We start from the raw sequence: 54,966 nt of genomic DNA on the forward strand, positions 1-54,966 counted from the left end.
AACCTAAACATTTCTGCACCCATAGCAGTCCATCTTCCAGATTCTTTCCACAATTCTGATGGAAGTAAAGCCGCACATAGTATTTCTTGACAATCTTTTTTATTTAATTCTTCTCTAATTATTTGCTCAATTTTTTTAAATACCCTTAACCCCATTGGCAATTGATTATAAACCCCTGAAGTCATTTTTTTTATCATTCCTGACCTTACCATTAATTGATGGCTTGTAATTTCAGCATCTGCTGGAATCTCCTTCAATGTTGGCATAAACATTTTAGACATTTTCATTAATAAATTCCTCCTGAATATTGTTTTCCTGAAAATATAAAAAACCTCTCATCTCTATACAAGTATAGAGACGAAAGGTTTGATTTCCGCGGTACCACTCTAGTTAGCTATATAAATAGCTCTCTTTAGGGAATGTAACGGTTCCTACCGTAAAGATTTTTATACCTTTAAGCTAAAAGACAGGTTCAAAGACTTCCTCTTGAAAACTCTCACCTCTGTTTTCTCTCTGTGAAGATTTCATCATTTTACTATTTCTTTATCATAGCTAATTTTATATTTATATTAATTTTACTTAAATTCACATATTATAGATATTCTATATAGGCCTATTATTTGATATCCATTAAACTTATTACTAATAATATATTAATTATTCTGACTTGTCAATAATAATAAACAAATACTTTGTGAAGCTATTCCTTGTTTTGCACCTGTAAAACCAAGACCTTCTTCTGTAGTTGCTTTTATATTTATGTTTTCAATATCTGTATTTAAAACTTTTGCTATATTTTTTCTCATATTCTCAATGTGGGGAGCCATCTTAGGACTTTGAGCAATTATAGTACTATCTATATTTCCAATTTTATACCCTTTGCTTGTTATTAGATTATATACATGTTCTAGTAATTTCATACTATCTATTCCCTTATATTTTTTATCTGTATCTGGGAAATGCTTACCTATATCGCCTAAAGCTAGTGCCCCCAAAATAGAATCCATTATTGCATGTATCAATACATCAGCATCAGAATGACCTAGTAAGCCCTTATCATGTGGTATCTCTACTCCACCAATTATAAGTTTTCTTTCTTCTGCCAATTTGTGTACATCATATCCCAATCCTATTCTCATATAATTCTCCTTCTACTATTCACTTCATCTCTTTTTTCCATGTTTAATATTTGTTCTGCTATATTTAAATCTTCTGGACTCGTTATTTTTATATTTTCATAAGAACCCATTACCATCGTAACACTTTGCCCTATATTTTCTACTAGCATTGAGTCATCTGTTCCATAATAGTTAGTCTTATACGCTTGTTCGTAAGCATTTATTATAAGATTATATTCAAAAGTTTGAGGGGTTTGTGCCGCCCACAATAGTCTTCTTTCTGGAGTTTCTTGTACTGTACCATCAGATACTATTTTTATAGTATCACTTACTGGTACACCTACAACTACGGCCTTTTTTTCTTTAGCCATTTTTATAGATTCATTTATTATTCTGTGGTCTACAAAAGGTCTCGCTCCATCATGAATAAGTACTATATCACAATTTTTATCTAGTTTTTTTAATCCATTATATATTGAGTCTTGTCTTTCTTTTCCGCCATATGCTATTTTTATATTTTTAAAGTTATATTTATTTATTATATTTTCCTTAAAAAAATCTTCCTCTTCTTTTTTTATACATACCACAATTTCATCTATATTTATATTTTCGTAAAAAACTTGAATTGTATGCGCTATGATTTCTTTTTCTCTTAATTTTATGAACTGCTTATTTACGTCTAAGTTCATTCTCCTTCCACTTCCTGCCGCAACAATTATAACACTATACATGGTATCACCTCGTATTTTATTTTTACCTATCATTTATTAAAACTTTTAATGTTTTTATATTTTAACCATCTGATTAATTATATATTAAATTTTCAGTTGTATAAATAGGTAATATCCATTTTCTAACCTAAAATATGTGCATCTGTTGCAAATTATATTGATTTTTCAATGACTTCATCTTTTTATTTTACAACTTTGTAACAGTTTGTATATCTATAAAAAATGTTTAAACCTCTAGATTGATATAAAACAAGTTTATCAATCTAGAGGTTTTGTATTAGAATATTAAATTAATTAAATCTATGTAATTCGGATAATTTTCTAAAATATTGTTTTTTATTTCTTGTTTATCAAAATCTACTTCTATTAATTTATCCATATTGACTATACCATCTATACAAGAAATAAAACATTTTGATATTTTCCATTTATTAACATGTAAATTGATTTTCCTTCTATTGTCAATTGGTAAAACTATTTGAAACTTAGGCGTTTTATTATATATCCATTCTGTTTTTTTATATTTATCTTCTACCAGATTGTATACACTTTTGATATCATCATCGTCTAATTCAATTTCTTTTATATTTTTTATATTATTTTTTATATAATCAACACAATAATCTAAAAAATAGTTTATATCTTTTTTGAGTAGAAAATTAATATTTGTAACTTTACTTGAAACAGACTTAGTTGCCTTTGATTCTGTTGATTTATCTGAATTTAAATACTTAGTTAATTTATTTAAATCTGAATCATAAAGAAGAGTTCCATGATAAAGAGAATTTTGCCTTTTTATAGATTGTGCAGAGCCAGAAATTTTTTTACCATTTAAAAATAAATCTTTTCTTTCTGTTATAGATACATTTAATCCCAATGATAAAAGCATACTTTGCATAAATTTAGTATGTTCTAAAAAATCGATTTCATGAAGATTCCTATTTTTTTGTATAAATGACATATTGATATTTCCTAAGTCATGATACACAGTACCTCCACCAGATATTCTTCTTAAAATGGGAATTTCACCATTTTCAATAACATCATAATGTATCTCCTGATATGGATTTTGATTTTTTCCTATAAAAATAGATTCTTCATTTCTCCATATGATTATGATATCATCATTATATTTCTCATTTAAAAATAGATACTCTTCTAGAGCTAAATTAAAGTAAGGATTGGTGTTTTTGTTTAATAAGTAATACATAAAAATTCAGACTCCTTTTATATTTTATCTTACTATTTATTTTAAATTAAAATAAGTTTATATAGTATTTAACTTTAAATTATTCTTTCTAAATAATTAAACCTATTATAACATAATACAACTCCTTACTATTACTGAACATCTGTGTTTTTTATTATTCTGAGAGTTTTATTAAATTTACTTATCCTGACCATACACATTAAGAAATACATTTCTAGCCCTTTGAACTTCTTCATCTGGTAATAATACTGGTGTCCCAATTGATTTTGCTAAATAATATACTTTTGCTGCATCTTCTAACATTACAGCTGCGGTAAGTGCATGCTTTACAGATGGACCAACTGCAATTACTCCATGATTTGCCAAAAGACATGCTCTCCTATTACCTATTACATCAATAACACATTTTCCCATCTGATTAGATGTTGGTGGTGAAAATTTTGCAACTGGAACTGAACCTCCTACCTCATTTGCAAGAGTTGTACTTGCACACTCTATAGACTCATTTAAAATTGCAAAGCAACTTGAATATGTAGAGTGTGTATGTATTATACTATTTATATCATCTCTATGTTTATATATATATAAGTGGTCTGGTGAATCTACTGATGCCTTCCATTTACCATCTACAGTATTTCCATCTATGTCTATTAAAACAATATCACTTGGTGTAAGATTTCTATAATCCATTCCACTTGGTGTGATTGCTATATATCCAGTTTCTTCATCTCTTCCACTTACATTTCCTCCTGTCAATGTAACCAAATTATAGTTTAGAAGGTCTAAAGACGCTTGTAATACCTCTTTTCTCAAATTTTCTAATAACATTAGCTAAATCCTCCCATTTATTAGAAACATAGTTCTATATGTTCCTGTTATATATCTTACACAATAAGATTTTATTTCCGCTATTTTAATTGAAAATTCTAAAAAATCTTTATAAAATTTAAACTTATCTACTTATACTAAATATAAGCCAATTTTAATTTGAAATTTTCATTTTTATAGTTCATTACTCTTTAATCTTTTATTTCTAAATTTTAATGATTCTGGATGCAAACATTCTTCTAATTCAATAAAATAATTATATAGTTCTGTATTGTCATTAAACATGTTTGTTTTTATCCAATATCTCCCCTTAATAAAACTACCATCATTAATTTTTAGATACATTTTTTTGTCATGAAATTCTCTTATTCTTATTTTTTTTATATCTTTAATTTCATACTCATGTGTAGAATTAAATGAACTAAAATATATATATTTATTGTTCATAGTAATCATGTTAGGATTACTTGAGGATACAAAAGTATTAAATATTCCATAAGTACAAATAACTATCATCAAGCTATATATATTAATACTAGGATTTATATAATTATTAAATAGTGCATAAATCAATATTAAAATCATAAAAATCCCTGGTATTGTTACACTAACTATATATCTTTTAGAATCATATATATATTTTTTCATAATTTATACACTCCTTAATAAAATTACATTTAAGCTTCATCTTGTGTAGATAATACTTTATTTTCCTTTATTATTCTACTTCTATTATAGATAGCCATCCCTAAAGCTATAACTGCCAAAATTATTCCTCCAATTACTTTGTAATTCATAATTTTTACAAATACCCAGCTTAGTGGATTTGCTCCATCACAAATACTTGAAATCATAGTTGCTCCTTCAGGCATTTTAAAGCTTGCATTTAAAGCCATTTGAGTAAATAGTGGTGCTAAATTAGTTGCTATTAATAGCCCAGAAGTAATAATAACTATTCCTATTATTAAAGTTCTAAATACATTTCCTTTTGTAATTGGAACGATTAAAACAAGTGCAAATGGTATTACAGCTAAATCTGCAAATGGTAAAACTTTATTACCTGGTAATATAGCTGCTATAACTATAGTTAGAGGCACTAGTACTAATGCAACTGACAATGTAACAGGGTGTCCTATTCCTACTGCAGAATCTAAACCGATGTATATTTTACCTCTATTTTTAAATCTCTTTTCAATAAATTCTTGTGCTGCCTCTGATACTGGCAACAAACCTTCCATTAATAAAGCCGCCATTTTGGGAATTAGTATTAAAACAGCTCCCATAGTTATCCCTAACTGCAATATACCTTTTATGTCATACTTGGCTGCAATACCAATTATTATCCCTATTAAAGACCCCATTATTAAAGGTTCTCCAAATAGGCCAAATTTTTTTTGTAATGTATCAGCATTTATTTCAATTTTATTTATCCCTGGAATCAAATCTAATACTTTATTTACAACTATAGCAATTGGAACAAATGCTTGTGTAAATCCATGAGGAAGAGATATACCTGGCATCCCTAAGTATTCTTCTATCCCTGGGGCTGTTAAGTCTGCCATTACTAAAACAATTACCATATTTGCTACTGCTGCAAATACTCCCCACATAACACTTTGCGTAGCCCCTGCCACCAAAGCTCCTGTAAATGCAAAATGCCAGTAATCCCATATATCTACATCGACAGTTTGAGTTGTATTAGTAATTAACATAACTATATTTACTACAAGCCCTATTGGAATAATTAAAGCACCCACTGTTGATGCAAAAGCTATAGCTGATGCTGCTGGCCATCCAACATCTATTATGGATAGGCTTAATCCTAAGTTCTTAACCATTTGTTGTGTAGCTGGACCTAAGTTATCTGTTAACAAAGCTATAATAGTATTAAGACCTATAAATCCAACTCCTACTGTTAAACCAGCTCTTAAAGATTTTCCAAGCTTTGTACCTAATATCAAGCCAAAAATACATATTATTATTGGCATCATTACTTGTGCACCCAAACCAACAATGAAATTTAATATCGCCATCTAAATTTCCTCCTTCATTTAATTTTCAGTCTCTAAAACCGCAAGATTTTAGAGACTATTTCATTTAAAAATTCAAATTATAATTCTAATTTTTCAAGAACTTCTTTGATTAATTTATCCATTCCTACTCCAGTTAAAAAAGGCAGTCCATTTATTACAGGTGTTTTTATACTACTAGATATTTGTGTAGTACAGATTATTAAATCATAATCTGGTGCTTTTGAAGCTACCTCTACTACTTTACATTGTGTAATACTAACCCTATCTAATTTACCAGCTTCTTCTAATGCCTTCTTTAACTTGTTTATAGCAATTGTTGAAGTACATACTCCTGTTCCACATGCAACTAATATTTTTTTAGCCACATTATTCACCCCCATTAAAATTATTTTATTTTTAAAGATATCTGTAATTAGAAATCTTTGATAACTTTTTATATTTTTAATACTATTTTTGTATGTTTAATTATTCAACTTAGAATTTAATAAATTACTTAAACTTTCTTCTCTTAAATCAATAATATTATTTAACATATTTTCATCTTGGAATATGGTCATAAGTCTTTCTAATAGTTGTAATTGCTCTTGTGGCTCTTTAACTGCCAGCATAAATATAACCTTTACATCAATTTCAGTGTCATCTGTACCCATCATTATGAATTTTACAGGTTTATTTAATATGCCAATAGCTATCCCTGGTTCATTTACATGGACTATATCTGTATGCGGTATTGCTACTCCATAGATTCCTGTTGGCAGTCCTGTAGCATATTTTTTCTCTCTTGCTATAACTGCTTCTATATAACTTTCTTTTACATATTGTTCGTCAAACAAACGTTGTCCTAAAAACTTCAAAGCATCTTCATTACTTGATACCTCAATATCTTTAAAAATTAAATTACTACTGATTATTTGCATTGACTCCATCTAATATCATCTCCCTAATAAAATCTCTATCTTTAATGTTTTTAATTTTTTTAAATTCATCTGTTTCTATAAATGTAAGTAGAGTATTCAATGGATTAAAACATTTCTGGTCTACAGCTAGTAGAAGTATTATTTTTACTTTGTTTTTACTCCATACAATAGGATTTTTTAAGATAGCTATGCTTATTGCTGGTCTGATTACATCAATCCCATCTGTATGAGGTATTGCTATTCCGTCTGACAACTCAGTTGGAAATAAATTATCTCTTTCCACTACTTTTTTATAGAAATTTTTTGTTACATAGCCTTTTTCTCTAAGTTTTTTGCTCATGTATTTAAGTACTTCTTCTTTTGATTTAATTTCTAAATCTACAAATATGTCTTCTTTTTGGATTAAATCAGATAATTCATATTTTTTATTTGTTTTAGCAATTTGATTTGTATCAATTAAGTTATTTATTTGATTTAATTTTGTTTTATCATTAATGTCTACTAGGCTAAAAAATGGGATGTTTGGTATCTGAGGGTCAATTGTTCCAACTATTGCGATTACATTTTTTTCATTACTTATTTGTTTTATCTCTAAATCAAGACTTGGATATTCAATCATACCAATAGTCTCTATATCAACCTTTTCATTTATCCCTTTAATGCTTTCCTCTAAACTTTGCTTTATCTTGCAAGCTCCTCCTAATCCAGTAATACATAATGTTACAATTATAGGCTTTCTATTGTCTACTTTTGAGTTGTTCTCTTTGCTAACTTTATCTTTTACTAATGGCTCTATATTTTTAACTTCATCAACTATCTCATCTATTGTTAAATCTGGTAGAACTGCTCTTCGTATGACTTCTATACAGAGTAATGTATCAAATCTAGATATTGTTCTTATATCAATCCCTGTTTTTCCAGAGATAATATCTCCAAAGTACGAAAGGGAACCCATATCAACTAATATAATTACTCCTCTTCCTTCATCAATATCTTTTATTACAGTAGTAGCTTCTTCAATCATTTCTTCTGGCTTTTTCTCAAATGGCATATCCAAATACCTTGCATGATTAATACCTAATAACTTATTGGTAACCTCACATACAGATGACGCGACTCTTCCATGAGCCATTAGAAGTACACCTATCTTTTTTTGTTCAGAAATTTCTCCTCTACTACTCATTTTAAAATATATTGCTATTATACCTATTTCTTCTTTTGGCAAATTTATATTGTATCTTTCCTTTAAATGTTGTGCTACCTTTTCTGCTACAGAATACTCTAATGGATAGTTTCCTATTATCTCTTTTAAATGAGCATTTGATATTACTTTTCCTTCTTTTAATCTTTCAAAAGCTGCTTTTAAATGAATTGCTAGACATAAGTGTAGATTTGGTTCTAATGAATTAAGATACTGTGATGCTATTTTGATTACTTCACAAGTTAACTCTACAATGTATTTTCCAACAATCGGACTTATATCAGGTAAATTCTCAGTGATAGAAACTTTCTTAACTTGTTTTATGTACTTCTGAATACAGCTTTCTAATTCTCCTCCAACAATCCTGTTAATAACATCAAAGTCTAAACCTTGTTCTAATAAATCAATGTGTCTCCTTTCAGTAAGCTTGTATATTTCATCTGGGAAAGTATATATATCTTCATTTTTCTTTTCTATCTCAACTTGAAGGTCTGAATCTATAATTAAATCTCCATCTACATAATTTTCTATCTTTCCTCTACAATTTCTTATCCTTATTAGACCTTGTTTCACATACCCAGGTACATCTGATATATTTATAGTTACTTCTTTTTGTTTATTTGTAAGTTGATTTAATAGTCCTCTAGCACAAGCTACTTGAATATCACTTCTAAGCTGACCTACATTTCCTATACAATCGTAAAGCATAAGAGCTTTTAAGACATCTGATTTTATGTGTATGTTTGCTCCCATTCGTTGGGCTTCTATCAAGAAAAAATTGTTTATAATGTCAAATCTTTCGTTTAATGGTCTTGCAACTAATTCTGGGATTTCAATTGTCACAGGTATACGTCTTTTAAAGGTATTAAGTAAATGAGAATCTATTGGCTCAGAAGTTGCAGAAATAATCATTACATTTATTTTATTTGTAAGCTTTGTTTCTCCTAATTTTCTAACCATTCCTTTATCAATCAATTGAAAGAGTATTTCTTGACCTTCATAAGGCAATCTATGTATTTCATCTATAAACAATATACCCCCATCTGCTTTTGATACTAATCCTTCTTTAGTTTCATCAGCTCCTGTAAAAGCACCCTTAACATGACCAAATAATTGAGATAACAAAAGTTGTGGATTTTCTGAGTAGTCTGCTGCATTGAAAACTATAAACGGTGCATTTTTAGGAAATCTAGATGATTCTACTGCAAAGTTATACATGCACTCTGCTAACTCGCTTTTTCCAACACCAGTTGGACCCATAATAATAGTATGCAACCCATGGGGAGGATAAAGTATAGCTGCCTTAGCTAATTTGACGATTGTACTTAAACTTCCAGTACTTCCTATTAATTTATCAAAGGCCACATCTATTTTTTCTTCTTTAGCATTTAGTTCCTCTTTTTTATCATCATTTTCTTTATCATGTTTTAAATCACCAGAATCTTGGATTTCTTTTAAATACTGTATAACTGTAAATCTTGATACAGTAAATCCAATACTATTTAATCTTCTTGTTATATCATTTTTATTTATATTTTTTTCTTCTTTTACAATATCTTTTATAGCTTTAATCAAAACAACTTTTCTTCTTTGTCTAGAATCTTCTATTTTTAATTCATTTCTTAAAAAGGTAACGTCTTCTCTTCGAATATTTAACATACTTGAAATTGCTTCATCTGTTAAAGGATTTTTCTTATCTTCATTTTCAATTAAGCTTTTTATTCTTTGCCTCATTTCTAATTGTCCCTCCTTACTATTTATATAAGCAACTTACATGCCACATAGTGTTTTTTTTGTGCCATTTTTTACTTCATAAACTTATAACGTTTAAATTAAGCTATTCTTTTATTTAAATATTAAGAAAATTTTTTTTATTTTTCACAAATAATACTTTCGTAAAAAACAAAAAAATCTTTTCTCTTAAATTTTTCTGTAATAAATCTAAAATGACACCCTTATTCTATATTACTATCTTTTTTGTACAACAAAAACTACAAATAACCTTATGATATATTTTTCCAAAAAGAAACCCCTTTTGTATAAATAAATACATTTATACAAAAGGGGTATGGCTAAGTGAGTTTTTAAAGATTTTATATATTATATAAACTTAGGTTAATAGCTTATTTTTTTGGTAAATGTAAGCATTCACCACTTACATCTGCTAAAGCTTCCATCAGAGCTTCTGAAGTACATGGGTGACCAAAAATCAAGTCACTAGCTTCATCAGCAGGTATTTCTAATGCTTTAAATGATGCTGCATGATTTATAAGTTCTGCTACACCATATCCAAACATATGCACACCTAAAATTTCCCCATACTTAGCATCTGATATTACTTTTACATATCCTTGCTCTTGTCCAGAAGCTAAAGCTCTTCCATTTCCAGCAAAGTTAAATTTACCAATTTTTATATTATATTTTTGTTTAGCATCTTCTTCTGTAAGTCCAACTGATGCAACCTCTGGAACTGTATAAACACAACTAGGTAATGCACTTAAATCTGCTTCTTCATTCATACCTAAAGCATTTGAAGCTGCTACTTCTCCCATTTTAAAAGCTGCATGAGCTAGCATTATACCTCCAGTAACATCACCTACTGCATATATACTTGGTACACTTGTTTCCATTTTGCTATTTACAACTATTGAACCTCTATCTATTTTAATATCTAAGTCTTCTACACCAGATAGATTAGCTTGTCTTCCTATAGCATATAGACCTAAATCTGCCTTTATTGGTTCTTCTCCTTCAATACATACTATTATTTTATTTCCTTCTTCTTTAAATTCAGAAACTTTCTTTTCAGTTAATATAGTTATTCCCTTTTTCTTAAGTGAATCTCTTAAAGACTGGCTCAATTCTTTATCCATTCTTGGAATTATTCTGTCTTCCATTTCTATTATAGTTACTTTAGAACCTCTTGAGTTGAATATCTCTGCAAATTCACAACCTATTACTCCACCACCAATTATTACTAACTCTTCTGGTACTATGTCTAAATCTAAAGCTTCTGTACTAGTTATTATTAATTTTGATTCTATTCCTTTTATTGGTAAGATTCTCACCTTAGAACCAGTGGCAATTATTGTATTTTCTGTATCTAAAACTTTTCCATCTGATAATATTACTTTATGGGCTTCTTTAACAGTAGCTTTAAGATTAAAGACATCTACACCTCTGCTTTTTAACAATCCACCAACACCAGCTGTAAGTTTTTTTACTACTCTATTTTTATACTTTATAGCCTTTTTTATATCTTGTTCCTTATCAACAGATACTTTTACACCTCTTTTTGATAATTGTTCAATTTCTTCTAATATTTCTACTGTTTTTACATAAGTTTTTGTAGGAATGCAACCTCTATTTAGGCAAGTTCCTCCTAATGTGTCCTCTTCTACTAATGCAACTTTGCCTCCTAATATAGCTGATTTTAGTGCTGATAAATACCCTCCAGGTCCTCCACCTACTACTACCACATCATAATCATGATTACTCTCTTTTTTAATTGTCTTTTCTTCTTTTATTTCTATTTTTTCTGTTTCAACAATTAAATCTTCTTTTGATACGTTTCCAGATAAGTATTTAGCCTTTATTTCTTCTTGCTTTTCTCCCTTTTCTGCTATTACACCTATTACTGTAAATACTGGTAATACTTCTCCTTCTTCTTTATGTATAATTGCAGCAAGTATACCTTCTCCTTCTGATTCTATTTCCATGTTGACTTTATCTGTTGTTATCTCTAGTATAGGTTCTCCAATTTTTACTTCTTCGCCTTCTTGTTTTAGCCAAGATACTATAGTACCTTCTTCCATAGCTACTCCAGCTTTTGGCATTATGACTTCTACTGACATAGGCTATCCTCCTATTTATTTTTTATATATTTTAGTTAATCATCTTATATTCATACAGATATCTTTTACATACAATAATTTTAAATCTAGTAAAATTAAATACATCTTTTTATGTGGTCTATTCAATCTATTTACATAAAGAGTAAAATATCAAAACCTATACGAGCATTGCTAATGGATTTTCTAATAATTCTTTTAAATCTTTTAAGAATTTTGCTGCTACTGTACCATCTATTATTCTATGGTCTGATGTTAATGATAAATTCATTATAGGTTTTATTTTAGCCTCTCCATTTACTGGCACAAACTTATCTTGAGTTGCTCCTACCCCAAGTATCGCACTTGAAGGCATATTTATTATAGGTGTAAATGTCGTTATACCATACATTCCAACATTGCTTATAGTAAATGTATTACCTTCTTGGTCTGCTGGTAGAAGCTTTCCTGTTTTTACTTTTTCAGCAAGTTCTTTGCTTTCTTTGGCTATTTCTTTTAGCGATTTTTCATTTACATTTTTTACTACTGGGACATATAAACCTTCATCTAGTCCAACAGCAATAGCTATATTTATATCTTTATATCTAAATATTCCATTATCTGTCCATGCTGAATTTAATGCTTGATGCTTTGGAAGTACTCTAGATACAGCCATTACTATTAAATCTGTCATTGTTAATTTTACTCCAGTTGATTCTTTTACTGTATCTATTAATTTTGCTCTAAGTTCTTTAAGTTCTGTAGCATCTACCTCTATATTGAATGTAAATACAGGAGCACTGAAGTAGCTTTCTGACATTCGTTTTGCTACAGTTGCTCTCATTGGATTTGGCTTTTCGAACTCTCCTTCTACTGTATTAAACGTACTTAAATTCTCATGTTTTGATTTTATTTCTTTTGTTTCGTTAGATTTAGATACATCAGTTGATACGATAGTCTCTTGTGTATGTGCCTTTTCTATATCTGATTTTTTTATTTTTCTATTGTATCCAGTACCTACAACATTTTCTAAATCTATATTTAAATCCTCTGCTATCCTTTTTGCTAAAGGAGTTGCTTTTACTTTATTATTTTCTAGATAGTTTAACACATCCACTAGATGTATTCTTCCATTTTCTCCACTTCCAACCAGCCAATCTAACTCTATATTGTCTTTTCTTGCTTGGTTTTTGGCTGCTGGTGTGGCTTTTACTTTATTTGCCACCATTTCTATCCCCCCTTATCTAACAATTAAAGATTTTATTGCATCTTCTATTTCATCAATTCTTGGGACTACTGCTTTTTCTAGCTCTGGATTATATGGTATTGGCACATCTTTTCCACATATTCTTTTTACTGGTGCATCTAAATAATCAAATGATTCACTTTCTGTTATTAATGCTGATATTTCTCCACCTAGACCACCAGTCTTAGATGCTTCATGGCAAATTAAAACTCTACCAGTTTTACATACACTCTTTATGATTGTCTCTTTATCTAATGGATATAAAGTTCTTAAATCTATAATTTCTACATCTATATTTTCTTTTGATAGGTTTTCTGCAGCTTCTTCAACACTTTGTAACATCCTTCCATAAGTGATTACTGTAACATCAGAACCTTCTTTTTTAATATCTGCATTTCCAATATCAATTACATAATCTCCCTCTGGGACAATTCCTTTTTTTCTATATAACAATTTGTTTTCAACAAATATTACTGGATTATTGTCTCTTATAGCTGCTTTTAATAATCCCTTAGCATCTGCTGGTGTTGAAGGTGCAACCACTTTTACTCCTGGTACATGACAAAACCATGCTTCCAAACTTTGTGAATGTTGTTCTGCTGAACCAGTTCCAGAACCTCCAGGACATCTAACAACCATTGGAACCTGAGCCTTCCCACCAAACATATATCTCATTTTTGCTGCTTGATTTACAATCGCGTCCATAGATATTGTAACAAAATCCATAAACATTACTTCCATAATCGGTCTTAACCCAGTTGCCGCTGCACCTGCTGCTGCACCTGCTATAGCTGCCTCTGATATAGGAGTATCTCTTACTCTTTCTGGTCCAAATTCATCTATCATTCCCACTGATACGCCAAATGCTCCTCCATATATCCCTATATCTTCTCCCATAAATATTACATTTTCATCTCTTCTCATTTCTTCTGACATTGCTTCTTTTATTGCTTGTGCATATGTTAATTCTCTTGTACTCATTTTTATTTTCCTCCTTTACTATTTTTAGTCTGCATATACATCATCTAATAAAGATTCTATTTTTGGATTTGGGCTATTTTGAGCAAATTCTACTGCATCTTCTATTGATTTTTTAGCAAAATCTTCAATTATATCTAATTCATTTTCATTTGCCATATTATTTTCTATAAGATAATTTCTTAAAAATTTTATAGGGTCTTTTGCCTTCCACGATTCTATCTCTTCTTTCGTTCTATATACATTTGCATCTGATTTTGAATGACCTAGCCATCTATAGGTCCTACTTTCAATTAATACAGGCCCTTCCCCTCTTCTACATTTTTCAGCAGCTTTTTGTACTGTTTCATATACTTCTATTGGATTATATCCATCTATTGATATTCCTTCTATACCATAAGATGCTGCTCTTGTTGCAACACTATCTATATTCATGTGACGTTTTATACTTGTTGACATGCCATATAGGTTGTTTTCACAATAAAATATTATTGGTAATTTCCATATTGATGACAAGTTTATTCCCTCATGAAATGTACCTTCATTTGATGCACCATCACCAAAACTACATAAAACTATTTTTCCTGTCTTTTTATATTGTTGTGTAAGTGCAGCGCCAGGAGCTATAGTAAGACCTCCACCTACGACTCCATTTGCTCCTAAGTTACCTGACTCAATATCTGCTATATGCATTGAGCCTCCTTTTCCTTTACAAAATCCAGTTTCTTTTCCCATAAGCTCAGCCATCATTTTATTTAAATCTATTCCCATTCCTATAAATTGGCTATGACCTCTATGAGTTAATGAAACCAAATCTCCTTTTTCTAGTGCCATTACTGCGGCTACACTTGAAGCTTCTTGACCTACTGATAAATGAGTTGTTCCATGTACCATACCTCTTGCAAAAAACCAACTAACTTTCTCTTCAAACTTTCTAGCTTGATTCATTCTCTTATACATTTCAAGTAATGTTTCTTTTGATAATGTCATATCAATTCCCTCCTATTAATTTTTATCTATATTTCTATTAGTCACAATCTTCTAATAATTCAAGTGCTAAACTGTGATTAATTGCTAAGCTATTTATAAATTTGGCTTTTAATGATGCTTTTATTGCTTCTATCTTTTCATCTCCTGAAGCAACACCTATTGTTCTTTTTATCTTTTTTAAATCATTTAGTTTTACCCCTAGTACCCTTTGATTAAATTCAAGTATAGAAGTTTTTCCTTCCTTATCAAAAGCTTGCAAACAAATTGCGCCTATTGAGTTATACTTTTTTAAATCATCTATATCTTCTTCATGCATATATCCAGAAGCCATTATTGTTGAGTTTAAACTCATAGGATTTCCTATACCTACAATTGCAATAGTTGTTTTATCTATTAAGTCTAGTACTTCTTTAATTTTTTCATCCTTACAAAGCTTTTCTTTTGTAGATAAATCAGACATCACAGCAGGAGCATGTAATAACTTAAAATCTCCTCCAAAAGCTCTTGCTAAACTTACAGCTATTTGATTTGCGTGTATATCTATTTCATTATCTCCAATTCCTCCTAGTAAAGGTATGAACGTAACATTTTTACAGTTGCTTTTTTCTACATATCTAGGAATTTCTTTTAGAGTTGTTCCTATGGAAACCCCAATTATATCATTTTCTTTTACTACTCTGGTAAGATATTCAGACACAGCTCTTGCTAATTCTTGTTTTTGTGTTAATGAGTCTTGTTTATCATCTACCACTATTACTTCTTTCAATTTATATTTTCTTTCTAAACTTCTTTCTATTTTTTGATAGTCATTTTTTAAAACATCAACTATTTGTATTTTTACTATTCCTTGCTCAAAAGCTTCTTTTAATATTCTTGATATTGTTGGTCTTGATATTCCCAATTGATTCGCTATTTCTTGTTGATTCAAATTATCTTCATAATAAAGTGAACAACACTTCATCATTAACCTTAAGTCTCCAATTTTTTTCATTTCCCTTCCTCCAAAATCAAGATTTTTCAATTATTTTTACATTTGTTCAATGATTTTACTTAATTTCAATAACATTATAGAAGGGGTTCGTATAAAAAGTCAACTGTTTTTTTTGTGTAATTAAAAATAAGTTATTACATTAAATTAAGGAATACTTTTTTTTATTTCTTGTTTGACCACTTTACCTGATAATTTGCTCAATAAGTATTTTGTCTAAAGGAAATTATACAATCGCCAAAAAAGATTTTACTAAAGATGGTAAACTAAAATTGTACTATTTTATGTATAAAGAAATTATTATAAATATAAAGGCATTAAGCAATAAACTTTAAGAAACTGAGATTGAACGAGAATAACTTGAAGTTTCAAAAACTCATTGACTTGCTGATATATCATATGATTTGAAAACACTATTATCATATATCACAGGATATTCATATCTAATGCTTAATAAAAACTACCGCTTTAGTGAAGAAGAAAGCATGATATTTTTAGATAATATATATAAAAAGTGAGTATATAATGAAAAGTTAATAGACAATTTAAGTCTGACATTTTTTATAGATTTTTCTGGAAAAATACAGCTTAAACATACACAATTTGAAATGATTGCCTTTCTTCAAAACCTTATTGCCAATGTTGCCAATAATCCAAAATCTGAAAAGCAGATATTTGGATTTCATACAGATTTAGAACATTTACATTAATACTACTGACAATGGTGTTGGAATAAACACGGAGAAAAGGTACATCATTTCAAATTACATTAAAACAAGATAAAGTTTAAATTATTATATAAAAATCCCAAGTTAAAATAAACTTGGGATTTTTGTGTAATAATTAATTTTTGTAAAATTTTTTCTTTAAAGTTATTTTGTCAAAATAAATTCAAATTAACATATCATCAATATTTATATAGAGACTATATGTAACTTATTCTTTTAATACTATCAGATTTATACTTAATATAATCATAGCTACAATTACATAAATAAAAGCTGTAGCTGATGATACAATTCCAGAATCATTTACTAAAAGAGTTACAAAGCATCCTGCTATTGACGCTATAAATCCTTTAAATATAATTGGATATTCATCAATTAATTGTTTAAAGTATCTAATCTGATTAATCATAAGAACTAAGATAACCCCTATCCCAGTTAATAGTATATTTACCCATGCACTGGTTTGAGCTAGTTTCAAGTTCATTTCTATCTTTCTGCTAAATGTTTGTATTATTTCTCCTGGTCCATTAAAGTAAACTTCTTTTACAAACATACCTAAATGTGAGTTGCTTCCTGAAATCATATCTATAGCTACAAAGGCGCCTAAAACAAGCAATACTGCTACACCTAATAATACAACTTTTTTAAAGTCTATTTTTACATTATATATCAATAGTATAAATAGTAAAAATGCAACACATTCAGAAATAGCAGTTCCAACATTTGCACCCATAGCTGGAGATGCACTCGTAATTAAGATAACTAAAGAAAATACTATTACAGACCACTTTGGTATCTTTTTATATGTAAGCAAAATCGCAAATGTAAATATTGCACTACCTATTGCCACTCCTTGATATTCATTTCCTACTCCGTAGTATCTAGCCCCAATTATACAATCATAACTCATTACATTACTTTTCATTAAATATGAACCAAATGCAGAATCAATAACCATAATCAATATAGTTAAACCTGTAAAGAATAACATATTTTTTAAATCATTCTTTATCAGAACTTTGCTTATTAAGTATATAGTAAGTGTTATTATAATTATTCCTAAAGATATTGCTACTGGTGTTTTAAAATTCATTATTGGAGTTATCATAAATGATAATGGCATTACTATTCCTATTTTTAGAAATTCTTTTAATATAAAAAATATTGTTTCTTTGTGATTTTTCGATATATGCTTTCTAAATAGAATTAGAATCATAGCAACTATCCATGACAAAAATACTATACTTACAAATCCATTAAGTATTGTAGACCTTATGCTTGAAACAGATACTATCTTTTGGTATTCATCCATCAGATACTCTTTATTATCATCTCTGTTAATAAGTTCATACTTCTTTCCAACCATATTTTGATTTTTTATATCAAAGTTATTTAATATCTCAGCTCCAACATCTAGATTAGTAACAATACCTTCTCTTCTAGTAGTTGAAGATGATAACATCCCTTTTCCATTGCCATTTAATTTTATTATTGGAGAAAGCCTTCTTTTATTTTTATAATCTAAATCACTTGGAAATGCACTAGCTATGTAAACAGTATCATTTTCTCCAACCATAGAAAATATATTTTTTAAATATTCATCTATGTTTTTTTCTATCTTGTCTTTCATGTTTTTATATGTTTTTTCATTCAAGTTAGATTTATATAAATCTAACCTATATGTATCTCCAAGTTCTACAAAAACTACATCACTATTTTTATAAGCTTCTTTAGTTTCAGCAACAAGCTTAGTGTAATCAGTTGATATTCCATAAGGCATAGATAAATCTTTTTTATTGATATTATCTACATTTCCGTAAGAAATTCTACCATACTCATCCATAGCTGTTAAGCATAAGTTTCTATTTTTTACAAGTTTACCATTTTCAACTATATCTGCATTTCCTAATACAGATGTTTTTAATTTATTTTCAGATAAACTTTGACCTAATGAACCTAATGTAGAACCATATTCTCCAAAGTTTAGATTCTCATTTATTGACATATTTATAGTCAAATCATTTATACCTTTTGCTTTCTTACCTGTAGCTGATTCAAAAACTATATTTCTATCTTTGCTTGAGCTTTCAAAATTAATATCTTCTTCATTAGCTACATTGGCTCTTCCTCCAGCACCCATACTGGCATATGACCTTCTATCATCACTACCTTTATCGCCTCTTATGTTCATCAAGCCAATATATCCTCTATCTTCTAGCTCTTCTCTCAATGATTTTATTCTTAACATATTGTTCATACTAGTTCTATTCATATCTATAAATATTACTTTTCCATGCGTTGGTATATCATCTGCAAAGCTATACTGGCTCATCGATGTTAATATTATGATAAATGTTGCTAAGAAAGATATAATCTTTTTTCTCATAAATTCTCCCTGCTTTCTGATTTAAATCCTCACACTTAAGAATACATTAAACATTGTCGTTATAAACAAATAAATTTGGACCATCTATTTATAATAAACAGCCCAAATTTTAGGTTTATTTGAATATATCAATTTTTAGGTTTTGCAAATATCATTCTACCAGCAGGAGTTTGAAGAACAGAAGTTACTAAAACTTTTATAGTCTCATTCATATGTTTTCTTCCTCCATCAACAACTATCATAGTTCCATCATCTAGATATGCAACACCCTGTTGAGCTTCTTTTCCTTCTTTAACCACTTGGACAACCATATCTTCACCTGGTATTGCAACTGGTTTTATAGCATTAGCCAACTCATTTATATTTAATACTTCAACACCTTGAAATTGAGCAACCTTATTTAAGTTATAATCATTAGTAACAACTTTTCCATTTAATACTTGGGCAAGCTTTAATAATTTACTATCAACTTCTGCTATATCATCAAAGTCCCTTTCACTTATTTCAACCTCTATATTTAATTCTTTCTGAATTATATTTAATATATCCAGACCTCTTCTACCTCTTACTCTTTTCAAATCATCTGAAGAATCTGCAATATGTCTTAATTCTTCCAAAACAAAAGCAGGAATAATAAGTTTTCCTTCTATAAATCCTGTTTTACAAATATCAGCTATCCTTCCATCAATTATTACACTTGTATCTAATACTTTTGGAGGTATCGCCTTTACTTCTTTTTTATTATCTTTATCCTTATCCTTATCTTTAATAGGATTTGCCAATCTTCCTAATTTTCCAATATTAAATAAATCATTTTTACTTTTAAGCGCAACTTTCATTCCAAGATATCCTAGGAATAAATATAATAGTAATGATAATATTCCACCTACTATTGGTATTCTATTTACTAGCCCACTTAATAAATATGCAATTACAAATCCTACTATAAGACCCATAGACCCTAATAATATATCTGTTTGAGGATATTTTGATAGTTCTTTATCCACAACTTTAGCAATTTCTTTTGTTCTATTCACAACCCATGGCTCTATAAGATATCCTAAAATAGCTATTACTATACCTGCTACTACAGCTGCTATATAACCATAAGTTTCTTTTCCAAATGTTAATATTTCAAAATCTCTCATCAATGTTAAATAGGTCGTTATACCTATCGTAAATCCAAGTAAAATAAACAATATCCTTGTTACTTTCCTTATCAATGCTTCACCCCCTAGTTATACTTATCTATTATAGACCAAAGTGTATATTATATTCAAGAAAAAAGTAGTAAAATTCACTTAAAATTCATTATATGTGTCTATCTAATAATACTAATTGTTTCATTTTTATAAGTCCATTTTTTATATATGTTGCTCTTATTTCACCTATTCCTTCAACTTCATCTAACTCTTCAATAGACGCATCCAATATTTCTTGAAAGTTTTCAAAATAATTTACTAAGTTTTCTATTATTGCTGTTGGTAGTCTATGTATTTTGCTAAGAATTCTATAGCCTCTTGTTTTTATAGGCATATCCATACTTTCTGAAAATCCACTATACCCTAATAGTTTTGCCATATTAAATAATTCTATTAGTTCTTCTGAATTTAAATTTTTAACTTTTTTCATAAGTTCTTTTATTTCAGTATTTTCTTTGTTATAATCTTTGAATATTAATTTCTGATCTATTCTAGTTGTACCCATTAATTCCTCTAATTGCATGCTTACTAAAGTTCCTTCATCCCCCAATTCTATCACATATTTTTCAATTATACTTGTAACTCTCATTACCATTTCCATTTTCTGCATGACTAACGCTACATCATAAATAGTTACCAAATCATTAAACTCTAAAGCATTTAAATTAGTTATAGCTTGGTCTAATACTGTTTTATATTTTTCTAAAGTTTGTATTGCTTGATTTGCCTTAGTAAATATCTTAGATATATCTTCGACCACATACTTCTCATTTCCTCTATAAACTGTTATAACATTTCTTCTTTGTGAAATTCCTATAACTATAGCACCAGTTTGTTTTGCTACTCTTTCTGCCGTTCTATGTCTAGTTCCAGTTTCTGACGTTTCTATAAAGTAATCTGGTATAAGTTGTGCATTAGCAAATAATATTTTCTTTACATCACCACTTAAAACTATCGCTCCATCCATTTTGGCTAATTCATATAGATATGATGGTGAATACTCTGCATTTATAGCAAATCCTCCATCTACTATTTTCATTACATCTTCATTTGTTGCAATTACAATTAAACCGCCAGTCTTAGCTCTTAGCACATTGTTTAGGCCTAATCTAAGAGGGGTTCCAGGAGATATCATTTTTAATGCATATAGCATATTTTTGTTATCCAAAAAATTCTCCATATTTATTGATTCCTCCCAAGTACTATATTTATAGCTTGTCTTAAGTTGTCTACTGGCCATATTTCTATACCTTTAGTATCTTTTACAACATCATAATTACTTCTAGGAACTACTATCTTTTTAAAGCCAAGTTTTTTGCACTCAGCAATTCTTTTTTCTATAAAACTTACTGATCTAACTTCTCCTGTAAGTCCTACCTCTCCTGTAACAGCTATATCTTCATCTATAGGTATATTTCTAAAGCTAGATGCTACAGAAATAGCTATTCCTAAGTCAATCGAAGGTTCATTTATCTTTATACCTCCAACTATATTTATATATACATCTTGGTTTTGTATTTGCAGACCAACACGTTTTTCTAAGACTGCTAATAACATACCAACTCTATTATAATCTACTCCTGTAGATGTTCTTCTTGCTATACCAAAACTTGTTGGTGAAACTAATGCTTGTAATTCAAGTAGCATTGGTCTTGTACCTTCTACAGTGGATATTATGACTGAACCTGCTACATCTTTTGGTTTTTCAGATATCAAAATCTTAGATGGGTTATCAAGCTCTACTAATCCCAAGTCCCTCATTTCAAATACTCCAAGCTCATTTGTTGAACCAAATCTATTTTTAACAGCCCTTACTAATCTATATGTATTATATCTTTCACCTTCAAAATATAAAACAGTATCAACCATATGCTCTAATAATTTTGGACCTGCTAGTGAACCTTCTTTGGTTACATGACCAACTATGAATGTTGAAATTCCCATTTTTTTAGAAATCTTCATGAATTTTGAAGTACCTTCTTTAATTTGGCTGACAGTGCCTGGTGCTGAAGATATTTCTGGACTAAAGACAGTTTGAATTGAGTCTAGAATTATTAATTGTGGATTTACACTTTCTAAATAAGATTCAATTATACTCAAATTATTTTCAGCAAATATATATAAATTTTCTGAATTAATACCTAATCTTTTTGCTCTCATTTTTATCTGTGATTCTGATTCTTCTCCAGTTATATATAAAACAGTCTTTCCTAAATTAGCTACATTACTAGAGACTTGAATTAAAAGTGTGGATTTACCTATACCAGGGTCTCCACCAACAAGTACTAGAGAACCTTTAACTATCCCTCCACCAAGAACTCTATCTAATTCTTTTATGTCTGTTGTAAACCTTTCTTCTTCTTTACTCTCTATTGAAGTTATACTAACTGGTTTAGATGAAGATTTATCTATTATAAAGACCTCTTTTTTTGTGCTTTTTTGATCTACTTCTTCTACAAATGTATTCCATTTTGTACACTCTGGACATTTTCCAAGCCACTTAGCTGTTTCATATCCACAAGATTGACATACATATTTAGTTTTTATTTTTGCCATATTTTAATCATCCTTAATTTATTATTATATACTATAATTTTAGCATATGTGAAAGATAATAGGTAAAGATTAAAAAAAATAATTAAGGGCAATGAATTATTTTAGATTCATTGCCCTTAAAATTTTCTTTAAACCCTAAAGCTTATATCTATAAGATTTTAAAATGCAACTCTATTGAATTATTTAGTTTCAAAAACTATTTTTTCATCTTTAACTTTTGCTATTATATTACTTCCTTTTTTTACATCGCCTCTTAAAATCGCTTCAGATAACTCATCTTCTAGTTCTTTTTGTAAGGCTCTTTTAAGAGGTCTTGCTCCATATTCCAAATCAAATCCAGATTTAGAAATTAATTTTATAGCTTCATCACTCATTTCTAGTTTTATATCCATATCTTTTAGTCTTTCTTGTAATTTATCTACCATTAAAATTACTATTTTAGATATATGCTCTGTATTTAATGAATGGAAAACTATTATATCATCTATTCTATTTAAAAACTCTGGTCTGAATCTTTGCTTTAATTCACCCATTATGTTTTCTTTCATTTTTTCATATTGAGACTTTTCTTCTTCATCTCCTTTAGCTATACTAAACCCTAAAGTTTTTTGTCTACCAATTGTAGATGCACCAACATTTGATGTCATTATCACAATCGTATTCTTAAAATCAACAGTTCTTCCTTTTGAATCTGTTAATCTACCATCATCTAGAATTTGTAATAGAATATTAAACACATCTGGATGAGCTTTCTCTATCTCATCAAATAAAATAACTGAATATGGGTTTCTTCTTACTTTTTCAGTTAATTGACCTCCTTCATCATGACCTATATAACCAGGAGGTGAACCTATCATTCTTGATACAGCATGTTTTTCCATATATTCAGACATATCAATTCTTATTATTTGATTTTCATCTCCAAATTGCACTTCTGCTAATGCCTTAGATAACTCTGTTTTCCCTACTCCTGTAGGTCCTAAAAATAAGAATGAGCCGATTGGTCTATTAGGGTCCTTAAGACCTGCTCTTGACCTTCTTATTGCCTTGGAAATAGATTTTACTGCTTGCTCTTGACCTATAACTCTATTGTGTAAGATTTCTTCAAGTTTTAAGAGTCTATCAGCTTCTTCCTCAAGAATTTTATTAACAGGTATTCCTGTCCATAAACCTACTACTTCAGCAATGACTTCTCCATCAACTAAATCAGAATGTTTAGATGACTTATTCCATCTTTCTCTAACATCTTCTAATTGTTTTTTAAGTATGCCTTGTTCATCTCTTATTTTTGCTGCTTTCTCAAAATCTTGGCATCTTACTGCCTCTTCTTTTTCTTTATCTATATTTTCTATTTCTAATTCTAATTTTTTTATTTCGGCTGGAGGAGTATTTTCCTTTAGCCTCACTTTTGATGCAGCTTCATCAATCAAATCTATAGCTTTATCTGGTAGATATCTATCTGATATATATCTAGTTGATAATTCTACAGCTGTTTTTATAGCATCATCAGTTATTTTAACTTTGTGATGAGCTTCATATTTATCTCTCAATCCTTCTAATATTTTTATTGAATCTTCTTTACTTGGTTCATCCACCATAACTGGTTGGAATCTTCTTTCTAGTGCAGAGTCTTTTTCAACATGCTTTCTATACTCATCTATTGTTGTTGCACCTATAACTTGTATTTCTCCTCTAGCTAATGCAGGTTTTAATATATTTGACGCATCTATAGATCCTTCTCCTGTAGACCCAGCTCCTATTATGGTATGCATCTCATCTATAAATAAAATTATATTTCCATTTTTAACAACTTCATCTACAACTTCTTTAATTCTTTCTTCAAATTCTCCTCTATACTTAGCACCAGCTAATAATGAACCCATCTCTAAAGAATACAAAGTTTTACTTTTTAGTGTTTCTGGAACATTTCCTAATGCTATATTTGTTGCTAAACCTTCAGCTATAGCTGTTTTACCTACTCCTGGGTCTCCTATTAGCACAGGGTTGTTTTTAGTTCTTCTACTTAATATTTGTATAACTCTTTGTATTTCTTTTTCTCTTCCTATAACAGGGTCTATTTTATTTTGTTTTGCATATAGTGTAAGATTTCTTCCATATTTATCGAGAATCTTGGACTCTGTTTGATTTTGGTTGCCCGTGTAACTATTTTCTGATTTATATTGATTATTATCACTCATACCCATCATATCAATTGTTAATTGGGCTAGAGTTCTGTCATTTACACCTGCATAGTTCAAAACTTTATTAGCTATTCCTTCTCCTTCTTGAATAATAGCTAATAATATATGCTCAGTTCCTATATAATTTGTTTTTAATTTATTTGCAAACATTCCTGATAGTTCCAATATTTGTTTACTTCTTGGGCTTAATACTATGTCTTCTGGAATTCCTTCGCCCTTACCTTCCATATCAATTATTTTGCCTTCTAAATAAGCCTCTGTAAATCCAACTTTACTTAGAACTTTGGCGGCTATTCCTTCTTCTTCTTTTAAAAGCCCTAAAAGTATATGCTCGCTTCCAACAATATTATGCCCTAAGTTTTTAGCAGACTCAAACGCTAAATCAATTGCTTTTTTAGCTCTTTGTGTAAATCTATTGAAGTTCATAATTTATCCCTCCTCTTAATTTTTCCAAAGTTTCTCTAATGTATGTTGCTCTATTTATATCTCTATTTTCAACATCATCACTCTTATACATTATTGACTGATGTGCTGGTTGTATACCTATCATAAGTTGTTCTATAGATTTTAAATCTAGTTTTTTTATATAGTTCATTTCTATTCCCATTTTTATATTTGATAGATGGCTCATTGCCTCTGAACTACTCATTACCCTTGAATTTTCAAGTGTTCCTATTGACCTAAATATTTTATCTTCTAATTTTATACCCAATTTTTTTTGTAAGATTTCTCTGGCTTTCACTTCTTTTGAAATTGCATCCTTTGTAAGACCACTTACATTCTCTATAATATTAGACTCTGTTCTTCCAAGCGTAAGCTGATTAGATATTTGGTATATATTTCCCAATGCTTCTGTTCGCTCTCCATATATACCTCTTATTGCTATACCTATTTGTGATGAAATCTTATAAAGTTCATCCATATAGCCTAATTGACTCAATGCAGGCAAGTGCATCATTACAGAAGCTCTCATTCCAGTTCCCGTGTTAGTTGGGCAAGATGTTAGATAACCCAAGTTTGTGCTAAATGCATACTCTAAATTTGATTCTAATAAATCATCTATCTCATTTGCTATGTTATAAGCATTTTCTAAATTTAAATCATCACACATAGTTTGTATTCTTATATGGTCTTCTTCATTTATCATTATACTTACAGTTTTATCTTTTTTTACTATAACAGCACTTTTATCATTTTCTGCTAAGTCTGGACTTATCATATGCTCTTCAACCATGAGCATCTTTTTAGATTGGTCTAAATCTTCAATCTTATAGAAATCAAACTCTTCTTTATGTTCTAAACTAGAATTCATAAATGCATTTTTTACCTTTTCTATTATTTCCATAGCACACTCTTTATCTAACCTATTTGGAAAAGGATAATTGCTCAAGTTCCTAGCCAGCCTAACTCTTGATTTCATGACTATATTCTCTTTCATAATATCACTCCAATCTTAGTCAATAGAGCCTTTTAAATACTTAATCTTATCTCTAAATTGAGCAGCTAATTCATACTCTTCATTTTTTATAGCTCTATCCAAATCTTCTTTTAATTCTCTAATCTCATTTTCTACACTTATTTTATAAAAAGATTTTTTAGGTGCCTTACCTATATGTTCTATATGACCATGTATATTTTGAAGCATTGGATTTACTTGACTACTAAATGCATTGTAACATTCACTGCATCCAAATCTTCCATTATTCTTAAATTCACTATATGTCATATTACATTTTTGGCAAACTAACTTTTCTTCAAGCTCTTTTTTAGGTTGAAATCCTAAGTTGGAAAATATATCCATCATTGAAAAAGGCATATCTAAATTAAAATTCATCTCTGTATTTTCTTTAGCACATTCACTACACAGATACATTTCTGTCTTTTCTCCATTGACTATTTTATTATAATATACAGATGCTTTATTTTTATTGCATTTTTGACATAGCATAAATTATCACTCCTCTATACTAAATACTCCTATTATTATATTCTTTAAAACATTAGACCTTACCTTCTCTTTTAATTCATATACTGGCATACATAATGATTTATCATCTATTGCATATAATATTAGTTTTAATTCTCTTTCACTAATTAAGTCTGATTCTCTCAAACTTTCTACCAACTCTTTTGCTTTCTTATAGGATATTTGGCTTCCTATCCTTTCGTTTAGTATTTCTCTAATATGTCCATCTTTGCTTCTTCGTATTTTTTCTATCTGAACATATCCTCCGCCACCTTTTTTGCTTTCTATATAATAACCTTTATCTATGGTAAACCTTGTTGTTAAAACATAATTTATTTGTGATGGTGCACAACTAAACAAGTTTGCTAGTTCATTTCTTTGAATCTGTATACTATTATCCTCTTCCATCAAATCTTTAATAAATTTTTCAATTATATCTGTCATAGTTGCCATTTATATCACCACACACCTTTTTATTTTGACTTTCTTTGACTACTATTTTACACCTATTATTTAAATTTTTAAAGCCCTAAATTGTGTAAATTTATTTTTTTCATAATAATTTAAATGAGGTGTCCATCTTTTGTTAAGTATAATCTTCTACTTCTTACATTTATAACAATTAAGTCTTAAAATTATTGGTTATTAATTGATTTTTAATGTATCTATACCTTGTATTTGTAAATATACCTTCATATCATTATTATTAAACATTTCTAAAAATAATAATATAAAAAGATACTTTCTTTTATTAAAACAGTTTAAGAAAGTATCTTTTATTCTTCACATTTTTTATTACTTTAATTTGGTTTTTTCTTGTTTTTTATAAAAACACATAAAAACTAGATATACACTTCTTTAAAATAAGTATATACCTAGTTTTAATTACAAAATTATTTTACATAATAGATGGATATTAATTATTTAATGTTCTATCTTCTTTATTACTTTGCAGTAGCTAGTCCAATTATTTTTTCTGCAAATTGTGATGGAACCTCTCCATATCTTTCTAATTCCATTTCAAAATACCCTCTACCTTGTGTCATTGCTCTTAAATCTATTGCATATTTAAATGTTTCTGCTTGTGGAGCCTCTGCAAATATTATTTGTTTTCCTTTATTATCTGGCTCCATACCAAATATTTTACCTCTTCTCTTGTTTATATCTCCCATAACATCTCCCATATATTCTTCTGGAACAGTTATCTTAAGTTTCATAATAGGCTCTAATAATATTGGATGAGCTTCCTCCATACCTTTTTTAAATGCTGCACTTGCTGCCATCTTAAAAGCCATTTCAGAAGAGTCTACATCATGGTATGAACCATCATAAAGTGTAGCCTTTATATTTGTAACAGGGAAACCAGCCAATACTCCTTTTTGCATAGAATCTTTTAAACCTTTTTCTACTGCTGGTATATATTGTTTTGGTACAGACCCACCAAATATTTCTTCTGTAAATTCAAAATCAGATTCACATCTTTCAAATCTTATCTTTACATCTCCATATTGACCATGGCCACCTGATTGTTTCTTATGCTTACCTTGTACATCAGCTGTTTCCTTTATAGTTTCTCTATAAGGAACTTTAAGGTCATTTAATTCAACATCTACCCCGAACTTATCTTTCATTTTATTTTTAATTGTTTTTATATGAAGCTCCCCTTGTCCTCCTAAAAGAGCTTGTTTTGTCTCTGTATTTCTATACCAATGTAATGTAGGGTCTTCCTCTACAAGTTTGTTTAATACAGCAGCTACCTTTTCTTCATCACCCTTATTCTTAGGATTAACAGCATAATATATTTGTGGTTTAGGGAAGTCTATCTTATCTAAAGCTTCTGCATCTTTATCTACAGATATAGTATCTCCTGTCTTTAGAGAATTAACTTTAGTTACAACTACTACATCACCAGCCTTAGCTTTGTCTATTTCAACTAACTCACTATTTCTCAATGTATATATGTTAGCTATTTTTTCTTTTATGTTTTTGTTTATATTAAAAACTTCTTTATCTTTAGAAATTGCACCTTGAGTAATTTTTATATATGACATTTTTCCTACAAATGGGTCAACCATAGTTTTAAATACTAATCCTTTAAATGGCTTACTCTCTTCTGTAAATATAGGTTCTAGATAATTTGATATTGTATCTAATATTTCTTTTGTTCCTATATTATTTATAGTTGAACCACATATTACAGGTATAATATCTCCTCTTTGTATACCTATAACAATACCTTTTTGGATTTCTTCTGTAGTTAACTCTTCTCCATTAAAATACTTATCTAATATTTGGTCATCTGTTTCTGCTATAAGTTCCATTAAAGCTTCTTTTACACTCATAGCTTGTTCTTTAAATTCACCTTCTAAATCATCTATATTTTCAAATACATTATGTAACTTGACAAAGTTTTTATCTTTGTATATAGGACTTATCATTGGAACTATCTTATTATTGTATTTTTCTCTTAACATTGCTATTGCATCTTTATATCTTGCTTTTTCATTATCTATTTTATTTATAAACATTATCTTAGGAATACTCTCAGTTAGTTCTAATGATTTCTCTGTACCAACTTGAATAGGTGCTGTTGCATCTATTACTATTATTGCTGCATCACTTGCTCTAAGAGATGATACAACATCTCCGCTAAAGTCAAAATATCCTGGTGTATCCAATAAGTTAAACTTATAGTCATTATATTCTATAGGTATTAATCCCATACTATAAGTCATATTTACCTTGTCAGTTAATTTAGGTATCTTATTAGTGTTTGCTGTGTAAGCTATAGTTTCGATTAGATTTGTTTTACCACATCCGCTATGTCCTAATACTGCTACATTTCTCAACATATTACTATCATAAACCTTCATATAAGCACCCACCTTTTAAATTTATGTATTTTCTCTTAGCTGTTATTTCCTAAGAAATAGTCTAGAAAATGTTTATTATTTTTAGAATTTTTAGATAACATTTTCCTTACTAGCTTTATTTCTACATAGGGATATAATTTTCCTCTTTTTTTTAACAAATATTTAATTTAAACAAATAAAAACACTCTAAATATTTAATAAAAATATTTTAGAGTGTTTTATAAGTTGTTTCAATTCAATTATTTCATTATCATTAATAGTTGTTTATCTTCAACCATATCATCTTCTTTTACTTTAATTGATTTAATTACTCCATCAGTTTTAGCAACTATTATAGTTTCCATTTTCATTGCTTCTATAACTATTAATGGTTGATTTGCTTTTACTTCATCTTCTTCTTTAACCATTATTTTTATAACTTTTCCTGGTATACTTGCTCCGATTTGAAGTGGATCATTCATATCAGCTTTCTCAACATTAGTAACTTTTCCAGAGAAGTTTCTATCTTTTATTTCCACTTCTCTAACCATTCCATTTAATTCAAAGCCTATAGTTCTAAATCCATCTTCTTTAACTTCACCAATTTCAACTAATCTTATTGTTAATACTTTACCTTCTTCTATTTCTACTTCACATTCTTCATTTTTATTTAATCCATAGAAGAATACATCACTTTCAAGTTTAGATATATCATTATAATGTTGTAAATGTTTAATATAGTCTTCATAAACTTTTGGATATAAAGCATAACTTATAACATTTCTTATATTTGCATTTATATCATATTTTTCATTTAGATATTTTGCTATGTCATCAAAATCTTCTGCTGGTAATAGTGAACCAGGTCTTACTGTAATAGCTTCTTCGCCTTTTAAAACTACTTCTTGTAAATCTTTTGGGACTCCACCTTCTGGTTGACCAATCATACCTTTACAGTAGTCTACAACAGAATCTGGGAATGATAAGTTCTTACCTTCTTCTATTATATTATTTTTATCTAATTTATTTTTAGTCATAAAGATAGCTAAATCTCCTACAACTTTTGAAGATGGTGTTACTTTTATTATATCTCCTACAACTTCATTAGCTTCTTTATATTTTTCTTTAACTTCATCAAATCTATTAACTAATCCTAAACTATCAGCTTGAGGTTTTAAGTTTGTATATTGACCTCCTGGTATTTCAAAATTGTATATTTCTGCACAAGAGTTAGTTAAGTCACTTTCAAATTTATTATAGACTTTTCTTAAATCTTTATAGTATTTTCCTAACTCATCATATCCAAATAAATCTATACCTGTATCTCTTTCTGTATTTTTAAGAGCTTCTACTATTGCATTAAGTGATGGTTGACTTGTAAGTCCTGCCATAGATTCTAATGCAGCATCAATTATATCTACACCAGCTTCTGATGCCATCAAACAAGTTGCCACACCATTTCCACTTGTATCATGAGTGTGTAAATGTATTGGTGCTTTTACATTTTTCTTTAGTTCTTTAACTAATGTATAAGCAGAATATGGTTTAAGAAGTCCTGACATATCTTTTATTGCTATTATGTCTGCTCCTAAACTTTCTAACTCTTTTGCCATCTTAATATAATATTCTAAATCATATTTAGTTTTAGTCTTATCTAATATATCACCTGTATAACACATAGTTGCTTCAACTATTTTTCCAGTTTCTAAAGCTGTATTAATAGATGGTTTCATATTTTCAACCCAGTTTAATGAGTCAAATATTCTAAATACATCTATTCCTTGTTTAGCAGACTCTTTTGTAAATTCTTCTATTACATTATCTGGATAGTTTTTATATCCAACTCCATTTGATGCTCTAAGCAACATTTGGAACATTATACTTGGTATTTCTTCTCTTAGTTTTTGTAATCTACGCCAAGGTGACTCTTTTAAGAATCTATATGCAACATCATAAGTAGCTCCACCCCACATTTCAAGTGAGAATAAATCTTTTTGATATTTTTCTGTTGGTTTAGCAGCTTTTAATAAATCATATGTTCTTAATCTTGTTGCCAATAATGATTGATGTGCATCTCTCATTGTTGTATCTGTTAATAATAGTCTTTTATCATTTTTTATTTTTTCTATATATGCAGATTTACCTAACTTATCAAAAAGTATCTTACTTCCTTCTGCCTTTGAACCATCTTTATTCATTCTTGGTTCATGTAACGCATCAAATAATGGTTTTTCTTGACAAGCGTTATCATTTACAATTACATCACCTATAAATTGAAGTAATTTTGTTCCTCTATCTTTACTTTCTGTTATTTCAAATAAATCTGGATTTTCATCTATAAATTTAGTACTACATTTACCATTTGAGAATATAGGATTATTTAAGACATTAACTAAGAATCCTACATTAGTCTTAACACCTCTAACTCTAAGTTCTTTTATAGATCTTATAGTTTTGTTTATTGCTCCTTGGAATGTTCTATCCCAAGATATTGTCTTAACCAGTAAACTATCATAGTGAGGACTTATGTTTGCTCCTGTAAATCCATTTCCACCATCTAGTCTTATACCAAATCCTGAACCAGTTCTATAAACTTGAATTTTACCTGTGTCTGGCATAAATCTATTTTTAGGGTCTTCTGTAGTTATTCTACATTGGATAGAATACCCTCTTATTTCAACATCATCTTGTGATTTTATATTTATTTCTTCACTATCTAGGCTGTATCCTTGAGCTATTAATATTTGACTTTGAACTATATCTATTCCTGTAACCATTTCTGTTACAGTATGCTCAACTTGTACTCTTGTATTCATTTCTATAAAATAATGACCACCATTTGCATCTACTAAGAATTCTAGTGTGCCTGCATTAGAATAGCCTACATATTTTGATAACTTGACTGCATCATCACATATTTCTTTTCTTACTTTTTCATCTAATGAAAATGCTGGTGCATACTCTATTATCTTTTGATGTCTTCTTTGAACAGAACAATCTCTTTCGTATAAATGAACTATATTTCCATAGTTATCCCCTAATATTTGAACTTCTATATGTTTTGGGTCAGCTATATATTTTTCTATGAATATAATATCTTCACCAAAAGCTTTTCTTGATTCACTACAAGCAGTTTCATATTCAAGCTCTAAATCTTTTTCATGATGTACGATTCTCATACCTCTACCGCCACCACCATTAGATGCTTTTATCATAACAGGATAACCTATTTTATTTGCAACTTCTTTTGCTTCTTCAGTACTTCTTATTGCTTTTTCCACCCCTGGTATAGTTTGAACATTAACTTCTTTTGCAATTTTTTTAGAATTTATCTTATCGCCCATCATATTCATTACTTTAGATGATGGACCTATAAAAGTAATTCCATTTTCTTCACATTTACGAGCAAATTCTGCATTTTCTGCTAGAAAACCATATCCTGGATGTATAGCGTCAACTTTTTTTCTCTTTGCTAAGTCTATTATTCCATCCATATCTAAGTATGCATCTATTGGACCTTTGCCTTCCCCTATTAAATATGATTCATCTGCTTTTGTTCTAAATAATCCGTATTTATCTTCTTTACTATATATACCAACACTTTTTATCCCCAATTCTGAACAGGCTCTAAATATTCTTATAGCTATTTCGCCTCTATTAGCTACTAGTATTTTATTAAACTTTTTAAGCATACTCTATTCTTCTCCTTTATTGTTTGTGTAATATTAAAGATTATAGACTAAAATACTTTATTTTTGAAGATGTTTAAGCAAGTTCCTTAATTAATAAGATAAATTTATAAATATATATAATTTTTAGACTGTATAAACTCAATTTACCTCACTAAAATTAAGGGGTTTTTTATGGGATTTCAGACAAACTTGTGTGAAAATTTCTACAATTGACCTTATTTTATACTATTTTTTTCTCTGTTTACATAATTATTTTCATCTTTACGTAATATTTCACATACTTTTCTCAATATAGTTCATATCTTAATCTATCTGTCTTAACAAACGTTTTATTACATCAGAAAGTTTTAGATGACCTAAATCTGCATATGCTATAACTAGTATTATTTTTACTACTCCTTCTACCTCATCTAATTTATATGCTCTAGCATTTATTATTGTGTACTTTGGCATAAGTTCTTCTAAACCTAGTGCAAGTTCATCAGATAAAGTCATATATTCATCAAATTTTTCCTCATCAGATAAAGTCATATATTCATCTTGCTCACTTATAATAGTATCTAAATAATCCATATTTATACTTAACTGATAAGCTATTACGTCCTCTCTTTTTGTGCTTTTACTCAAATCCTTTTCAACTTTGAACTTACTATTCTTATCTATTATTATTTTAAGTTCTTCACTATCAACTATTTCATTTCCTATAATTATATACAAACTTTTTACCTCCTAAATATAAATCTTTTTTAATCAAAAATAAAACCTCTAGTAAAATTACTAGAGGTTTGCACTGGTGGGATTAACAGGGCTCGAACCTGTGACCCCCTGCTTGTAAGGCAGGTGCTCTCCCAGCTGAGCTATAATCCCTCGATGTTTATATGGTGCGCCCAAAGGGACTCGAACCCCTAACCTTCTGATTCGTAGTCAGACACTCTATCCAGTTGAGCTATGAGCGCATTTTATTGGAGGCGACACCCAGATTCGAACTGGGGATCAAGGAGTTGCAGTCCACTGCCTTACCACTTGGCTATGTCGCCACCTTTTTGGTGATCTATCCGCGACTCGAACGCGGGACACCCTGATTAAAAGTCAGGTGCTCTACCGACTGAGCTAATAGACCATATTAGTTGGGGTGGATAATGAGAGTCGAACTCACGACCTCCAGAGCCACAATCTGGCGCTCTAACCAACTGAGCTATACCCACCATATATCTTCAAATTTAATGTGGTGGGCCATCAGGGACTCGAACCCCAGACCTACCGGTTATGAGCCGGGCGCTCTAACCAACTGAGCTAATGGCCCACATTAAATTTTTAGTAGCGGTAATAGGAGTCGAACCTATGACCTTTCGGGTATGAACCGAACGCTCTAGCCAACTAAGCTATACCGCCATATTCTTGGTGCCCAGAGGCGGAATCGAACCACCGACACGGGGATTTTCAGTCCCCTGCTCTACCGACTGAGCTATCTGGGCATTTGGCGGAGAGGGTGGGATTCGAACCCACGGCCCCTTTCGAAGTCACTGGTTTTCAAGACCAGCTCCTTAAACCACTCGGACACCTCTCCATTGGTGATCTATCCGCGACTCGAACGCGGGACACCCTGATTAAAAGTCAGGTGCTCTACCGACTGAGCTAATAGACCATATTTTTATTTGGCTGGGGATGCAGGACTCGAACCTACGCATACATGAGTCAAAGTCATGTGCCTTACCGACTTGGCTAATCCCCAATATATATGTGGTGAGCGCACAGGGATTCGAACCCCGGACACACGCCTTAGAAGGGCGTTGCTCTATCCAGCTGAGCTATGCACCCACATTGCAATATAAACATAAATTTGGAGCGGGAAACGAGATTCGAACTCGCGACTTCAACCTTGGCAAGGTTGCGCTCTACCACTGAACTATTCCCGCTCGTTTATTAAATTAAATAAAAATGGTGCGGATGAAGGGAGTCGAACCCCCACGCCAATGGCGCTAGATCCTAAGTCTAGTGCGTCTGCCAATTCCGCCACATCCGCGCATTTTTTTGGTGGAGGATGGTGGATTCGAACCACCGAAGTCGATGACAACAGATTTACAGTCTGCCCCCTTTGGCCGCTCGGGAAATCCTCCGTATTAATTTTACATGGAGCTGGTGATAGGAATCGAACCTACAACCTGCTGATTACAAGTCAGCTGCTCTACCGTTGAGCCACACCAGCATTTTTTATATTTTATTTTGGCGACCTGGAAGGGGTTCGAACCCTCGACCTCCAGCGTGACAGGCTGGCATTCTAACCAACTGAACTACCAGGCCGCAAATGGTGGGACCAGCAGGGCTCGAACCTGCGACCCCCTGCTTGTAAGGCAGGTGCTCTCCCAGCTGAGCTATGATCCCATTTTTTTGGAGCGGGTGAAGGGGATCGAACCCTCACAGCTGGCTTGGAAGGCCAGAACTCTACCATTGAGCTACACCCGCTTATTTAATTGTTTTTTTGGTGACTCGTAGGGGAATTGAACCCCTGTTACCGCCGTGAAAGGGCGGTGTCTTAACCTCTTGACCAACGAGCCATTTTAATGGTTGCGGAGGCAGGACTCGAACCTACGACCTTCGGGTTATGAGCCCGACGAGCTGCCAACTGCTCCACTCCGCGATATTATTTTATAAAGTGCCGAAGACCGGAATCGAACCGGTACGAGAGGTAAGTCCCGCAGGATTTTAAGTCCTGTGCGTCTGCCAGTTCCGCCACTTCGGCTTTTTTGGCTCCAAGGGTGGGGCTCGAACCCACAGCCTACCGGTTAACAGCCGGTTGCTCCACCGTTGAGCTACCTTGGAATATTTTGGAGGCGACACCCAGATTCGAACTGGGGATCAAGGAGTTGCAGTCCACTGCCTTACCACTTGGCTATGTCGCCGCCTTTTTGGTGATCTATCCGCGACTCGAACGCGGGACACCCTGATTAAAAGTCAGGTGCTCTACCGACTGAGCTAATAGACCATATTAGTTGGGGTGGATAATGAGAGTCGAACTCACGACCTCCAGAGCCACAATCTGGCGCTCTAACCAACTGAGCTATACCCACCATTATATTGGTCGAGGTGAAGGGACTCGAACCCCCGGCCCCATGGTCCCAAACCATGTGCGCTACCAAACTGCGCTACACCTCGAAATTTTGTTAATTTAATGTGGTGGGCCATCAGGGACTCGAACCCCAGACCTACCGGTTATGAGCCGGGCGCTCTAACCAACTGAGCTAATGGCCCACATTAAATTTTAGTAGCGGTAATAGGAGTCGAACCTATGACCTTTCGGGTATGAACCGAACGCTCTAGCCAACTAAGCTATACCGCCATATTCTTGGTGCCCAGAGGCGGAATCGAACCACCGACACGGGGATTTTCAGTCCCCTGCTCTACCGACTGAGCTATCTGGGCATTTGGCGGAGAGGGTGGGATTCGAACCCACGGCCCCTTTCGAAGTCACTGGTTTTCAAGACCAGCTCCTTAAACCACTCGGACACCTCTCCATATTCTACTTCCAATGATTCATCCGAGGATCGAACTCGGGACACCCTGATTAAGAGTCAGGTGCTCTGCCAGCTGAGCTAATGAACCTTAACTTTAATATTTAATGGCTGGGGATGCAGGACTTGAACCTACGCATACATGAGTCAAAGTCATGTGCCTTACCGACTTGGCTAATCCCCAATATATGTGGTGAGCGCACAGGGATTCGAACCCCGGACACACGCCTTAGAAGGGCGTTGCTCTATCCAGCTGAGCTATGCACCCACAATAAATATGTATAAATTAAATAAAAAATGGTGCGGATGAAGGGAGTCGAACCCCCACGCCAATGGCGCTAGATCCTAAGTCTAGTGCGTCTGCCAATTCCGCCACATCCGCGCATTTTTTTGGTGGAGGATGGTGGATTCGAACCACCGAAGTCGATGACAACAGATTTACAGTCTGCCCCCTTTGGCCGCTCGGGAAATCCTCCGTATTAATTTTACATGGAGCTGGTGATAGGAATCGAACCTACAACCTGCTGATTACAAGTCAGCTGCTCTACCGTTGAGCCACACCAGCATTTTTTATATTTTATTTTGGCGACCTGGAAGGGGTTCGAACCCTCGACCTCCAGCGTGACAGGCTGGCATTCTAACCAACTGAACTACCAGGCCGCAAATGGTGGGACCAGCAGGGCTCGAACCTGCGACCCCCTGCTTGTAAGGCAGGTGCTCTCCCAGCTGAGCTATGATCCCATTTTTTTGGAGCGGGTGAAGGGGATCGAACCCTCACAGCTGGCTTGGAAGGCCAGAACTCTACCATTGAGCTACACCCGCTTATTTAATTGTTTTTTTGGTGACTCGTAGGGGAATTGAACCCCTGTTACCGCCGTGAAAGGGCGGTGTCTTAACCTCTTGACCAACGAGCCATTTTAATGGTTGCGGAGGCAGGACTCGAACCTACGACCTTCGGGTTATGAGCCCGACGAGCTGCCAACTGCTCCACTCCGCGATATTGTTTTATAAGTGCCGAAGACCGGAATCGAACCGGTACGAGAGGTAAGTCCCGCAGGATTTTAAGTCCTGTGCGTCTGCCAGTTCCGCCACTTCGGCTTTTTTTGGCTCCAAGGGTGGGGCTCGAACCCACAGCCTACCGGTTAACAGCCGGTTGCTCCACCGTTGAGCTACCTTGGAATATTCACGTGGCTATGTCCTACTCTCCCAGGCAGTTTCCCACCAAGTACCATCAGCGCTAAAGAGCTTAACTTCTGTGTTCGGAATGGGAACAGGTGTATCCTCTTTGCTATTATAACCACATATTGCCTATTTATAAGACAAGTATTATATTAACATCTTTATTTTTAAATGTCAATACTTTTAAAGTACTAAATAATAATAGTTTTTTATTAAATATCTTCTATTAATTGAAGTTAGTACTTTACATAGAGTTAACACTCTAAAAACTACATATATATTTTAATCAATAAACATCAAATAATATTGGTCAAGTCCTCGACCTATTAGTATCGATAAGCTAAATACATTGCTGCACTTACACCTTCGACCTATCAACCAGATAGTCTTTCTGGGGTCTTACCCTTGCGGTGGGAAATCTTATCTTGAAGTTGGCTTCGCGCTTAGATGCTTTCAGCGCTTATCCATTCCGTACATAGCTACCCAGCCATGCCCTTGGCAGAACAACTGGTACACCAGAGGTACGTCCATCCCGGTCCTCTCGTACTAAGGACAGGTCTCCTCAAATTTCCTACGCCTGCGACGGATAGGGACCGAACTGTCTCACGACGTTCTGAACCCAGCTCGCGTACCACTTTAATGGGCGAACAGCCCAACCCTTGGGACCTACTACAGCCCCAGGATGTGATGAGCCGACATCGAGGTGCCAAACCTCCCCGTCGATGTGGACTCTTGGGGAGATAAGCCTGTTATCCCCAGGGTAGCTTTTATCCGTTGAGCGATGGCCCTTCCACGCAGAACCACCGGATCACTAAGTCCGATTTTCATCCTTGCTCGACCTGTATGTCTTGCAATCAAGCTCTCTTTTGCCTTTACACTCTACGTACGATTTCCGACCGTACTGAGAGAACCTTTGAGCGCCTCCGTTACCTTTTGGGAGGCGACCGCCCCAGTCAAACTGCCCACCTGACAGTGTCCCAAGACCAGATTCATGGCCTATGGTTAGAGTCCCAGTACTACAAGGGTGGTATCCCAAGGATGGCTCCGCCAAAACTGGCGTCCTGGTTTCAAAGCCTCCCACCTATCCTGTACATGTAGTACCAAGACCCAATGTCAAGCTACAGTAAAGCTCCATGGGGTCTTTCCGTCCTGTCGCAGGTATCCGGCATCTTCACCGGAATTACAATTTCACCGAGTCTGTTGTTGAGACAGTGCCCAAATCGTTACGCCTTTCGTGCGGGTCGGAACTTACCCGACAAGGAATTTCGCTACCTTAGGACCGTTATAGTTACGGCCGCCGTTTACTGGGGCTTAAGTTCACTGCTTCGATTACTCTAACAGATCCCCTTAACCTTCCAGCACCGGGCAGGCGTCAGCTCCTATACATCGTCTTGCGACTTAGCAGAAACCTATGTTTTTGGTAAACAGTCGCTTGGGCCTATTCTCTGCGGCCACCGTATGGTGGCACCCCTTATCCCTAAGTTACGGGGTCATTTTGCCGAGTTCCTTAACAACAGTTCTCTCGCGGGCCTTAGGATACTCTCCTCACCCACCTGTGTCGGTTTGCGGTACGGGTACCTTTAACCTCGATAGAGACTTTTCTTGACAGTGTGAAATCAGCTACTTCGCTACTAAATTTCGCTCCCCATCACATCCCAGCATTATCAAAGCGGATTTACCTACTCTGACTGCCTCAATGCTTGGGCACACATAACCAACAGTGTGCTTAGCTTATCCTACTGTGTCATCCCATCTCTCAAACGGTTATCGGTAGTACAGGAATATCAACCTGTTGTCCATCACCTACGCCTTTCGGCCTCAGCTTAGGTCCCGACTAACCCAGGGCGGACGAACCTTCCCCTGGAAACCTTGGGTTTACGGCCTGTGGGATTCTCACCCACATCTCGCTACTCATGCCAACATTCTCACTCCCATACTGTCCACATGTCCTTACGGTCATGCTTCAACCCGTATGGGAAGCTCCCCTACCCATCATTACTGATGCCGTAGCTTCGGTAGTAAGTTTTAGCCCCGGAAATCTTCGGCGCAGGATCACTCGACCAGTGAGCTATTACGCACTCTTTGAATGAGTGGCTGCTTCTAAGCCAACATCCTGGTTGTCTGTGCAATCCCACATCCTTTACCACTTAACTTACATTTAGGGACCTTAGCTGACGATCTGGGCTGTTGCCCTTTCGACTATGAATCTTATCACCCACAGTCTGACTCCCAAGTATAAGATGACGGCATTCGGAGTTTGATAGTCTTCGGTAGGTGCAATACCCCCTAGGACATTCAGTGCTCTACCTCCGTATCTCTCACCTTGAGGCTAGCCCTAAAGCTATTTCGGGGAGAACCAGCTATCTCCGGGCTCGATTGGAATTTCACCGCTACCCACAAGTCATCCCCGAGCTTTTCAACGCTCGTGGGTTCGGACCTCCACGAAATTTTACTTTCGCTTCATCCTGCTCATGGGTAGGTCGCCCGGTTTCGGGTCTACGTCAAGTAACTGAACGCTCAGTTAAAACTCGCTTTCGCTACGGCTCCACACCTTAAGTGCTTAACCTTGCTACTTAACGTAACTCGTTGGCCCGTTCTACAAAAGTACGCGGTCACACAAGAAATGTGCTTCCACAGCTTGTAAGTGCAGGGTTTCAGGTTCTATTTCACTCCCCTCCCGGGGTTCTTTTCACCTTTCCCTCACGGTACTATACGCTATCGGTCACTAGGTAGTATTTAGCCTTGGAGGGTGGTCCCTCCTGCTTCCCACAGGGTTTCACGTGTCCCGTGGTACTCTGGATCATATCTGAAGTTTTCTCGTTTGACATACAGGACTATTACCTTCTGTGGTGGGTCTTTCCAAACCTCTTCAATTACGATACCTCTTCGTTTAAGATATGTCCGCAACCCCAATAAAGAAAACTTTATTGGTTTGGGCTATTCCGCGTTCGCTCGCCGCTACTTACGGAATCGAATTTCTTTCTCTTCCTTCAGGTACTTAGATGTTTCAGTTCCCTGAGTTCCCCTCATTAAGCTATGTATTCACTTAATGATACTTAGACATTACTCTAAGTGAGTTTCCTCATTCGGAAATCTTCGGATCAAAGTTTACGTGCAACTCCCCGAAGCTTATCGCAGCTTATCACGTCCTTCATCGGCTCCTAGTGCCAAGGCATCCGCCCTGCACCCTTAATAACTTGACCAGTTAAAAAGGTTTGATAGATTAGAAGCTATCAACTTCGATAATTTTTAAAGTTATCAGCTTTATATATTACAAATTAGATGTCATATCACTAAATATATATGCAGTTTTCAAAGTGCTAACGCACAGCGCCAACGAATAAATTCCGTTGCTTAAAGTGCTAACGCACAGCGCCAACAAACAAACTTCACATGCGTTCAGTTTATACTGTTGCTCAAAGTGCTAATTGAGTATTCGTAAAAACGAACCCTCAAAATTAAACAGTAGGCAATTCTCCTTAGAAAGGAGGTGATCCAGCCGCACCTTCCGATACGGCTACCTTGTTACGACTTCACCCCAGTTATTGATTCCACCTTCGACGACTTCTTCCAAAAGGTTAGATAATCGGCTTCGGGCGTCTCCAACTCCCGTGGTGTGACGGGCGGTGTGTACAAGACCCGGGAACGCATTCACCGCAGCATTCTGATCTGCGATTACTAGTAACTCCAGCTTCATGTAGGCGAGTTTCAGCCTACAATCCGAACTGAGAGTAGCTTTAAGGGATTAGCTCCACCTTACGGCTTGGCAACCCTCTGTACTACCCATTGTAGCACGTGTGTAGCCCTAAGCATAAGGGGCATGATGATTTGACGTCATCCCCACCTTCCTCCAGGTTATCCCTGGCAGTCTCTCTAGAGTGCCCAACTTAATGATGGCAACTAAAGACAAGGGTTGCGCTCGTTGCGGGACTTAACCCAACATCTCACGACACGAGCTGACGACAACCATGCACCACCTGTCACCAATGTCCCCGAAGGAACTCTCCGATTAAGGAGATGTCATTAGGATGTCAAGCTTAGGTAAGGTTCTTCGCGTTGCTTCGAATTAAACCACATGCTCCGCTACTTGTGCGGGTCCCCGTCAATTCCTTTGAGTTTCACTCTTGCGAGCGTACTTCCCAGGCGGAGTACTTAATGCGTTAGCTGCGGCACCGAGGGGGTAACCCCGACACCTAGTACTCATCGTTTACAGCGTGGACTACCAGGGTATCTAATCCTGTTTGCTCCCCACGCTTTCGTGCCTCAGCGTCAGTTACAGTCCAGAGAGCCGCCTTCGCAACTGGTGTTCCTCCTAATATCTACGCATTTCACCGCTACACTAGGAATTCCACTCTCCTCTCCTGCACTCAAGTCTCCCAGTTTCAAGAGCTTACTACGGTTGAGCCGTAGCCTTTCACTCCTGACTTGAAAGACCGCCTACGCACCCTTTACGCCCAGTAAATCCGGATAACGCTAGCCCCTACGTATTACCGCGGCTGCTGGCACGTAGTTAGCCGGGGCTTCCTCCTCAAGTACCGTCATTATCTTCCTTGAGGACAGAGTTTTACGACCCGAAGGCCTTCATCACTCACGCGGCGTTGCTGCATCAGGCTTTCGCCCATTGTGCAATATTCCCCACTGCTGCCTCCCGTAGGAGTTTGGACCGTGTCTCAGTTCCAATGTGGCCGATCACCCTCTCAGGTCGGCTACTGATCGTCGCCTTGGTAAGCCGTTACCTTACCAACTAGCTAATCAGACGCGGGTCCATCCTGTACTGGCTCACCTTTGATATTCAAGAGATGCCTCTTAAATATGTTATCCCGTATTAGCATACCTTTCGGTATGTTATCCGTGTGTACAGGGTAGGTTACCCACGCGTTACTCACCCGTCCGCCGCTCTTTACCGAAGTAAATCGCTCAACTTGCATGTGTTAGGCACGCCGCCAGCGTTCATCCTGAGCCAGGATCAAACTCTCAAATAAAAGTTTATCAGGCTCAGATACTATTGTTATCTAAATATCTGGCTTTATGGTTTGTTTCTTGTTTTTATAAATTAACCTACTGTTTAATTTTCAAAGTTCATTTTTCATGTCTGCCCTTTTCTTAAGGACAAGTAATACTATATCAGCTTTATTTGTCTAAGTCAATATAATTTTTTATTTTTTTTAAGATTTTTAATTTTTCTATGTTTTATCAGCTTAACTCTCAGAAATTAATAATAAACAAAAGTCTCTATTTCATAGGACTAATATATATTTTATGCCCAATTTTCCTTTTTATTCTATATTTAAATTTTTTATTTGTAGCAATACACATTTTTTTAAAATTAATTTACATTTCTTTCACTTGTAATTTTTGTAATCTTGTATTAGATTATTATTAAAAAATGATTTATCAATAATTTGATTGAGAACGACATTTTTACACATCAAAATATTATATAAATACTATGCTACATTTTAGGAGGATTTTATTATGAGCAAGAAAGTATTAATCATGTCTGCTTCTACAGGTGGTGGACATAATAGAGCGGCTCTAGCTATTAAAGAAGAACTTACATCCAAAACAATTGATGGAGAGCCAGTTGAGTGCGAAATAATAGATAGTTTGAAATTAGTCAATAACATAATGGATAAAATAATTTCAAGAGGATATGAAAAATCCGCCATATATACACCCAAAGCATATGGAAGTGTATATAGATTATCTGAAACAAACCTTTTATCGAAAAATGAATTTAAAGATAATCTAATCATTACATTTATGGCAAAAAAATTTAAAAAACTAATTAAAAACACTAAGCCAGATTTAATTATAGGTACACATCCTTTTCCAATGATTGCTCTAAGTACATTGAAAAAAAATTTTAACTTACATAATAATGAAATAAATGCTTCTACTGATCATTTTTATAAGCATCATACAAGTACTATTAATGTTCCTCCACTTATTTCTGTACTAACTGATTATACTACTCATTCCACATGGATACAAAATGAGATTGACTACTATATTGTTGGTCATGAGTATGTAAAGGAATTATTAGTATTTGATGGAGTCGAGCCTAGCAAAATTAGAACATTTGGAATCCCTGTTGAAAAATCATTCCACTCTCATAGAGATAAAAAAATTGTTCTTTCTGAACTAAATTTATCTCCTGATAAATTAACTGTTTTACTTATGGGTGGCAGTTTTGGAGCTGGGAATATAAAAGAAACTCTTGATGAGTTATTAGATACAGATAGAGATTTTCAGATACTTGTAATAACTGGTAGAAATGAAAGTTTAAAAGAGAAAATTGAAAAAAAACTTGTATCTCGTTATCATGACAAAAATGTATGTGTACTTGGATACACTAATAAAATGAATGATATTTTAGCTTCTATCGATGTTTTAGTCAGTAAGCCTGGTGGACTTACTACAACTGAAGCACTATTAAAAGATGTACCCATGATAGTTCCATATTATATCCCTGGACAAGAAGAAGAAAATCTTGATTTCTTATCCAATTGTGGTGCAGCACTTAGAACTACAAAGAAATATAATTTATCAATATTATTAAAAGTTTTAATAGATGACTCTAGTAGGCTAGAAATGTTAAAGAAAAATATAAAATCTATAAGAAAGTCAAATTCAGCCCAAAACATAGCTAATTTAGTATTAAGTATAATTTCTGATTAATAAAATAAATAAAATCCCTATAGTATACCTATTAGGGATTTTTTATCTTCTAATTATTTAATTGCTAGATTGGTTCATAAAAATCTTCTTCATAATCATACTGATAGTTTTTATAGTTATTTCTGAATTCAGTATTTTTATTTTTTGGAGTTTTCTTAGTTTTTTTCTTGTTAGAAAAACTTATCTCCTCAAAATCATCATATTTAGGCTTGTCTTTTGATTTCATTTTTTTAATTCTTTTTTCTTTCATTGCATTATGTTCTTCTAAGTTCATAATTGGTTTCATGTTGCACCCCTATCAAAATTTTTAAATGATTTATACAACAAATTATACAATACAGAAGAAATTTATTCAATAAATCTAAATCAAAATTAATCTGAATTTAACTCCAAAAAATTACAAAAATCGAGGTAGTAACCTCGATTTTTATATTTCTCTTCTGCCTTCCAATGCTTTCGATATTGTAACTTCATCTGCATATTCTAAATCGCCTCCAACAGGAAGACCATGAGCTATCCTAGTAACTTTGATTCCCATTGGCTTTACTAATCTTGCAATATACATAGCTGTAGCTTCTCCTTCAATAGTAGGATTTGTAGCCATTATTATTTCTCTTACATCTTGATTACCAAGCCTTTGTATAAGCTCTTTTATTTTTAGCATATCTGGTCCAATACCATCCATTGGAGAAATAACCCCATTTAATACATGATATTGCCCTTTAAACTCTCTTATTCTCTCCATAGCTGCAACATCTCTCGGATCTTCTACCACACATATAGTACTAGAATCCCTATTCTTATTTGAGCACATACTACATGGGTCTGTATCTGTTATATTGCAACAAATTGAACAATACTTTATCTCTCTTTTTGCATCTATAATTGCCTTAGATAAAGCCTCCACATCATTAGTATTCATATTAATAATATGAAAAGCCAACCTTTGAGCAGTCTTTCTTCCAACTCCTGGAAGCTTTGAAAATTCTTCTATTAGTCTCGTTATCGGACCTGTATAAACTTGCATAAATATCACCTACTAGAATAACCCTGGTATATTCATACCTCCAGTTACCTTACTCATTTGATTTGCTTGTATATCATCAATATTTCTCAATGCTTGATTTACTGCACTTAAAACTAAATCCTGTAACATTTCTATATCGTCTGGATCAACAACTTCTGGTTTAATAGTTATATCTAAAACTTCTTTTTTACCATTAACTTTTACAGTAACTGCTCCTCCACCAACTGAAGCTTCTACTTCTTTATTTTCTAACTCTTGTTGAGCTTTTTGCATGTTTTCTTGCATCTTTTGAGCCTGTTTTAATAAATTATTCATATTTCCACCACCAGGCATCATTCCGCCTCCAAAACCTTTTTTAGCCATAAACACTATTCCTCCTAAACTTATTTTCATTTTATTATTATATCATAATAGTATTTTATTATTTACTTTCATTTTCATCAATACTATCTTTTATTTCTAGTATCTCTTCGTTTACTATGTTCTTTAGTATCTCTTCACCAATGTCTTTTTTTTCTTTAACTTCAAGATTTATATCTTTGACTTCTGATGACAATACTATTTTTACACTAAAGCTTCTATTTAAAACTTCTCTTATAGTCTTCTCTAGATAATTTATTGTATCTGGGGAGCTTAATCTAGTTTTTGCAAAATCAAATTTATCATCAAATATTACATATAACATGTTAGAATATACATTAAAACTTTTTACCTCACTTAAAAGAGCGTATATTGGCATTTTTTTATCTTTTTTAATTTGTTTAAGTATATTTTTCCATGATGATTCTATAAGTAGAACATCTTCATTTTTTACCTCTTCATAAACTATACTTTCTTTTTTTGAATCTATTTCTCTATTATCCTCATATTCCTTTTCTTTACCACTATCATTATTTGTAATTTTAAAGCTACCCATTTCAATCATTTTTTCCAAATTCTCAACCCTTTTAATAAGAGCTTCTTTACTTTCATCAAACATTGGCTGAGCAATCTTCATTATAGTTATTTCTACTAAGATTCTTGGATTTGAAGATGATTTTATATCATCTTGAGTTGTTGACAGTATATTTAAAATTCTTATTAAATCATTCATATCTATGTCCTCAGATTGAGATTTAAGTTGCTCTATAGTTTCTTCTGGTAATGAGATTATTTCATCTAATTCTGATGATACTTTGCAAACCATTAAATTTCTAAAATGGTCTATTAAATCATTTATAAGGTTTCTTATATCTTTACCCCATAAAACAAATTCATTTAATATTTCAAGAGATTTTTTAGTATCTTGTGCTACAATACATTGAGACAACTCAAATAATTGTTCTATATTCACGCTTCCCATCAACTCAACAACATCTTTATAGTCTACTGTATTTTCTCCAAATGATATACACTGATCTAATATGCTAAGAGCATCTCTAAGTGCTCCTTGAGAGTTTCTAGATATCAGATTAAGAGCTTTTTCATCTATGTCAATTCCTTCATCTTCACAAATTTTTTTCATCCTAAGAGTCATATCTTTAACAGTAACTCTTTTAAAATCGTATCTTTGGCAACGTGATAAAATAGTTGCAGGTATCTTATGAGGTTCCGTAGTAGCTAATATAAAGATTACATATGAGGGAGGTTCTTCTAATGTCTTTAACAATGCATTAAAAGCTCCTTGAGACAACATATGAACCTCATCTATTATATATACTTTATATTTAGCATTAGCTGGAGAATATTTTACACTTTCTCTAAGCTCTCTTATATCATCTACACTATTATTTGATGCTGCATCTATTTCTACAACATCCATTGTATTATCTTTTAATATTGATTCACATATTTCACACTCATTACAAGGTTCTTCATTCAATTTATTTAAACAATTTACTGCTCTTGAAAAAATTTTTGCAGTAGATGTCTTTCCAGTACCTCTTGTACCACAAAACAAATAGGCATGTCCTATATTATCATTGTATATTTGATTTTTTAAAGTCTTAATAATATGTTCTTGACCAACAACATCATCAAATCTTTGTGGCCTATATGCTCTATATAATGCTTTATGCATCTTTTTACCTCTCTTTAGTAAAATTAATAAAAAAATCCCTCATTATCTAAGGGATTAGTCTTTTATATATTAAATGCTGTACACCATCTATCGACTTAATTCCATAGGCGTTACCAAAACAGTTAGCTCAACTTAGGCACCCCCGCGGCACACAAAAGTGATCACTTACCGCTGCTTCCTTCCGGATCTGACGGGGTTCATGAGCTTTCATTGCGCAGGACCTAAGCATCAACACCACTTATTCAGGGCGGCCCTACAAAAAATAAGCCTTTAGATGGAATTCAATCCTGCTATAGCGGATTGCAGGTTACAGGGCACCGCTACCTCCCCATCTAGTACAGCAAAATTACAACCATATTTAATTACTTTTATTTATTGTTTCTGGCGGAGAGAGTGGGATTTGAACCCACGATACAGTTTTACCCATATACTCGCTTTCCAGGCGAGCGCCTTCGACCACTCGACCACCTCTCCTTAATCTCTTTTTCTTAATGCCTTAAAAAATTCTTGCAATATGATCGAGCATTCTTCTTGCAAAACATCAAAAGCCACTTTTACATTATTATTATCAAAATAATCTAATTTAAACTCATGCTGTTTCTCTATATATGAATTTTTTATATGTCTTGTCCCTATTATAAGCTTTTTTATTCTAGAATTAACTATTGCACCACTACACATTATACAAGGCTCTAGTGTAACATACAAATCACAATCTGTCAATCTCCATCCACCTAATTTTTCTGATGCTTGCTTTATCGCTAAAATTTCTGCATGAGCTGTAGAATCTTTCAATGTTTCTGTAAGGTTATGAGCCCTTGCTATTATCTGATTATCTTTAACTATAACAGCACCTATTGGTGTTTCTCTCTTATTATATGCTTTATATGCTTCTTTTAATGCTTCTTTCATATAAAATGAACTTTCCATAATTCCTCCCAAAACTTATAACAAACTTATCTTATCATAATTCATTTTATAATTCAACTTAATTTTATTTTGTTTATTTAATATATTGCTATACATAGCTACATTTAATTTAAATTAACCTAAAAAAATTTTTTCAACGTCTAATTAAATGTTGATTTATGAAAATATTTAGCTTTTTATGATGAATATTCTATTATATATATTAACATAAAAAAGTTATGAAATTATTAAATCTCATAACTTTTTCTAATTTACTATTTACTTACAGTATATTTTTAATCTTAAAATATATTATCACTTATATAATATTAATACATAATTATTTTATAACATCAACACCCATATAAGGTCTTAATTCTTCTGGAACCACTACAGAGCCATCTGCTTGTTGATAATTTTCTAATATAGCAGCTAAACATCTTCCTATAGCCAATCCAGAACCATTTAATGTATGAACATATTCTGCTTTTGATTTTTTATCCCTTTTAAATCTTATTCCCGCTCTTCTTGCTTGGAAATCTTCAAAGTTTGAACAAGAAGATATTTCTACATATCTATTATAACTTGGCATCCAAACTTCTAAATCATATTTAAAAGCAGCTGTAAATCCTAAGTCTCCTGTACATATTCTTACAACTCTATATGGAAGACCTAACATTTGTAACATAGTTTCAGCATCATGAGTTAATGATTCTAATTCCTTATAAGAATCCTCTGGTTTAACAAATTTAACTAATTCAACTTTATTGAATTGATGCTGTCTAACTAAACCTCTTGTGTCTCTTCCTGCTGAACCAGCTTCAGATCTAAAGCAAGGAGTATATGCACAATATTTTATTGGAAGTTCTGCAACATCTAATATCTCATTAGCATGTATATTTGTCACAGGTACTTCAGCTGTTGGTATTAAGAAATACTCTAGCCCTTCTATTTTAAACATATCTTCCTCAAATTTAGGAAGTTGGCCAGTGCCTATAAAACTATTTCTATTAGCCATAAATGGAGGTAAAACTTCTGTATATCCATGTTTAGCTGTATGAGTATTTAAGAAGAAATTCATTAAAGATCTTTCTAATCTAGCACCTAATCCTCTATATAAAGTAAATCTTGAACCAGTTATTTTTCCAGCTGTTTCAAAGTCTAATATCCCTAAACCAGTTCCTATATCCCAGTGAGCTTTATGTTCAAAATCAAATTTTGTAGGTTCTCCCCAAGTTCTTACTTGAACATTATCTTCATCTGTTTCACCTTGTGGCACATCTGGATGAGGTACATTTGGAATTCTCATCAATGCATATTCCATTTTTCCTTCAACTTCTTTTACTTTCTCATCAATACCTTTTATCTTGTCTGATAATTCTTTTAATCTTGCTTTTTCCTCTTCTACATCTTTTCCTTCTTTTATTAATTGTGGTATCTTTTTAGAGTTTACATTTAATTCATTTTTCATAACTTCAACTTCTTGAAGTATCTCTCTTCTTTTATTATCTAATTCCACTACAGCATCAAGGTCGAATTCTTTTTCGCCTCTTATTTCCATAGCTTTTTTAATATCATCTAAATTTTCTCTTATTCTTTTAATATCTAACATATTAATTCCTCCTAATAATTTTTATAATATAAATTAATAATTCCAATTTAAATTAAAACATTTTTAACTGCAAATTCTTAGTTTAAACAAATTTTGAAAATAAAAAAAGACCTCCGTTTACCCTATAAAAGGGACGAAAATCTTTTATCCGCGTTGCCACCCTAATTGATTATACCCATATGTACAATCCTCTCAGACCTGTAACGTAGGTAAACGTCTAGCTTTAACTAGAAGCTCTAGAGTAGATTCAAAAACCATTGTAATGAGTTCTCACCATCCACTCATTCTCTGAATACAACCTGTTTTTTACTATTTTCTTTCAATGCTTTTAACTAATTGTTTTATTTGATAATCATTATATTATATATATTAACATCTTTCAATACTATTATTCAATTTTTTTTAGAATTTTCTTTAATTTGTTATCTTGAATTTGATTTTTTTGTTTAATTAAAATATTATCTTTTATCTAAAGAATTTAAATTACTTGTGTTATTAAACAATAATGAAGCAGGAATAAATGGAACTTCTATTTTATTTTCATCAAATTTCTTTTTAACTTTTTCCATTATATCAAAGTATACATCCCAGTAATCATCAGTTTTAACCCAAGGCCTAGCAACTATTTGCATAGTATTATTACCTATAGAGTTTAACCCTATGATTGGCTTTGGATCATCTAGTATCCTTTTTTCATTTGTAAAAATTTCATTTAATATAGATTTAACCATATCTATATCGCTGTCATAAGAAATATTATACGAAAAATCTATTCTTCTTTTATTTTGATGTGTGTAATTAATTATATTATTACTTGTCAATTGAAAATTTGGTATTATTATAGTTTTATTATCTGGAGTTTTAAGAACAGTGCTAAATATTTGTATATCAGAAACTGTACCTTCCACACCTGACCCTTGAATATAATCACCTATATTGAATGGCTTAAAAAACAAAATAATCATGCCTGAACCTAGGTTTGATAATATTTCTTTAAATGCTAATCCTATACTAAATCCAGCTGCTCCTAAGACCGCTACAACTGATGTAGTTTGTATTCCTATAATACCTAAACTTATCAGTGATATGATGGATAGCATTGATATATATATACCATATACAATAAAATTATTTACACCTTTACTCATTCCATATTTAATTAGAAATTTAGAAACCATCTTTCTTACTATCTTAGCTATATAAATACCTATTATAAATATTGTTATTGCATATATAATATTTGGTATATTATCACTGAAATTATTAAGCATATTTTCTAAAGTTCTCTTCGTTATATTACTATTTGTTGAAGTAGTCTTAGCCAATGACAAAAAATTCATTTAACTCCTCCTTATGATAATATTCCACTGTCATCTAGTTTTTTTATTATATCTTCAATAGTTTTTTCTTTGAGTGCTTCAATTGTATGAATATGACTACATTCTGTTAAAACTGATAATTGTTTAAACTCATTTGTTTCAACTTTTATCATAAAATCATCTATATCCATTTTAGAATAAATATTAAGTTCCGCAGTTATTTGACCATATGTCGGATGATTTACAATAACATCTTTTACAATTCCACCCAAATCTACAATAATTCTTAGTTCTTCATAAATTTCTTGGGGATTTCTATGATTTTTACATTTTATTTGTCTGGAAAAATATGGTTGATTATATATTATATATCCTTGAGGTGTCGCTATTATTTCAAAACCTTTAGCTCTTATAAGCGCTATATCTTGTACTATTACTTGTCTGCTTACATTTAATAGCTCTGCTAGCACTCCACCTTTTACAGGATGCTTGGATTCCTTTAAAATATCTATTAATTTGTTTCTTCTTTCATTAGAATTCATATCATACCTTCTTTCTAAATCAAAACTTTTTGTCTATATTATATAATTCTATATTTTATCTTAGTATAAATCAATACAGAGTTTATATTCTGTTTAATTTTAGATTTTATAGCAAACAATAAAAAAAGACTACGTGGCTACGTCCTACTCTCCCAGGCAGTTTCCCACCAAGTACCATCAGCGCTAGAGAGCTTAACTTCTGTGTTCGGAATGGGAACAGGTGTATCCTCTCTGCTATTGTAACCACATAATCTCTATGCTTAATATTACTATTAAGTTTTTGAAACTAATAAAACTAGATTCTTTAGAGTTATCACTCTAAAAACTACATATATATTTTAATCAATGAACATCAAATAAATATTGGTCAAGTCCTCGACCTATTAGTATCGATAAGCTAAATACATTGCTGCACTTACACCTTCGACCTATCAACCAGATAGTCTTTCTGGGGTCTTACCCTTGCGGTGGGAAATCTTATCTTGAAGTTGGCTTCGCGCTTAGATGCTTTCAGCGCTTATCCATTCCGTACATAGCTACCCAGCCATGCCCTTGGCAGAACAACTGGTACACCAGAGGTACGTCCATCCCGGTCCTCTCGTACTAAGGACAGGTCTCCTCAAATTTCCTACGCCTGCGACGGATAGGGACCGAACTGTCTCACGACGTTCTGAACCCAGCTCGCGTACCACTTTAATGGGCGAACAGCCCAACCCTTGGGACCTACTACAGCCCCAGGATGTGATGAGCCGACATCGAGGTGCCAAACCTCCCCGTCGATGTGGACTCTTGGGGAGATAAGCCTGTTATCCCCAGGGTAGCTTTTATCCGTTGAGCGATGGCCCTTCCACGCAGAACCACCGGATCACTAAGTCCGATTTTCATCCTTGCTCGACCTGTATGTCTTGCAATCAAGCTCTCTTTTGCCTTTACACTCTACGTACGATTTCCGACCGTACTGAGAGAACCTTTGAGCGCCTCCGTTACCTTTTGGGAGGCGACCGCCCCAGTCAAACTGCCCACCTGACAGTGTCCCAAGACCAGATTCATGGCCTATGGTTAGAGTCCCAGTACTACAAGGGTGGTATCCCAAGGATGGCTCCGCCAAAACTGGCGTCCTGGTTTCAAAGCCTCCCACCTATCCTGTACATGTAGTACCAAGACCCAATGTCAAGCTACAGTAAAGCTCCATGGGGTCTTTCCGTCCTGTCGCAGGTATCCGGCATCTTCACCGGAATTACAATTTCACCGAGTCTGTTGTTGAGACAGTGCCCAAATCGTTACGCCTTTCGTGCGGGTCGGAACTTACCCGACAAGGAATTTCGCTACCTTAGGACCGTTATAGTTACGGCCGCCGTTTACTGGGGCTTAAGTTCACTGCTTCGATTACTCTAACAGATCCCCTTAACCTTCCAGCACCGGGCAGGCGTCAGCTCCTATACATCGTCTTGCGACTTAGCAGAAACCTATGTTTTTGGTAAACAGTCGCTTGGGCCTATTCTCTGCGGCCACCGTATGGTGGCACCCCTTATCCCTAAGTTACGGGGTCATTTTGCCGAGTTCCTTAACAACAGTTCTCTCGCGGGCCTTAGGATACTCTCCTCACCCACCTGTGTCGGTTTGCGGTACGGGTACCTTTAACCTCGATAGAGACTTTTCTTGACAGTGTGAAATCAGCTACTTCGCTACTAAATTTCGCTCCCCATCACATCCCAGCATTATCAAAGCGGATTTACCTACTCTGACTGCCTCAATGCTTGGGCACACATAACCAACAGTGTGCTTAGCTTATCCTACTGTGTCATCCCATCTCTCAAACGGTTATCGGTAGTACAGGAATATCAACCTGTTGTCCATCACCTACGCCTTTCGGCCTCAGCTTAGGTCCCGACTAACCCAGGGCGGACGAACCTTCCCCTGGAAACCTTGGGTTTACGGCCTGTGGGATTCTCACCCACATCTCGCTACTCATGCCAACATTCTCACTCCCATACTGTCCACATGTCCTTACGGTCATGCTTCAACCCGTATGGGAAGCTCCCCTACCCATCATTACTGATGCCGTAGCTTCGGTAGTAAGTTTTAGCCCCGGAAATCTTCGGCGCAGGATCACTCGACCAGTGAGCTATTACGCACTCTTTGAATGAGTGGCTGCTTCTAAGCCAACATCCTGGTTGTCTGTGCAATCCCACATCCTTTACCACTTAACTTACATTTAGGGACCTTAGCTGACGATCTGGGCTGTTGCCCTTTCGACTATGAATCTTATCACCCACAGTCTGACTCCCAAGTATAAGATGACGGCATTCGGAGTTTGATAGTCTTCGGTAGGTGCAATACCCCTAGGACATTCAGTGCTCTACCTCCGTATCTCTCACCTTGAGGCTAGCCCTAAAGCTATTTCGGGGAGAACCAGCTATCTCCGGGCTCGATTGGAATTTCACCGCTACCCACAAGTCATCCCCGAGCTTTTCAA

Annotated in this window: 35 protein-coding genes, 45 tRNA genes, 5 rRNA genes, 1 other RNA gene and 2 other annotated features (2 of these 88 cut by a window edge); of the genes, 1 reads left to right on the top strand and 85 read right to left on the bottom strand. The window is 33.0% G+C overall.

What is annotated here, in order from left to right:
• From JJC01_00570 to JJC01_00930, 73 genes are all read right to left on the bottom strand, one after another.
• Positions 1–287, bottom strand: the beginning of a protein-coding gene (locus JJC01_00570; protein ID UDN58452.1) for a proline--tRNA ligase. The gene continues 1,429 nt to the left of window position 1, outside the view; 287 of the gene's 1,716 nt are visible here — the first part of the coding sequence; its start codon is at positions 285–287; the stop codon falls past the left edge of the window.
• Between the two features lie 63 nt (positions 288–350).
• Positions 351–559 (bottom strand) — a binding site (T-box leader).
• 94 nt (positions 560–653) lie between these two features.
• Positions 654–1,139 (bottom strand): 2-C-methyl-D-erythritol 2,4-cyclodiphosphate synthase, encoded by a 486-nt coding sequence (locus JJC01_00575; GenBank protein UDN58453.1) that lies wholly within the window; start codon positions 1,137–1,139, stop codon positions 654–656.
• Positions 1,136–1,849, bottom strand: a complete 714-nt coding sequence (gene ispD, locus JJC01_00580; protein ID UDN58454.1) for a 2-C-methyl-D-erythritol 4-phosphate cytidylyltransferase — start codon at positions 1,847–1,849, stop codon at positions 1,136–1,138. Before ispD ends, JJC01_00575 begins: the two co-directional genes overlap by 4 nt.
• Positions 1,850–2,126: 277 nt before the next feature.
• Entirely contained in the window at positions 2,127–3,059 is a 933-nt protein-coding gene (locus tag JJC01_00585) for a lipoate--protein ligase (GenBank protein ID UDN58455.1), read from the bottom strand.
• A 177-nt stretch (positions 3,060–3,236) separates the two neighbouring features.
• Positions 3,237–3,887 (bottom strand): class II aldolase/adducin family protein, encoded by a 651-nt coding sequence (locus JJC01_00590; GenBank protein ID UDN58456.1) that lies wholly within the window; start codon positions 3,885–3,887, stop codon positions 3,237–3,239.
• A 174-nt stretch (positions 3,888–4,061) separates the two neighbouring features.
• Entirely contained in the window at positions 4,062–4,535 is a 474-nt protein-coding gene (locus tag JJC01_00595) for a hypothetical protein (protein ID UDN58457.1), read from the bottom strand.
• A gap of 29 nt (positions 4,536–4,564) precedes the next feature.
• Positions 4,565–5,920 (bottom strand): PTS galactitol transporter subunit IIC, encoded by a 1,356-nt coding sequence (locus JJC01_00600; protein ID UDN58458.1) that lies wholly within the window; start codon positions 5,918–5,920, stop codon positions 4,565–4,567.
• 77 nt (positions 5,921–5,997) lie between these two features.
• On the bottom strand, positions 5,998–6,300 hold the full coding sequence (locus JJC01_00605; protein UDN58459.1) for a PTS sugar transporter subunit IIB: 303 nt from the start codon (positions 6,298–6,300) through the stop codon (positions 5,998–6,000).
• An 81-nt stretch (positions 6,301–6,381) separates the two neighbouring features.
• Positions 6,382–6,846: a PTS sugar transporter subunit IIA gene (locus JJC01_00610; protein ID UDN58460.1), complete on the bottom strand. Its 465-nt coding sequence runs from the start codon at positions 6,844–6,846 to the stop codon at positions 6,382–6,384.
• Positions 6,821–9,772 carry a sigma 54-interacting transcriptional regulator gene (locus tag JJC01_00615; GenBank protein ID UDN58461.1) on the bottom strand — a complete coding sequence of 984 codons (2,952 nt, stop codon included), beginning with the start codon at positions 9,770–9,772 and terminating at the stop codon, positions 6,821–6,823. The genes JJC01_00610 and JJC01_00615 overlap by 26 nt, the downstream gene beginning before the upstream one ends.
• A gap of 389 nt (positions 9,773–10,161) precedes the next feature.
• Entirely contained in the window at positions 10,162–11,892 is a 1,731-nt protein-coding gene (gene lpdA, locus JJC01_00620) for a dihydrolipoyl dehydrogenase (GenBank protein ID UDN58462.1), read from the bottom strand.
• Positions 11,893–12,049: 157 nt separating this feature from the next.
• Positions 12,050–13,096, bottom strand: coding sequence for a 2-oxo acid dehydrogenase subunit E2 (locus JJC01_00625; GenBank protein UDN58463.1), 1,047 nt, complete (start codon positions 13,094–13,096; stop codon positions 12,050–12,052).
• A gap of 12 nt (positions 13,097–13,108) precedes the next feature.
• Positions 13,109–14,095 (bottom strand): alpha-ketoacid dehydrogenase subunit beta, encoded by a 987-nt coding sequence (locus tag JJC01_00630; GenBank protein ID UDN58464.1) that lies wholly within the window; start codon positions 14,093–14,095, stop codon positions 13,109–13,111.
• 24 nt (positions 14,096–14,119) lie between these two features.
• Positions 14,120–15,082 carry a thiamine pyrophosphate-dependent dehydrogenase E1 component subunit alpha gene (locus JJC01_00635; protein ID UDN58465.1) on the bottom strand — a complete coding sequence of 321 codons (963 nt, stop codon included), beginning with the start codon at positions 15,080–15,082 and terminating at the stop codon, positions 14,120–14,122.
• Between the two features lie 37 nt (positions 15,083–15,119).
• Positions 15,120–16,073, bottom strand: a complete 954-nt coding sequence (locus JJC01_00640; protein ID UDN58466.1) for a sugar-binding transcriptional regulator — start codon at positions 16,071–16,073, stop codon at positions 15,120–15,122.
• A 933-nt stretch (positions 16,074–17,006) separates the two neighbouring features.
• On the bottom strand, positions 17,007–19,184 hold the full coding sequence (locus JJC01_00645; GenBank protein UDN58467.1) for a hypothetical protein: 2,178 nt from the start codon (positions 19,182–19,184) through the stop codon (positions 17,007–17,009).
• 128 nt (positions 19,185–19,312) lie between these two features.
• Positions 19,313–20,407 (bottom strand): PIN/TRAM domain-containing protein, encoded by a 1,095-nt coding sequence (locus JJC01_00650; protein ID UDN58468.1) that lies wholly within the window; start codon positions 20,405–20,407, stop codon positions 19,313–19,315.
• An 88-nt stretch (positions 20,408–20,495) separates the two neighbouring features.
• Positions 20,496–21,566: a DNA integrity scanning protein DisA gene (gene disA / locus JJC01_00655; GenBank protein UDN58469.1), complete on the bottom strand. Its 1,071-nt coding sequence runs from the start codon at positions 21,564–21,566 to the stop codon at positions 20,496–20,498.
• Positions 21,567–21,568: 2 nt separating this feature from the next.
• A complete protein-coding gene (gene radA, locus JJC01_00660) occupies positions 21,569–22,942 on the bottom strand; it encodes a DNA repair protein RadA (protein UDN58470.1) in 1,374 nt (457 codons plus the stop codon).
• Between the two features lie 179 nt (positions 22,943–23,121).
• Positions 23,122–25,569, bottom strand: a complete 2,448-nt coding sequence (locus JJC01_00665) for an ATP-dependent Clp protease ATP-binding subunit (protein UDN58471.1) — start codon at positions 25,567–25,569, stop codon at positions 23,122–23,124.
• Complete coding sequence (locus JJC01_00670; protein ID UDN58472.1) at positions 25,556–26,581, bottom strand: protein arginine kinase; 1,026 nt, start codon at positions 26,579–26,581, stop codon at positions 25,556–25,558. Before JJC01_00670 ends, JJC01_00665 begins: the two co-directional genes overlap by 14 nt.
• A 15-nt stretch (positions 26,582–26,596) precedes the next feature.
• A complete protein-coding gene (locus JJC01_00675) occupies positions 26,597–27,091 on the bottom strand; it encodes a UvrB/UvrC motif-containing protein (GenBank protein UDN58473.1) in 495 nt (164 codons plus the stop codon).
• 6 nt (positions 27,092–27,097) lie between these two features.
• Positions 27,098–27,562 carry a CtsR family transcriptional regulator gene (locus JJC01_00680; GenBank protein UDN58474.1) on the bottom strand — a complete coding sequence of 155 codons (465 nt, stop codon included), beginning with the start codon at positions 27,560–27,562 and terminating at the stop codon, positions 27,098–27,100.
• Between the two features lie 491 nt (positions 27,563–28,053).
• Positions 28,054–29,982 carry an elongation factor G gene (locus JJC01_00685; GenBank protein ID UDN58475.1) on the bottom strand — a complete coding sequence of 643 codons (1,929 nt, stop codon included), beginning with the start codon at positions 29,980–29,982 and terminating at the stop codon, positions 28,054–28,056.
• A gap of 239 nt (positions 29,983–30,221) precedes the next feature.
• Positions 30,222–33,653: a pyruvate carboxylase gene (locus JJC01_00690; protein UDN58476.1), complete on the bottom strand. Its 3,432-nt coding sequence runs from the start codon at positions 33,651–33,653 to the stop codon at positions 30,222–30,224.
• 303 nt (positions 33,654–33,956) lie between these two features.
• On the bottom strand, positions 33,957–34,370 hold the full coding sequence (locus JJC01_00695) for a hypothetical protein (protein UDN58477.1): 414 nt from the start codon (positions 34,368–34,370) through the stop codon (positions 33,957–33,959).
• Between the two features lie 74 nt (positions 34,371–34,444).
• Positions 34,445–34,520 (bottom strand) — tRNA-Val (locus tag JJC01_00700).
• A gap of 12 nt (positions 34,521–34,532) precedes the next feature.
• A tRNA-Arg gene (locus JJC01_00705) sits at positions 34,533–34,609 on the bottom strand.
• Between the two features lie 7 nt (positions 34,610–34,616).
• Positions 34,617–34,690: transfer RNA gene (locus tag JJC01_00710), tRNA-Cys, on the bottom strand.
• A gap of 7 nt (positions 34,691–34,697) precedes the next feature.
• Positions 34,698–34,773 (bottom strand) — tRNA-Lys (locus JJC01_00715).
• Positions 34,774–34,781: 8 nt separating this feature from the next.
• A tRNA-His gene (locus tag JJC01_00720) sits at positions 34,782–34,858 on the bottom strand.
• Between the two features lie 21 nt (positions 34,859–34,879).
• Positions 34,880–34,956, bottom strand: a tRNA-Ile gene (locus JJC01_00725).
• Between the two features lie 15 nt (positions 34,957–34,971).
• Positions 34,972–35,045 (bottom strand) — tRNA-Met (locus tag JJC01_00730).
• A gap of 7 nt (positions 35,046–35,052) precedes the next feature.
• Positions 35,053–35,128, bottom strand: a tRNA-Phe gene (locus tag JJC01_00735).
• Between the two features lie 3 nt (positions 35,129–35,131).
• Positions 35,132–35,220: transfer RNA gene (locus JJC01_00740), tRNA-Ser, on the bottom strand.
• A gap of 2 nt (positions 35,221–35,222) precedes the next feature.
• Positions 35,223–35,298 (bottom strand) — tRNA-Lys (locus tag JJC01_00745).
• Between the two features lie 11 nt (positions 35,299–35,309).
• Positions 35,310–35,385: transfer RNA gene (locus JJC01_00750), tRNA-Gln, on the bottom strand.
• Between the two features lie 9 nt (positions 35,386–35,394).
• Positions 35,395–35,471, bottom strand: a tRNA-Arg gene (locus tag JJC01_00755).
• A 23-nt stretch (positions 35,472–35,494) separates the two neighbouring features.
• Positions 35,495–35,569, bottom strand: a tRNA-Gly gene (locus tag JJC01_00760).
• Positions 35,570–35,592: 23 nt separating this feature from the next.
• Positions 35,593–35,676: transfer RNA gene (locus tag JJC01_00765), tRNA-Leu, on the bottom strand.
• Positions 35,677–35,685: 9 nt separating this feature from the next.
• Positions 35,686–35,770: transfer RNA gene (locus JJC01_00770), tRNA-Tyr, on the bottom strand.
• Positions 35,771–35,784: 14 nt separating this feature from the next.
• A tRNA-Thr gene (locus JJC01_00775) sits at positions 35,785–35,859 on the bottom strand.
• A gap of 18 nt (positions 35,860–35,877) precedes the next feature.
• Positions 35,878–35,954, bottom strand: a tRNA-Asp gene (locus JJC01_00780).
• A 5-nt stretch (positions 35,955–35,959) separates the two neighbouring features.
• Positions 35,960–36,035: transfer RNA gene (locus tag JJC01_00785), tRNA-Val, on the bottom strand.
• A gap of 7 nt (positions 36,036–36,042) precedes the next feature.
• Positions 36,043–36,116, bottom strand: a tRNA-Gly gene (locus JJC01_00790).
• Between the two features lie 17 nt (positions 36,117–36,133).
• Positions 36,134–36,208, bottom strand: a tRNA-Glu gene (locus JJC01_00795).
• A 7-nt stretch (positions 36,209–36,215) separates the two neighbouring features.
• Positions 36,216–36,291, bottom strand: a tRNA-Met gene (locus tag JJC01_00800).
• 16 nt (positions 36,292–36,307) lie between these two features.
• Positions 36,308–36,393, bottom strand: a tRNA-Leu gene (locus JJC01_00805).
• 5 nt (positions 36,394–36,398) lie between these two features.
• A tRNA-Asn gene (locus tag JJC01_00810) sits at positions 36,399–36,473 on the bottom strand.
• A gap of 6 nt (positions 36,474–36,479) precedes the next feature.
• Positions 36,480–36,553, bottom strand: a tRNA-Cys gene (locus JJC01_00815).
• A gap of 7 nt (positions 36,554–36,560) precedes the next feature.
• Positions 36,561–36,636 (bottom strand) — tRNA-Lys (locus JJC01_00820).
• An 8-nt stretch (positions 36,637–36,644) separates the two neighbouring features.
• A tRNA-His gene (locus JJC01_00825) sits at positions 36,645–36,721 on the bottom strand.
• Between the two features lie 8 nt (positions 36,722–36,729).
• A tRNA-Pro gene (locus JJC01_00830) sits at positions 36,730–36,806 on the bottom strand.
• 19 nt (positions 36,807–36,825) lie between these two features.
• Positions 36,826–36,902 (bottom strand) — tRNA-Ile (locus JJC01_00835).
• Positions 36,903–36,916: 14 nt separating this feature from the next.
• A tRNA-Met gene (locus tag JJC01_00840) sits at positions 36,917–36,990 on the bottom strand.
• Positions 36,991–36,997: 7 nt separating this feature from the next.
• Positions 36,998–37,073, bottom strand: a tRNA-Phe gene (locus JJC01_00845).
• Positions 37,074–37,076: 3 nt separating this feature from the next.
• Positions 37,077–37,165: transfer RNA gene (locus JJC01_00850), tRNA-Ser, on the bottom strand.
• A 15-nt stretch (positions 37,166–37,180) separates the two neighbouring features.
• A tRNA-Lys gene (locus tag JJC01_00855) sits at positions 37,181–37,253 on the bottom strand.
• Between the two features lie 17 nt (positions 37,254–37,270).
• Positions 37,271–37,346 (bottom strand) — tRNA-Gln (locus JJC01_00860).
• Positions 37,347–37,353: 7 nt separating this feature from the next.
• Positions 37,354–37,430: transfer RNA gene (locus JJC01_00865), tRNA-Arg, on the bottom strand.
• Between the two features lie 30 nt (positions 37,431–37,460).
• Positions 37,461–37,544, bottom strand: a tRNA-Leu gene (locus JJC01_00870).
• A 9-nt stretch (positions 37,545–37,553) separates the two neighbouring features.
• Positions 37,554–37,638, bottom strand: a tRNA-Tyr gene (locus JJC01_00875).
• A 14-nt stretch (positions 37,639–37,652) separates the two neighbouring features.
• A tRNA-Thr gene (locus JJC01_00880) sits at positions 37,653–37,727 on the bottom strand.
• Between the two features lie 18 nt (positions 37,728–37,745).
• Positions 37,746–37,822: transfer RNA gene (locus tag JJC01_00885), tRNA-Asp, on the bottom strand.
• A 5-nt stretch (positions 37,823–37,827) separates the two neighbouring features.
• Positions 37,828–37,903: transfer RNA gene (locus JJC01_00890), tRNA-Val, on the bottom strand.
• Between the two features lie 7 nt (positions 37,904–37,910).
• Positions 37,911–37,984 (bottom strand) — tRNA-Gly (locus JJC01_00895).
• Between the two features lie 17 nt (positions 37,985–38,001).
• Positions 38,002–38,076: transfer RNA gene (locus JJC01_00900), tRNA-Glu, on the bottom strand.
• A 7-nt stretch (positions 38,077–38,083) separates the two neighbouring features.
• Positions 38,084–38,159, bottom strand: a tRNA-Met gene (locus JJC01_00905).
• 15 nt (positions 38,160–38,174) lie between these two features.
• Positions 38,175–38,260: transfer RNA gene (locus JJC01_00910), tRNA-Leu, on the bottom strand.
• A gap of 6 nt (positions 38,261–38,266) precedes the next feature.
• A tRNA-Asn gene (locus JJC01_00915) sits at positions 38,267–38,341 on the bottom strand.
• Positions 38,342–38,347: 6 nt separating this feature from the next.
• Positions 38,348–38,464 (bottom strand): 5S ribosomal RNA (gene rrf, locus JJC01_00920).
• Positions 38,465–38,647: 183 nt separating this feature from the next.
• Positions 38,648–41,544: ribosomal RNA gene (locus JJC01_00925) — 23S ribosomal RNA — on the bottom strand.
• A 280-nt stretch (positions 41,545–41,824) separates the two neighbouring features.
• Positions 41,825–43,323 (bottom strand): 16S ribosomal RNA (locus JJC01_00930).
• Together the 16S, 23S and 5S rRNA genes with 44 tRNA genes alongside form the textbook arrangement of a ribosomal RNA operon.
• Positions 43,324–43,816: 493 nt before the next feature.
• Between JJC01_00930 and JJC01_00935 the strand changes: the two genes are divergently transcribed.
• A complete protein-coding gene (locus JJC01_00935) occupies positions 43,817–45,022 on the top strand; it encodes a glycosyl transferase (GenBank protein ID UDN58478.1) in 1,206 nt (401 codons plus the stop codon).
• 64 nt (positions 45,023–45,086) lie between these two features.
• Here JJC01_00935 and JJC01_00940 read toward each other — a convergent pair whose 3' ends face one another.
• The 12 genes from JJC01_00940 to JJC01_00995 form a co-directional block, all read right to left on the bottom strand.
• Positions 45,087–45,308 (bottom strand): hypothetical protein, encoded by a 222-nt coding sequence (locus tag JJC01_00940; GenBank protein UDN58479.1) that lies wholly within the window; start codon positions 45,306–45,308, stop codon positions 45,087–45,089.
• A 141-nt stretch (positions 45,309–45,449) separates the two neighbouring features.
• Complete coding sequence (gene recR / locus JJC01_00945) at positions 45,450–46,049, bottom strand: recombination protein RecR (GenBank protein UDN58480.1); 600 nt, start codon at positions 46,047–46,049, stop codon at positions 45,450–45,452.
• A gap of 12 nt (positions 46,050–46,061) precedes the next feature.
• A complete protein-coding gene (locus JJC01_00950; protein UDN58481.1) occupies positions 46,062–46,412 on the bottom strand; it encodes a YbaB/EbfC family nucleoid-associated protein in 351 nt (116 codons plus the stop codon).
• 58 nt (positions 46,413–46,470) lie between these two features.
• Positions 46,471–48,108 (bottom strand): DNA polymerase III subunit gamma/tau, encoded by a 1,638-nt coding sequence (dnaX, locus tag JJC01_00955; GenBank protein ID UDN58482.1) that lies wholly within the window; start codon positions 48,106–48,108, stop codon positions 46,471–46,473.
• Between the two features lie 76 nt (positions 48,109–48,184).
• Positions 48,185–48,449: signal recognition particle sRNA large type (gene ffs, locus JJC01_00960), an RNA gene on the bottom strand.
• A gap of 41 nt (positions 48,450–48,490) precedes the next feature.
• A tRNA-Ser gene (locus JJC01_00965) sits at positions 48,491–48,582 on the bottom strand.
• Positions 48,583–49,038: a nucleoside deaminase gene (locus tag JJC01_00970; GenBank protein UDN58483.1), complete on the bottom strand. Its 456-nt coding sequence runs from the start codon at positions 49,036–49,038 to the stop codon at positions 48,583–48,585. It abuts the tRNA gene before it with no gap.
• Between the two features lie 319 nt (positions 49,039–49,357).
• Complete coding sequence (gene serS, locus JJC01_00975) at positions 49,358–50,629, bottom strand: serine--tRNA ligase (protein ID UDN58484.1); 1,272 nt, start codon at positions 50,627–50,629, stop codon at positions 49,358–49,360.
• Positions 50,630–50,755: 126 nt separating this feature from the next.
• Positions 50,756–50,961: a binding site (T-box leader), on the bottom strand.
• A 126-nt stretch (positions 50,962–51,087) separates the two neighbouring features.
• Positions 51,088–51,969, bottom strand: coding sequence for a mechanosensitive ion channel (locus JJC01_00980; GenBank protein ID UDN58485.1), 882 nt, complete (start codon positions 51,967–51,969; stop codon positions 51,088–51,090).
• An 11-nt stretch (positions 51,970–51,980) separates the two neighbouring features.
• Positions 51,981–52,490: a transcription repressor NadR gene (locus tag JJC01_00985; GenBank protein ID UDN58486.1), complete on the bottom strand. Its 510-nt coding sequence runs from the start codon at positions 52,488–52,490 to the stop codon at positions 51,981–51,983.
• Positions 52,491–52,621: 131 nt separating this feature from the next.
• A 5S ribosomal RNA gene (rrf, locus tag JJC01_00990) occupies positions 52,622–52,738 on the bottom strand.
• 115 nt (positions 52,739–52,853) lie between these two features.
• Positions 52,854–54,966, bottom strand: a 23S ribosomal RNA gene (locus tag JJC01_00995); it runs 784 nt beyond the window's last position.

Origin of the sequence: Clostridioides sp. ES-S-0010-02 (assembly GCA_020641055.1) — a bacterium.
Taxonomy (GTDB): Bacteria; Bacillota; Clostridia; order Peptostreptococcales; family Peptostreptococcaceae; genus Clostridioides.

Bases quoted from the DNA above. Each gene is read 5' to 3' on its own strand.
- lpdA (UDN58462.1), bottom strand. From the start codon at position 11,892: ATGTCAGTAGAAGTCATAATGCCAAAAGCTGGAGTAGCTATGGAAGAA.
- JJC01_00685 (UDN58475.1), bottom strand. From the start codon at position 29,982: ATGAAGGTTTATGATAGTAATATGTTGAGAAATGTAGCAGTATTAGGA.
- JJC01_00665 (UDN58471.1), bottom strand. From the start codon at position 25,569: ATGAACTTCAATAGATTTACACAAAGAGCTAAAAAAGCAATTGATTTA.
- JJC01_00630 (UDN58464.1), bottom strand. From the start codon at position 14,095: ATGAGTACAAGAGAATTAACATATGCACAAGCAATAAAAGAAGCAATG.
- JJC01_00625 (UDN58463.1), bottom strand. From the start codon at position 13,096: ATGGTGGCAAATAAAGTAAAAGCCACACCAGCAGCCAAAAACCAAGCA.
- JJC01_00605 (UDN58459.1), bottom strand. From the start codon at position 6,300: ATGGGGGTGAATAATGTGGCTAAAAAAATATTAGTTGCATGTGGAACA.
- JJC01_00940 (UDN58479.1), bottom strand. From the start codon at position 45,308: ATGAAACCAATTATGAACTTAGAAGAACATAATGCAATGAAAGAAAAA.
- serS (UDN58484.1), bottom strand. From the start codon at position 50,629: ATGTTAGATATTAAAAGAATAAGAGAAAATTTAGATGATATTAAAAAA.
- JJC01_00600 (UDN58458.1), bottom strand. From the start codon at position 5,920: ATGGCGATATTAAATTTCATTGTTGGTTTGGGTGCACAAGTAATGATG.
- JJC01_00645 (UDN58467.1), bottom strand. From the start codon at position 19,184: ATGAGAAAAAAGATTATATCTTTCTTAGCAACATTTATCATAATATTA.
- JJC01_00615 (UDN58461.1), bottom strand. From the start codon at position 9,772: ATGAGGCAAAGAATAAAAAGCTTAATTGAAAATGAAGATAAGAAAAAT.
- recR (UDN58480.1), bottom strand. From the start codon at position 46,049: ATGCAAGTTTATACAGGTCCGATAACGAGACTAATAGAAGAATTTTCA.
- JJC01_00585 (UDN58455.1), bottom strand. From the start codon at position 3,059: ATGTATTACTTATTAAACAAAAACACCAATCCTTACTTTAATTTAGCT.
- disA (UDN58469.1), bottom strand. From the start codon at position 21,566: ATGGAGAATTTTTTGGATAACAAAAATATGCTATATGCATTAAAAATG.
- JJC01_00595 (UDN58457.1), bottom strand. From the start codon at position 4,535: ATGAAAAAATATATATATGATTCTAAAAGATATATAGTTAGTGTAACA.
- JJC01_00675 (UDN58473.1), bottom strand. From the start codon at position 27,091: ATGCTATGTCAAAAATGCAATAAAAATAAAGCATCTGTATATTATAAT.
- JJC01_00980 (UDN58485.1), bottom strand. From the start codon at position 51,969: ATGAATTTTTTGTCATTGGCTAAGACTACTTCAACAAATAGTAATATA.
- JJC01_00985 (UDN58486.1), bottom strand. From the start codon at position 52,490: ATGAATTCTAATGAAAGAAGAAACAAATTAATAGATATTTTAAAGGAA.
- dnaX (UDN58482.1), bottom strand. From the start codon at position 48,108: ATGCATAAAGCATTATATAGAGCATATAGGCCACAAAGATTTGATGAT.
- JJC01_00670 (UDN58472.1), bottom strand. From the start codon at position 26,581: ATGAAAGAGAATATAGTCATGAAATCAAGAGTTAGGCTGGCTAGGAAC.
- JJC01_00610 (UDN58460.1), bottom strand. From the start codon at position 6,846: ATGGAGTCAATGCAAATAATCAGTAGTAATTTAATTTTTAAAGATATT.
- JJC01_00635 (UDN58465.1), bottom strand. From the start codon at position 15,082: ATGACATTATCAAAAGAAACATTACTTGAAATGTATAAGAGAATGAAT.
- JJC01_00575 (UDN58453.1), bottom strand. From the start codon at position 1,139: ATGAGAATAGGATTGGGATATGATGTACACAAATTGGCAGAAGAAAGA.
- JJC01_00690 (UDN58476.1), bottom strand. From the start codon at position 33,653: ATGCTTAAAAAGTTTAATAAAATACTAGTAGCTAATAGAGGCGAAATA.
- JJC01_00970 (UDN58483.1), bottom strand. From the start codon at position 49,038: ATGGAAAGTTCATTTTATATGAAAGAAGCATTAAAAGAAGCATATAAA.
- JJC01_00640 (UDN58466.1), bottom strand. From the start codon at position 16,073: ATGAAAAAAATTGGAGACTTAAGGTTAATGATGAAGTGTTGTTCACTT.
- radA (UDN58470.1), bottom strand. From the start codon at position 22,942: ATGGCAAAAATAAAAACTAAATATGTATGTCAATCTTGTGGATATGAA.
- JJC01_00680 (UDN58474.1), bottom strand. From the start codon at position 27,562: ATGGCAACTATGACAGATATAATTGAAAAATTTATTAAAGATTTGATG.
- ispD (UDN58454.1), bottom strand. From the start codon at position 1,849: ATGTATAGTGTTATAATTGTTGCGGCAGGAAGTGGAAGGAGAATGAAC.
- JJC01_00590 (UDN58456.1), bottom strand. From the start codon at position 3,887: ATGTTATTAGAAAATTTGAGAAAAGAGGTATTACAAGCGTCTTTAGAC.
- JJC01_00950 (UDN58481.1), bottom strand. From the start codon at position 46,412: ATGGCTAAAAAAGGTTTTGGAGGCGGAATGATGCCTGGTGGTGGAAAT.
- JJC01_00935 (UDN58478.1), top strand. From the start codon at position 43,817: ATGAGCAAGAAAGTATTAATCATGTCTGCTTCTACAGGTGGTGGACAT.